This is a genomic window from Achromobacter sp. 1011811831 (assembly GCF_059760905.1).
In genome coordinates, this window is the sequence record NZ_JCBANG010000015.1 from 57142 (window position 1) to 97650 (window position 40509).

38 protein-coding genes (1 of these 38 only partly in view) are annotated in these 40509 nt (G+C 68.3%); 29 read left to right on the forward strand and 9 right to left on the reverse strand.

What is annotated here, in order from left to right:
* Positions 1-494: the final stretch of an ATP-dependent helicase gene (locus tag AC6LJ9_RS08535; RefSeq protein WP_498147225.1), read on the forward strand. Its footprint begins 1630 nt before the window's first position; only the last 494 of its 2124 coding nucleotides appear in the window; its start codon lies beyond the left edge, outside the window; the stop codon is at positions 492-494.
* A 173-nt stretch (positions 495-667) separates the two neighbouring features.
* Positions 668-1186, forward strand: coding sequence for a CS1 type fimbrial major subunit (locus AC6LJ9_RS08540; protein ID WP_498147226.1), 519 nt, complete (start codon positions 668-670; stop codon positions 1184-1186).
* Between the two features lie 40 nt (positions 1187-1226).
* On the opposite strand, the gene AC6LJ9_RS08545 is transcribed toward AC6LJ9_RS08540, so the two are convergent.
* From AC6LJ9_RS08545 to AC6LJ9_RS08555, 3 genes are all read right to left on the reverse strand, one after another.
* Positions 1227-2015, reverse strand: a complete 789-nt coding sequence (locus AC6LJ9_RS08545; protein ID WP_498147227.1) for a deaminated glutathione amidase — start codon at positions 2013-2015, stop codon at positions 1227-1229.
* Between the two features lie 28 nt (positions 2016-2043).
* Positions 2044-2994 carry a substrate-binding domain-containing protein gene (locus AC6LJ9_RS08550; RefSeq protein ID WP_498147228.1) on the reverse strand — a complete coding sequence of 317 codons (951 nt, stop codon included), beginning with the start codon at positions 2992-2994 and terminating at the stop codon, positions 2044-2046.
* 117 nt (positions 2995-3111) lie between these two features.
* Complete coding sequence (locus AC6LJ9_RS08555) at positions 3112-4095, reverse strand: Bug family tripartite tricarboxylate transporter substrate binding protein (RefSeq protein ID WP_498147229.1); 984 nt, start codon at positions 4093-4095, stop codon at positions 3112-3114.
* 138 nt (positions 4096-4233) lie between these two features.
* Here AC6LJ9_RS08555 and AC6LJ9_RS08560 point away from each other — a divergent pair, with 138 nt between their 5' ends.
* From AC6LJ9_RS08560 to AC6LJ9_RS08590, 7 genes are all read left to right on the forward strand, one after another.
* The gene (locus AC6LJ9_RS08560; RefSeq protein WP_212317020.1) at positions 4234-5235 is read left to right on the forward strand and encodes a LysR family transcriptional regulator; all 1002 of its coding nucleotides are present in this window, start codon (positions 4234-4236) and stop codon (positions 5233-5235) included.
* Positions 5232-6236, forward strand: a complete 1005-nt coding sequence (locus AC6LJ9_RS08565; RefSeq protein WP_498147230.1) for a magnesium and cobalt transport protein CorA — start codon at positions 5232-5234, stop codon at positions 6234-6236. Before AC6LJ9_RS08560 ends, AC6LJ9_RS08565 begins: the two co-directional genes overlap by 4 nt.
* Before the next feature lie 100 nt (positions 6237-6336).
* Entirely contained in the window at positions 6337-6999 is a 663-nt protein-coding gene (locus AC6LJ9_RS08570) for a thermonuclease family protein (RefSeq protein ID WP_498147255.1), read from the forward strand.
* A 105-nt stretch (positions 7000-7104) separates the two neighbouring features.
* Complete coding sequence (locus AC6LJ9_RS08575) at positions 7105-9348, forward strand: ABC transporter substrate-binding protein (RefSeq protein WP_498147231.1); 2244 nt, start codon at positions 7105-7107, stop codon at positions 9346-9348.
* On the forward strand, positions 9345-10322 hold the full coding sequence (locus AC6LJ9_RS08580; RefSeq protein WP_498147232.1) for an ABC transporter permease: 978 nt from the start codon (positions 9345-9347) through the stop codon (positions 10320-10322). The genes AC6LJ9_RS08575 and AC6LJ9_RS08580 overlap by 4 nt, the downstream gene beginning before the upstream one ends.
* A 5-nt stretch (positions 10323-10327) precedes the next feature.
* Positions 10328-11824 (forward strand): ABC transporter permease, encoded by a 1497-nt coding sequence (locus AC6LJ9_RS08585; RefSeq protein ID WP_498147233.1) that lies wholly within the window; start codon positions 10328-10330, stop codon positions 11822-11824.
* Entirely contained in the window at positions 11821-13515 is a 1695-nt protein-coding gene (locus AC6LJ9_RS08590) for an ABC transporter ATP-binding protein (RefSeq protein WP_498147234.1), read from the forward strand. Before AC6LJ9_RS08585 ends, AC6LJ9_RS08590 begins: the two co-directional genes overlap by 4 nt.
* Positions 13516-13632: 117 nt before the next feature.
* Here AC6LJ9_RS08590 and AC6LJ9_RS08595 read toward each other — a convergent pair whose 3' ends face one another.
* The 3 genes from AC6LJ9_RS08595 to AC6LJ9_RS08605 form a co-directional block, all read right to left on the reverse strand.
* On the reverse strand, positions 13633-14184 hold the full coding sequence (locus AC6LJ9_RS08595; RefSeq protein WP_498147235.1) for a MarR family winged helix-turn-helix transcriptional regulator: 552 nt from the start codon (positions 14182-14184) through the stop codon (positions 13633-13635).
* A 33-nt stretch (positions 14185-14217) separates the two neighbouring features.
* Positions 14218-15939 carry a collagen-like triple helix repeat-containing protein gene (locus AC6LJ9_RS08600; RefSeq protein ID WP_498147236.1) on the reverse strand — a complete coding sequence of 574 codons (1722 nt, stop codon included), beginning with the start codon at positions 15937-15939 and terminating at the stop codon, positions 14218-14220.
* 371 nt (positions 15940-16310) lie between these two features.
* Positions 16311-17903, reverse strand: a complete 1593-nt coding sequence (locus AC6LJ9_RS08605; RefSeq protein WP_498147256.1) for a ShlB/FhaC/HecB family hemolysin secretion/activation protein — start codon at positions 17901-17903, stop codon at positions 16311-16313.
* Positions 17904-18532: 629 nt separating this feature from the next.
* On the opposite strand from AC6LJ9_RS08605, the gene AC6LJ9_RS08610 reads away from it, so the two are divergent.
* From AC6LJ9_RS08610 to AC6LJ9_RS08695, 18 genes are all read left to right on the forward strand, one after another.
* Positions 18533-19363, forward strand: coding sequence for an MHYT domain-containing protein (locus tag AC6LJ9_RS08610; RefSeq protein ID WP_498147237.1), 831 nt, complete (start codon positions 18533-18535; stop codon positions 19361-19363).
* A 118-nt stretch (positions 19364-19481) separates the two neighbouring features.
* Positions 19482-19661 carry a Flp family type IVb pilin gene (locus AC6LJ9_RS08615; protein WP_103275427.1) on the forward strand — a complete coding sequence of 60 codons (180 nt, stop codon included), beginning with the start codon at positions 19482-19484 and terminating at the stop codon, positions 19659-19661.
* 99 nt (positions 19662-19760) lie between these two features.
* A complete protein-coding gene (locus AC6LJ9_RS08620; RefSeq protein WP_103275426.1) occupies positions 19761-19940 on the forward strand; it encodes a Flp family type IVb pilin in 180 nt (59 codons plus the stop codon).
* Between the two features lie 189 nt (positions 19941-20129).
* Positions 20130-20621, forward strand: a complete 492-nt coding sequence (locus AC6LJ9_RS08625) for an A24 family peptidase (protein ID WP_498147257.1) — start codon at positions 20130-20132, stop codon at positions 20619-20621.
* Positions 20588-21028, forward strand: a complete 441-nt coding sequence (locus AC6LJ9_RS08630) for a TadE family protein (RefSeq protein WP_498147238.1) — start codon at positions 20588-20590, stop codon at positions 21026-21028. Before AC6LJ9_RS08625 ends, AC6LJ9_RS08630 begins: the two co-directional genes overlap by 34 nt.
* Before the next feature lie 15 nt (positions 21029-21043).
* Positions 21044-21526 carry a TadE family protein gene (locus tag AC6LJ9_RS08635; RefSeq protein WP_498147239.1) on the forward strand — a complete coding sequence of 161 codons (483 nt, stop codon included), beginning with the start codon at positions 21044-21046 and terminating at the stop codon, positions 21524-21526.
* Positions 21523-22464 (forward strand): Flp pilus assembly protein CpaB, encoded by a 942-nt coding sequence (cpaB, locus tag AC6LJ9_RS08640; RefSeq protein WP_498147240.1) that lies wholly within the window; start codon positions 21523-21525, stop codon positions 22462-22464. The genes AC6LJ9_RS08635 and cpaB overlap by 4 nt, the downstream gene beginning before the upstream one ends.
* Before the next feature lie 279 nt (positions 22465-22743).
* Positions 22744-24051 (forward strand): type II and III secretion system protein family protein, encoded by a 1308-nt coding sequence (locus tag AC6LJ9_RS08645; RefSeq protein WP_392410932.1) that lies wholly within the window; start codon positions 22744-22746, stop codon positions 24049-24051.
* Positions 24048-25388, forward strand: coding sequence for a P-loop NTPase family protein (locus AC6LJ9_RS08650; protein ID WP_498147241.1), 1341 nt, complete (start codon positions 24048-24050; stop codon positions 25386-25388). Before AC6LJ9_RS08645 ends, AC6LJ9_RS08650 begins: the two co-directional genes overlap by 4 nt.
* Before the next feature lie 24 nt (positions 25389-25412).
* Complete coding sequence (locus AC6LJ9_RS08655; protein WP_498141498.1) at positions 25413-26774, forward strand: TadA family conjugal transfer-associated ATPase; 1362 nt, start codon at positions 25413-25415, stop codon at positions 26772-26774.
* The gene (locus AC6LJ9_RS08660; protein ID WP_498147242.1) at positions 26774-27700 is read left to right on the forward strand and encodes a type II secretion system F family protein; all 927 of its coding nucleotides are present in this window, start codon (positions 26774-26776) and stop codon (positions 27698-27700) included. The genes AC6LJ9_RS08655 and AC6LJ9_RS08660 overlap by 1 nt, the downstream gene beginning before the upstream one ends.
* Before the next feature lie 11 nt (positions 27701-27711).
* Positions 27712-28698, forward strand: coding sequence for a type II secretion system F family protein (locus tag AC6LJ9_RS08665; RefSeq protein WP_498147243.1), 987 nt, complete (start codon positions 27712-27714; stop codon positions 28696-28698).
* Between the two features lie 23 nt (positions 28699-28721).
* A complete protein-coding gene (locus tag AC6LJ9_RS08670) occupies positions 28722-29564 on the forward strand; it encodes a tetratricopeptide repeat protein (RefSeq protein ID WP_498147244.1) in 843 nt (280 codons plus the stop codon).
* 42 nt (positions 29565-29606) lie between these two features.
* Entirely contained in the window at positions 29607-30029 is a 423-nt protein-coding gene (locus tag AC6LJ9_RS08675) for a DUF3613 domain-containing protein (protein WP_498147245.1), read from the forward strand.
* A 144-nt stretch (positions 30030-30173) separates the two neighbouring features.
* The gene (locus AC6LJ9_RS08680; protein WP_498147246.1) at positions 30174-32225 is read left to right on the forward strand and encodes a pilus assembly protein TadG-related protein; all 2052 of its coding nucleotides are present in this window, start codon (positions 30174-30176) and stop codon (positions 32223-32225) included.
* A 48-nt stretch (positions 32226-32273) separates the two neighbouring features.
* On the forward strand, positions 32274-33674 hold the full coding sequence (locus tag AC6LJ9_RS08685) for a sigma 54-interacting transcriptional regulator (protein WP_498147247.1): 1401 nt from the start codon (positions 32274-32276) through the stop codon (positions 33672-33674).
* 117 nt (positions 33675-33791) lie between these two features.
* Positions 33792-34502: a DUF2968 domain-containing protein gene (locus AC6LJ9_RS08690; protein ID WP_498147248.1), complete on the forward strand. Its 711-nt coding sequence runs from the start codon at positions 33792-33794 to the stop codon at positions 34500-34502.
* Positions 34503-34591: 89 nt separating this feature from the next.
* The gene (locus AC6LJ9_RS08695) at positions 34592-35062 is read left to right on the forward strand and encodes a DUF1178 family protein (protein ID WP_498147249.1); all 471 of its coding nucleotides are present in this window, start codon (positions 34592-34594) and stop codon (positions 35060-35062) included.
* A 118-nt stretch (positions 35063-35180) separates the two neighbouring features.
* Here the strand turns inward: AC6LJ9_RS08695 and efp are convergent, their stop codons facing one another.
* The 3 genes from efp to AC6LJ9_RS08710 form a co-directional block, all read right to left on the reverse strand.
* Positions 35181-35741, reverse strand: coding sequence for an elongation factor P (gene efp, locus AC6LJ9_RS08700; protein WP_498147250.1), 561 nt, complete (start codon positions 35739-35741; stop codon positions 35181-35183).
* 197 nt (positions 35742-35938) lie between these two features.
* Complete coding sequence (earP, locus tag AC6LJ9_RS08705) at positions 35939-37054, reverse strand: elongation factor P maturation arginine rhamnosyltransferase EarP (protein WP_498147251.1); 1116 nt, start codon at positions 37052-37054, stop codon at positions 35939-35941.
* An 8-nt stretch (positions 37055-37062) separates the two neighbouring features.
* The gene (locus tag AC6LJ9_RS08710) at positions 37063-38265 is read right to left on the reverse strand and encodes a DUF2863 family protein (protein WP_103275412.1); all 1203 of its coding nucleotides are present in this window, start codon (positions 38263-38265) and stop codon (positions 37063-37065) included.
* 287 nt (positions 38266-38552) lie between these two features.
* On the opposite strand from AC6LJ9_RS08710, the gene AC6LJ9_RS08715 reads away from it, so the two are divergent.
* Positions 38553-39326 carry a DODA-type extradiol aromatic ring-opening family dioxygenase gene (locus AC6LJ9_RS08715; RefSeq protein WP_498147252.1) on the forward strand — a complete coding sequence of 258 codons (774 nt, stop codon included), beginning with the start codon at positions 38553-38555 and terminating at the stop codon, positions 39324-39326.
* Positions 39327-39505: 179 nt separating this feature from the next.
* On the forward strand, positions 39506-40471 hold the full coding sequence (locus tag AC6LJ9_RS08720; RefSeq protein ID WP_212319445.1) for an OmpA family protein: 966 nt from the start codon (positions 39506-39508) through the stop codon (positions 40469-40471).
* Positions 40472-40509: the final 38 nt, after the last annotated feature.

Sequence of the window (40509 nt, forward strand, 5' to 3'; positions counted from 1 at the left end):
CGGCCGGCTATCCGTCGCGCGAACGCTTCCTGACCGAGCTGACGCTCGATCCGCCCGACGCCACCAGCGACGAGTCGGGCGCGCCGCTGCGCGACGAGGATTACATGATCCTGTCCACCATCCATTCCGCCAAGGGACAGGAATGGAAGGCCGTGTATGTGCTGAACGTGGTGGACGGCTGCATTCCGTCGGACATGAGCACCGGCACGGCCGAGGAAATCGAGGAAGAACGCCGCCTGCTGTACGTGGCCATGACCCGCGCGCGCGAACGCCTGCAGCTGGTCGTGCCGCAGCGCTTCTACGTGCACCAGCAGACCGGCATGGGCGACCGGCATGTGTATGCGTCGCGCACGCGCTTCATCACCAACGCCATGCTGCCGCTGTTCGACCACCTGCCCAAGGCGCCGCCGCTGCCCGAGGGGAGCGGCGCGGGCCCGTCGCCGCAGGCGCCGAGCATCGACGTGGCGCGTCGGGTGCGCGGCCTGTTTTCTTAGTGCGCTTTCAGCCCAGTTGGGTTAAGAATAGTCCTACGAGACTTGGCGCTTTTAAAGAGTCAAGCCTCGCCGGCCGTTAACGGGAGTGCCAGCCCAGGCGCTCGCCGCCGCACGGTTGCGCGGATTCCCGCCCACATGGCGGGGGCTTTGTTCAAACTCTTGATCCGTCCATCATGAAGCTCAAACATATTGCTCTCGTCGCAAGCCTGGCCATGTCCTTGGCCAGCACGGCCCATGCCGCTCCCGTCGTCAAGAAGATCACGCTCACCGCCCAGATCGGAGATTCCATCTTCGTTTCCCGGCCGGACGGCTCCGGCTGGTACGACCACGAGGAACTGGACGCCACCGACCGCACGCAGCGCGCGTTCTCCAAGACCTTGCCCATCCGCGTATGGACGAAGGGCACGGAGTTCAATATCGCGCTGGCTCGGCCCCTGACGATGCGGGGCGGCGTCTATGAGATGCGCGATGCCAAGGTGGTCCTGTCGCAGCCGGGGCGCGAGGACGAGGTTCGCGTCGGCGCGCCGCTGAAGGTGCTGCAGAGCACCCCCGGCGACGGCGGCTACGACCAGATCCACAGGCTGACGGTGAGCGCGCGGGCGCCGGCGCAGACGCCCGATGGCCCGAGCATCAACGGCATCTATCGCGGCGATCTGGTGGTGCTGTTCGAGCCTTCCGCCGCCACGCCTTGAAGGGGATGACCCACGCGTCCTGCGCGCCGGCCGGCGTGGCTCAGGCCAGCTCGGGGCGCGCGAAGCGCCGGTTGGCCAGCACCGGCAGCGCCTGGCGCGCCTGGGCCAGGCGCTGCGGATCCAGCTCGGCGTACAGCAGCGCGTCATGTTCGGCCGCGCGGGCGATCACCACGCCCAGCGGATCCACCACCATGCTCGCGCCGATATTGCGCGGACCGCATTCGCCCACCGCCGCCACGTAGCAGGTGTTGTCCAGCGCGCGGGCGGTGGCCAGCACTTCCCAGTGATGTTCCTTCAGCGGTCCCTTGACCCAGGCGGCGGGCACCAGCAGCGCGTCGGCGCCGTCCACCGCCAGGCGGCGCGCCAATTCGGGAAAGCGCAGGTCGTAGCAGGTCATCATGCCGAACCGCAGCCCGTCCACCTCGAGCAGCGGCGGCACTTCATCGCCGGGCACGACGTTGACCGACTCCTGCATGGAGAACGCGTCATACAGATGCAGCTTGCGGTATTGCGCGACGATGCGGCCGCGGCGCAGCGCGACCTGGATGTTCCAGACCTTGCCCTGGTCGGCGGGCACGTGCACGGTCATGACCAGCGTCAGCGCGCGGTCGCGGGTGGCCTCCAGCATGCGGGTCATGAAGGGGCCGTCCAGCGGCTGAGCGGCGCGGCGCACCAGGTCGGGATCGGCGATGTCGCGCGCCAGGATGCCTTCGGGCAGCGCCAGCAGGCGCGCGCCGCCAGCGTCGGCGCGGTCGATCAGGTCCAGGCAGATCGCGGCGTTGTCGTGCCAGTCGGGGCGCACGGCGAATTGGCCCAGGGCGATTTTCATGGGGAGTCTCCTTGTATGTTCAAGAACGTCAGCCGTGGGCGAACAGTTCCGCCGGCGATATGCTGCGCTCGGTGAGACGCTGCGCGCGCAGTTCGGCCAGGAAGTCCGTCACCATGGGCTGGTTGGCTTGCAGGCCGTTGCGGTCCCAGCCCTCGGGCAGGTCGCGCGAGGTCTGGATCAGCTCGTCCAGGATCCAGGGCGTGGTGTCCGCGTATTTGCGGCGCTTGTGCAGCCACATCGCGGCGGACGCGTCCAGCGCGGCGCTCAGGGACTGGCCGACCCAGGGGTGGGCGCGCAGGATGTCCGGCTTGATGCCCAGCAGGTGCATGCCGGGTACGTAGCCCACGTCGCGGAAGTACGCCACTTCGTCGCGGCGGCAGTGCGGCAGCAGCTGGCGCAGGTCCGAGTCCGCGTCGAAGAAACCGTCGGGCATGAAGGGCGTGAACACGGCTTCCAGTTCGCCCGACCGCAGCAGGTCCACCAGCGGGCGCTCGCCGGCTACGGCCTCGATGCGTCCTGGCTGGCCGTAGCCGGACAGCCGGTCGGCGACCGGGTGCGCGGCGGTCAGGCGGCCGACCCGCCATTGCGCGTCGTCGATGCCGATGCCGACGCGGCGCAGCAGGGCGCGCGTCCAGGTATTGCCCGAGTCTTGCCAACCCGTCATGCCGATGCGGGCGCCGGCCAGCTGTTCCAGGTTGGTGATGCCGCTGTCGCGATGCGTGATGATGCAGCGATGGCGGAAGCCGCGCATCAGGAAGTGGGGCACGGCGGCGATATCATCGCGGCCGCGCAGGCGGCCCAGGCAATAACGGCTCATGGACATTTCGCCGGCGTCGTAGCGCGGATCGGCGGCCAGGTCCTCGGGCAGGGCGGGCACCCGGTCGATGCGCAGGTCCAGGCCTTCGGCAACCACGTCGCCCAGGGCGAGCGGCACGATGTAGTCCCAGTCGCGCACGGCGAGTCGGATTTGGAGTGTCATGGGGATGGCCTCGGCGGCCCGGCGGACCGCGGTGGGAGGGGAAGGGCGATGAGGGGCCTGGCGCCGCGGCTGCGGCGCAGGGGGAGGCGGGCGCGGAACCCGCCCGGGCGGCGAACCTTAGTCCAGTCTGATGCCGCGGGACTTGACCACGCCGCGCCAGAAATCCTGCATCTGCTTCTGCATGGCGAGCATGTCGTCGCCATAGAGATCCAGGATGTCGTTGCCGCCGGCGAGGATGAACTCGCGCACCGCCGGCGTATGCAGCGCCTGCTTGAGCGCGCCGCGCAGCCGCGCCAGCGCCTCGGGCGGCGTGCCGGCCGGCGCGTACAGCCCGGTCCAGCCGTATAGCGTCAGCGAGGGATAGCCCAGTTCCTTCAGGGTGGGCACGTCCGGCGCGTCCGTGACGCGGGCGTCGCTGCTGGCGGCGATGGCCACGGTCTTGCCCGACTTCACGTGCGGCAAGGCCGAGGAAGGGGTATCGAACAGCAGGTCGATGGTGCCGCCCATCAGGTCGGCCTGCGCGGCGGCGGGGCCCTTGTAGGGCACGTGCGTCAGCTCGATGCCGGCCAGCTGGCTGAGCAGTTCACCCAGCAGGTGCGGATTGGTGCCCGGTCCCGCGCTGCCGTAGGTGATCTTGCCGGGATGCGCCTTGGCCTTGGCGATGAGGTCCGGCAGGTCGCGGATGCCCGAAGCCTGGCTGGCGACCAGCAGGAACGGCGAGCGCGAGATCACGCCGATGGGCGCGAAATCCTTGTTTTCGTCATAAGGCAGCTTGCGCGTGAGCACGATGGGCAGCATGACCATGGCGCTGGAAGCGCCGGCCAGCAGCGTGTAGCCGTCCGGCGCGGCCTTGGCGACCGCGTCCACGCCGATGGCGCCGCCCGCGCCCGAGCGGTTCTCGACCACGAAGCTCTGGCCCAGCTGGTCGCCCATGGCCTTGCTGACTGCCCGCGCCAGCACGTCCGACGAGGCGCCGGGCAGCGTGTGCACGATGACCTTGACGGGCTTGTTCGGGTAGGCGTCCTGCGCATGCGCGGCGGGCGCGGACAGCAGGCTCAGCGACAGGATGGCGCCGGCGGCGCGGCCGAAGAAGGCGTTCATGGTTTTCCCCTGATTTGTCATGTGATGGCGCTGGGGCGGGCCACAGCGTTGTCGCATTGTCGGCAGGGGCGTTTATGTGCGTCAATCGTGAAATTAGGCATAATGATTGCATATCATGCAAGTATTGACGGGGCGACTATGCAGCTCATGGGCATGGAGGCGCTGCGCGCCTTTGTCGAAGGCGGTTCGATCGCGGAGGCCTCGCTGCGCCTGCGCCGCAGTCCTTCCCAGGTCAGCCGCCTGCTGGCCGCGCTGGAGGACGATGTCGGGTACGCCCTGCTGGTCAAGGAGGGGCGGCGGCTGACGCTGACCGAACCGGGCCGCCAGCTGTACGAGCGCATCGGCGAGATGCTGCGCGCCAACGATGCGCTCGCGGACTACCTGCGCCACGCGCGCCGCAAGAGCCGCACCCACGTCAACGTGCTGGTGGCGCAGCACCTGATCGACGGCCTGCTGGTGGACGCCATCGCCGGTGCCACGCGCGAGGAGCCGGATTTCGGCGCCAGCGTCAATGCGCGCATGCCGCCCAATGTGGACGCCTGGATCAGCCAGCAGCATTTCGATATCGCGCTGGCCCAGCTGCCCGTCGAGCATCCGCTGCTGGTCACCGAAACGCTGGCGGAGACGCATGCCGTGGCGGTGTTCGGGCCGGACGATCCGCGCGCCGACCTGCCGGGGCCCATCACGCCGCGCGCGCTGGGACAGGGCAGGTTCATCGGCATGCCGGCCGGCGGTTCGCTGTTCCACCGCTACCTCAGGGCCTTCGGCGAAGCCGGCTATCAGCCCGAGGCGCAGTTCGAGGTGACATTCGGCTTCTTCGCCTGCCAGCTCGCCGCTTCCGGCTGCGGCGCGGCCCTGAGCGATCCGCTGGCCGCCCTGACGCAACTGCATCGCGGCGCGCGGCTGCGGCGTTTCGAGCCGGCGGTGCCGCTCCAGTATGGCCTGATCTATCCCAAATCGCGTCCGCCATCGGCCGCGGCGCGTCTGCTGATCCGCCATCTGCGGCGGGTCGTGGGCGAGAAACTGGCGCAGGCTGAAGCCCTGCTGAATGCCGCGGAGCCGGGACGCGCTGCGCTATCATCGGCCCACCGTCGCCGCGTGGGGCGCCGGGCAGCAGCGCAAGAGGACACTGGCTCATGACCACAGAACCGCAACCCGACGCCAACGGCAACCGCGAGGTCGTTGCGTCGATCTCCTATGTCAACGGCCGGCGCGACCGCGAGGTGCCCATCGACCAGGTCGGCGCATACGTGCGTCCGGATCACGGCATGCTCTGGATCGGCCTGCGCAATCCCAGTCCCGAGCTGCTGGGCAAGGTGGTGAGCGAGCTGGGCGCCTGCGACAAGAACCAGGAAGAGATGCTGGAGCCGCACCGGCGGCCCAAGATCATCGACTACGGCAACATGGTGTTGATCGTGGCCATCACCGTCGAGGTCGAGGCCGAGCGGCCCATCTTCGGCGAGACCCAGTTCCTGATCGGCGACGGTTTTCTCGTCACCGTGCGGCGCGGCGCCACCGCCGGCCACAGCCCGCTGCGCGAGCGGCTGGAAGCCTCGCCGGACCTGCTCAAGCGCGGCAGCGACTACGTCGCGTCCGAGCTGCTGGACTGGCTGGTGGACCGCTATGTGGCGGCCGCCGCCAAGATCGAGAGCGTGGTCGAGGGCGCCGAGCAGAAGCTGCTGATTCGCGGCGCCAAGGATTCCGATATCCGCAGGCTGTACCGCCAGCGCCGCGACCTGCTGCGCATTCATACCGTGGTGTCGCCGCTGGCCGAGATCTGCCGCCGCCTGGCGCGGGTCGAGATGACGGCGGTCGATGAACACGCGCGGCCCTATTTCGGCGAGGTGGCCGACCGCGTGCTGCGCGTCGACGAACTGTTCAATTCCTTGCGCGAGGCGCTGGCCTTCGCGTTCGAAGCCAGCCTGATGATCGGCCAGGCGGCGCAGAACGACACCACGCGCAAGCTGGCCTCCTGGGCGGCCATCCTGGCCGTGCCCACGGCCATCGCCGGCATCTACGGCATGAACTTCGAGTTCATGCCCGAACTGAAATCGCCATGGGGCTATCCGGTGACGCTGGGCGTCATCGTGACGATCTGTTCCGTACTCTACTGGCGCTTCCGCAAGTCGGGCTGGCTGTAGCCGCAGCGCCGGCCGGCCGCGCATCGCCATCCTGTTCCCGCCCGGAGACGGGCCGGGCTTGTGGCACACTGCCAGCCATTCATTTTCCTGGAGCGCGGCGATCTTGCGCGGCAAAACTCCCTTCGGCGGCAGCAGGCTGACCGCCCTGATCGTGGCCCTGATCCTCGCGGCGGCCGGCGCGCTGGTCAACTGGATGCAGCCGTCGCGGCCGGACAAGGACGCCGGCCGCCCGCCGGCGGCGGGCAAGCCCCAGGGCGGCGCATCCAGCGCGCCGCTGGCCGGCGGCGTTCCCAAAGGCAGTTACACGATCACCGGCACCGTCGTCAACGTGGCGGACGGCGACACGGTGACGCTGCGGGCGCCGGACGGCCAGCGCCGCATCCGCATGGACAGCATCGACGCGCCCGAGGAGGGCCATGGCGCGGACCAGCCCGGCCAGCCCGATGCCGAGGCCTCGCGCAAGCACCTGGCGGAGCTGGTGGCCGGCAAGACCCTGACCGCGCAATGCTATGAAAAGGACCAGTACGGCCGCGAGGTCTGCGCGCTGATCCTGGCGGACGGCCGTTCGGCCAACCGGCTGCAGGTCGAGGCGGGCTACGCCTGGGCCTACACCGCGCGCCAGGGCGACTACCTGCGCGACCAGGCCATGCCCGACCTGCAGCGCCAGGCCAAGGCCGCCGGCCGCGGCCTGTGGGCACGGCCCGGCGCGGTGCAGCCCTGGAAGTGGCGCTACGACTGCTGGCGCCAGCGCCAGTGCGGTTGAGCCCGGCGGCGTATCGGCGGGACAGCACACTAGGGGCATGCCGGGGTTCTGATCACGCCCCGGCTTTGCTATCCTCTGTCGCATCCATTGTTCTGGGAAGGTCTTATGCGCGTCATGAAGCAGCTGCGGGCAGCGGCTACCGCGTTGCTGCTGCTGGCGGCGGCGGGCTGCTCCAACGACGGCAGCCCCGTCAACAGCCCCTATGAGTCCGGCGCCGAAAGCCGGAACACGCTGTATTCCGCCTTCGTCAAGCGTTCTCCCAAGTACCTGGATCCAGCCAGCTCTTATTCCACTGACGAGACGCCTTATACCTACAACGTCTATGAAACGCTCTACGGCTACCACTACCTGAAGCGGCCCTACGAGCTGGTGCCCCGCGCGGCCGCGAGCATCGACCCGCCCGTCTACCTGGACAAGCAGGGCAACACGCTGCCGGCCGACGCGCCCGGCGAGCAGATCGCGCAGAGCGTGTACGACATCAAGCTGCGCCCCGGCATGCGCTACGCGCCGCATCCGGCCTTCGCCAAGCAATCAGATGGGTCTTACGCGTATTTCCCCGTGGCGGCCGCTGACTTGCGGGACAAGTACGCCATCCCGGATTTTCCGCTGACCGGCACGCGCGATCTCACCGCCGACGACTACGTCTATGCCATGCGCCGCCTGGCCAGCCCGCGCGTGGTGTCACCCATCTATTCACTGATGGCCGAGTACGTGCACGGCCTGAAGGACTACGGCGACCGGCTGCGCCAGCGCGACCAGGCGCTGCGGCGCGACGCGCCGGGCGGGGCGGGGGCCTCGCCCTGGCTGGACCTGCGCGAGGCCGATGGCTTCGACGGCGTGCAGGCGCTGGATCCGCTGACGCTGCGCATCCGCGTCAACGGCAAGTATCCCCAGTTCAAGTACTGGCTGGCCATGACCTTCACGGCGCCGATCCCGTGGGAGGCCGACCGCTACTACAGCCAGCCCGGCATGGCCGAGCAGGACCTGTCGTTCAATACCTGGCCGGTGGGCACCGGCCCCTACATGCTGGTGGAGTCCTTGCAGAACCGCCGCCATGTGCTGGCGCGCAACCCGAACTTCCACGGCGAGCCCTATCCCTGCGAAGGCGAGCCGGGCGACCGGGCCGCGGGCCTGCTGGCCGATTGCGGCAAGCCCACGCCCTTCATCGACCGCGCCGTGTTCAACGTCGAGAAGGAAGCCATTCCGCTGACCGGCAAGTTCCTGCAGAGTTATTACGACGTGCCGCAGATCGAGCGCGGCGAGTATGGCGTGGCCATGCTGGTGGCCGCCGGCGATAGCCAGGACAAGGCCCGCAAGTACCGAGAGCATGGCATCAAGCTGCCGACCACGGTCGAGACCGCGAACTGGTACATGGGCTTCAACTGGCTGGATCCGGTGGTGGGCAAGGGCGACACGCCCGAGCAGGCCGACCGGAACCGCAAGCTGCGCCAGGCCATCAGCATCGCCTTCGACTGGGAAGAATACGTGGCGGTGTTCGAGAACAGCCAGGCCTCGGTGGCCTACGGCCCGGTGCCGCCGGGCGTGCTGGGCTACCGCGAGCCGCCCGAGGGCGTGAACCCGGTGGTCTACGATCTGGTCGACGGCAAGCCGGTGCGCAAGCCCATCGACGTGGCGCGCAAGCTGCTGGCCGAGGCCGGTTATCCCGACGGCCGCAATGCCCGGACCGGCGCGCCGCTGGTGCTGTACTACGACTCCATGACCGGCGGCGGCTCCAACCCGCAGTTCGACTGGATGCGGCGCCAGCTGGCCAAGATCGGCGTGCAGCTGGACGTGCGCGCCACCGACTACAACCGTTTCCAGGACAAGATGCGGCGTGGGTCGGCCCAGATCTTCCTGTGGGGCTGGAACGCCGACTATCCGGACGCCGAGAACTTCCTGTTCCTGCTCTACGGTCCCAACGCCAAGGCCAAGACCGGCGGCGAGAACGCGGCCAACTACGACAGCCCTGAGTACGACAAGCTGTTCGAGCAGATGAAGCTTCTGGACGACGGTCCCGAGAAGGAACGCGTGATCGCCCGCATGGTCGCCATCGTGCAGCGCGACGCGCCCTGGATGTTCGGCTATTTCCCCATGTCGGGCGGCGCCTACCAGCAGTGGGTCGGCAACGCCAAGCCCACCCAGATGGTGCGCAACATCCTGCAGTACATGAAGATCGATCCGGAACTGCGCCACCGCAAGATCGATGAATGGAATTCCCCCATCTGGTGGCCGCTGGGCGTGTTCGCGCTGCTGCTGGCGCTGGCGGTCTGGCCGTCCTATGTGGCCCTGAAGCGGCGCGAGCGGCAGACGGCGTTCGCCCAGGCCGCGCGCAAGGAGCATCAACCATGATCGGCTACGTGATTCGCCGGCTGCTGTACGGCGTGCTGATCCTGATCGGCGTGAACCTGTTCACCTTCATCCTGTTCTTCGCCGTCAACACGCCCGACGACATGGCGCGGCTGGCCATCGGCGGGCAGCGCGTCAGCCAGGACGCGGTGGAGAAATGGAAGGTCGAGCACGGCTACGACAAGCCGCTGTTCTACAACGCCGGCGCCCAGGGCGCGGGACGGCTGACCGACACGGTGTTCTACCAGCGTTCGGTGCCGCTGCTGGCCATGGACTTCGGCGCCTCGGACGGCGGGCGCGACATCGGCCGCGAGATCCGCACGCGCATGGGGCCCAGCCTGGCGCTGGCCGTGCCCACCTTCCTGCTGGGGCTCTTCGTCAGCATCGCGTTCTCGCTCATGCTGGTCTATTTCCGCGCGACGCGGCTGGACTTCTGGGGCGTGGTGCTGTGCGTGATCCTGCTATCCATCTCCAGCCTGTTCTACATCATCGCGGGCCAGTGGCTGTTCGCCAAGACCTTGCGGCTGGTGCCGTTCTCGGGCTTTTCCGGCGGGCTGGACATGGCCAAGTTCCTGGCGCTGCCGGTGCTGGTGGCGATCGTCTCGCGGCTGGGGCCCGAGGCGCGCTTCTACCGCACGCTGTTCCTGGAGGAAATCGGCAAGGACTACGTGCGTACCGCCAGGGCCAAGGGCCTGGCCGAGCGCGCCGTGCTGTTCCGCCATGTGCTGCGCAACGCCATGCTGCCCATCCTGACCAGCACCGTCGCGGCGCTGCCGCTGCTGTTCATGGGCAGCCTGATCGCCGAATCCTTCTTCGGCATTCCCGGCCTGGGCAGCTACACCATCGACGCCATCAACGCGCAGGACTTCTCCATCGTGCGCGCCATGGTGTTCCTGGGCGCCTCGCTCTACATCGTGGGCCTGATCCTGGCCGATATTTCCTACACGCTGGCCGACCCCCGCGTGCGTTTCGAGTAGCCGCCATGCCCAAGATCGTCTTGCTCTGGACCGATATCGCGCTGTGGCTGATGGCGCTGGGGGCGCTGGCCTACGCCTGGCGCGTGCGCCGCAGCCCGGCCCTGCGCGCCACCTGGGGGCGCGTCGCGCGCGACACGCCGGCCATGTGCTCGGCCGTGATCCTGGCGGCCTTCGTCATCGTCGGGCTGCTCGATTCCGTGCACTACCGGCCGCTGCTGCCGCCGGCGCCAGGTGCGCCGGCCGGCGCCGCGCCCGCCTATGCGCCCGTCGTCCGCTCGGCGCTGGACGGGCTGCTGGACGGCAGCGTGTTGACGCGGCCCGAGAAAACCTATTCCACGCCGCTGGCGGTGCGCCAGTTCACCAAGGAAACGATGTTGGTGGACGACAAGCCGGTGCGCGATTTCCCGTTGCTGCGCGGCGCGGGCAAGCACCTGGCCGACCCGGACCGCGACCGTCCCGCCGACGTGCTCAAGCGCCTCGGCCTGGGGCTGGCCGGCGGCCTGGCGGCCGGCCTGGCCGGCACCGTCCTGCTGATCGCCTGCCTGGCGCGCCGGCGCGGCGGCGTCGCGGCGGCGGCCGCCGAAGTCCTGGGCGGCCGCGGCGAACTGCCGTGGCGCGCCATGAGCCTGACCTTCATCCTGCTGTGTATGGCGGCGGGCGCGTTGATCGGGCTGTCCACCGGCTATCACGCGCTGGGCACGGACCGCATCGGCAACGACGTGCTTTGGCAGGCCTTGAAGAGCATCCGCACGGCGCTGGTGATCGGCAGCCTGACCACGCTGGCCATGCTGCCGCCGGCCATCGTGTTCGGTATTTCGGCCGGCTATTTCAAGGGCCGGGTCGACGACGCCATCCAGTACCTGTACACCACCATCACCTCGATACCGGGCGTGCTGCTGGTGGCGGCCTGCGCGCTGATGATGCAGGTTTACATCGACAACCACGCCGAGCTGTACGACACCTCGGCCGCGCGCGCCGATCTGCGCCTGTTCCTGCTGTGCATGATCCTGGGCCTGACCGGCTGGTCCGGCCTGTGCCGCCTGCTGCGCGCCGAGACGCTCAAGCTGCGCGAGCTGGAGTACGTGCAGGCGGCGCGGGCCTTCGGGGTGTCGCACTGGCGCATCATGACGCGGCACCTGCTGCCCAACGTGGCGCACCTGGTGCTGATTACCGTGGTGCTGGAGTTCTCCGGGCTGGTGCTGTACGAGGCCGTGCTGTCCTATCTGGGCATCGGCGTGGACCCGAGCATGAATTCCTTCGGCTCGATGATCGACGGCGCCCGCCTGGAGATGTCGCGCGATCCCATGATCTGGTGGAACCTGATGACCGCCTTCGTCTTCATGCTGGCCCTGGTGCTGGCGGCCAACCTGTTCGCCGACGCGGTGCGCGACGCCTTCGATCCGCGCACGCGCCGCTACAAGCCCAGCCGTGTGGCGGGCCTGGCGCGCTTCCTGCGTCCGCGCCGCGAGCAATCCCAGGCTGGCCAGGGAGACGCGCGATGAACGCCGGCTCCCCCATGCTCGAAGTCCGTGATCTGCAAATCGACATCGCCGGCGAACGCGGCATCACCCAGGCCGTCAAGCGCCTGGGACTGGCGGTGGCGCGGCGCGAGACCTTCGCCCTGGTCGGCGAGTCCGGCTGCGGCAAGAGCATGACCGCGCTGGCGCTGCTGCGGCTGCTGCCCGATGCCGGCCGCATCGTGGGCGGACAGATCGACCTGGACGGCGAGGACCTGAACCGTTTGCCGGAAAGCGCGATGCGCGGCGTGCGGGGCGGGCGCATCGGCATGATCTTCCAGGAGCCCTCGACCAGCCTGAACCCGGTCATGCGGGTGGGCGACCAGATCATCGAGACGCTGACCACGCACACCTCGTTGCGCGGCGACGCGGCGCGCCTGCGCGCCATCGACTGGCTGCGGCGGGTCGGCATTGCCGAGCCCGAGCGGCGCATCGACGACTATCCCTTCCAGTTTTCGGGGGGGCAGAAGCAGCGCGTCATGATCGCCATCGCGCTGGCCGCCGAGCCGCTGCTGCTGATCGCCGACGAGCCGACCACGGCGCTGGACGTTACCGTCCAGGCGCAGGTGCTGGACCTGCTGGCCGACATCCAGCGCGAGCTGGGCATGGCGGTGCTGCTGATCACCCACGACCTGGCGGTGGTGAAGAACGTGGCGCACCACGTCGCGCTGATGCGCGGCGGCGAGATCGTCGAAAGCGCCAGCGCCGAGGAATTCTTCCGCGCGCCGCGCCATCCCTATGCGCGCCAGCTGTTCGACGCCATCCCGACTTTCGACAAGCGCGGCGCGCCGCTGACCGAGCAAGGCCGGCAGGCGCGCCCGGGATCGCGGCGCGGCGAGCGCGGCGCCGGGGCAGTGGTGCTGGACGTGCAGGACCTGCAGGTCCACTACCCGGTGCGCAAGGGGCCGCTGCGCCGCATCGTGTCCTGGGTCAAGGCGGCCGACGGCGTGTCCTTCACGCTGCGCGCCGGCGAGACGCTGGCCCTGCTGGGCGAGTCTGGCTGCGGCAAGACCACTACCGGCAAGGCGCTGCTGCGCCTGATCGACGGCGCGCATGTGTCGGGGCGCGCCATGCTGCTGGGCCACGACCTGCTGGCGGCCGACCGGCGCAGCCTGCAGCGGCTGCGGCAGGACATCCAGATCGTGTTCCAGGATCCCTTCGCCTCGCTCGACCCGCGCATGCGGATCGGCGACATCCTGGACGAAGGCCTGGAATCCCTGCGGCGCGGCATGAGCCCGCGGGAACGCGCCACGCGCGCGGCCCGGCTGGTCGAGCGCGTGGGCCTGCCGGCCGACACGCTCAGCCGCTATCCGCACGAGTTTTCCGGCGGCCAGCGCCAGCGCATCGCCATCGCCCGCGCGCTGGCGGTCGAGCCCAAGGTGCTGATCTGCGACGAACCCACGTCCGCGCTGGACGTGTCGGTGCAGGCGCAGATCCTGGACCTGCTGAACGAATTGCAGGAAGAGCTGGGCATCGCCTATCTGTTCATCACGCACAACTTTGGCGTGGTCGAATACCTGGCCGATCGCATCGCCGTGATGGACGGCGGACGCATTGTCGAGCTGGATCAGGCCGATGCCGTGCTGCATGCCCCGCGCCAGGAAGTGACGCGCAAGCTGTTGGCGGCGGTGCCGCGCCTGCAATTCGGCGCCGCGCCTGAAGGCGGTTCCCGCTGAGGCGGTGAAGCGCTGGAAGCGCGCGGGGCGCAGCCCGCGCGCCCAAGCAAATGCGCGTCCCGATCCTTGCGGAAGGGGACGCGCGCCGGGCCTCGCCGCTCGCCGAGGCGGGCCGGTTCAAAGGTCGTCGTGATGATGCGCGCTGCGGGTTTCCAGCCACACCAGGGTGTCGTGCCTCAGGGCGCGCACGCACTGCGCCAGGAAGGCATGCACCGTTTCCAGCTCCGACGCGTCATAGCGGCGCGCCAGCGTGACGACTTGCTCCGTGATCCACTGCCGTTCCTGGGCCAGCATCTGGCAGGTTTCCTCGACCGGCCGGATCACGATCATCCGGCGGTCCAGGGGATGACGACCGCGTTGCACATATCCAGCCCCTTCCAGGCGATTGATCAGGGCCGTCGCGCCGCCGGAGCTGATGCCCATCAGCTGGACCAGTTGTCCGGTGGGCAGCGCGTCGAACTCCATGATCAGCTCCAGCGCTTTCAGATCCGCCAGGGGAATCTCCAGCTTTTCCGCCAGGGCCGCCTGGCAGGCCGCGTTGTACACGGCGAACTGGCGGCCCAGCATCAGGGCGATATCCTCGAGCATTCCGGGGCGCAGCGTGGCGGTGCGGGACTCAGGCATCACGGTCACATGCTCGTGGTGAACGATGGTTTCTTGTTGCAGCATGATTTCGCTCCCTCACGAATCAGGTTGTCGTCATTACTTCTTGGCCGTCAGGCCGCCCGTCAGGCCGCCGAGCAATCCGCCCAGCAACCCGCCGTTGGCCGCGCCGCCGGACGAGCCGGTGGTGCCGCCGGTCGCGCCGCCCAGCAAGCCGCCAAGCAGCCCGCCGTTCGCGCCTGCCGAGGCACCGGCACTGGCGCCGCCCGCGCTGGCTCCCGCATTGACAGCCACGCCGCCGAGCAGGCCGCCCAACAGTCCGCCGTTGGCCGCGCCGCCCGAGGCGCCGCCCGCCGCTCCGCCCGAGGCGCCGGCCGTGACGCCGCCGGTCAGTCCGCCCAGCAATCCGCCCAGCAGGCCTCCATTGGCCGCGCCGCCAGCCGTGCCGCCCGCGGTGCCGCCGGCCGTGCCGCCGAGCAGGCCGCCCAGCAGACCGCCGTTGGTCGCGCCGCCGGCGGTGCCGCCCAGGCTGCCCGTCACGCCCGCCAGCAGGCCGGTGACCGGCGCCAGCAGGCCGCCATTGCCGCCCGCCGGGGTGCCGCCGACACCGCCCACGCCGCCCAGGATGCCGGTGATCGGGCTCAGCAGTCCGCCGTTGCCGCCGGCCGCGCCGCCCAGGCCCAGGCCGCCGGTCAGGGCCGCCACGGTGCCGGTGGCGTTGGCCAGCGTGTTGCCCAGCGGATTGGTGTTGCCCGGCGTGGCGTTGAGCAGGCCGCCCACGCTGCTGACGGTGGCGCCCAGCCCTTGCAGCACGCCGCCCAGGCCCGCGGTGTTGCCGACCTGGCCACCCAGTCCGGCGACGGTGCCGCCCACGTTGTTGAGCAGGCCGGCAACCGGCGCGCCCAGCTTGGTGGTGGCGCCGACCTGCTGGGTCAGGTTGGTGACCGTGCCGGCCAGCGGGCCGACCGTCGGGTCAAGCGCCGCGCCCACGCCGCCCAGCGTCGGGCCCAGGCCCAGCGGCAGGAGGTTGTCCGCAGCCTTGCCCGTATTGGCCAGGGCAGGCTCCAGCACGGGCTTGTAGGGGCCGCTGAGCACGCCGCCGGTCACGCCGCCGACCAGCTTGTTCACCGGGTTGAGCAGGCCGCCCTGGCCGCCCAGGCCCGCGGTCAGCGCGCCCACGGCATTGGTGGCGTTGCCGAGCACGGTCTTGAGCGGATCCGGATTGTTCGGAGAGGCATTGAGCAGGCCCCCCGCGCTGGCCACGGTCTTGCCCAGGCCGTCGACCAGTCCGCCGACGCCGGCGCCCAGTCCGCCCGGCAGGCCGGTGCCCTTCACGGTGGTGCCCAGATTGCTGACCAGGCCGCCGGTTTGTTGCAGCACGCCGTTCACGGGCTGGCCCAGGCCGGTCGTCGCGCCGACCTTCTGCGTCAGGCTGACCACCTGGTCGGTCACGGGTTTGACCGTGGGGTCGAGCGCCTTGCCGATGCCGCCCAGCGTCGTGCCCAGATTCAGGGGCAGGACGTTGTCCACGGCCTTGCCGGTATTGCCCAGGGAGGTTTGCAGCGCGCCCGGCGTGGTGGTCGGCGTGGTGGGGCCGCCAGGATCGGGGTTGCCCGGGTTTCCGGGATTGCCGGGATTGCCTGGGTTGCCCGGCAGGCCGCCGCCCGGGTTGGTCGGGATGTTCGTGCCCGGCAGGCTGGCGGATTTGCTTCCACCGCCGCCACCGCCGCCGCAGGCGGAGAGGGCGCTCATGATGGCGGCCGCCATGACGGTGGCGGTCAGAATGCGTTGCACACGTTGCGTATCTGTCTTGATGTACATGGCGAGCTCCTGGTTTGGAAGGGTCAGACGGCGATACCGCCCGATACCTTTCCTCATGCATAAACCGTGCCAAGTTTTTTCAGGAACCGATTTTGAACGTCATTCTTGGAGTTAAGGGTTAATAAATATTCATTTTTTTCAATGGCTTGCGTATCATTCCAAGGGTTTGCACCAATATTGAGAAACCCGCAAATCTGGGATCGCAAAGAGCCTGCGAATGTTACGAATGCGGCGGATTCGGGGGTTACGTTACGTCGGGCGTTACGTAACGTGATGTTGGGAACGGGCAAAAAAAAGCGCCTGTCGCAACAGGCGCGGGGATATCGCGATTTATCGACGCCCCGGTTTATTCGGGACAGGGAACATGCCGTTCAGAACGCGTCGTAATAAAGAGAGTAATTCGCGTTGAAGCGCAGGTCGCGGTTGTCGCCGTTGGAAGTGCGCGAGGCGACGGGCTTGGCGACGTTGAAATCGAATAAATAGTACTTGTCGTCGGTAAACCGCAGGCCGAGCGCCACCGAGGACAGATGGCGCTGGTTCAACTGCTGGAGCGACGAGTTGTTGTACCAGGTGCGGGCATAGTCCACCAGCGCGTAGGGCTGCACATTGCTCAGATACCGCCAGCCGGTGTTGAAACGCCGATTGATTTCCAGCGATGCGCCCACGCCCTTGTCGCCGCTCTGTTCTCCTTGCGGGTAGCCCATGGCGTAGCGCCAGCTGCCGAACGAGACCTGTTCGGACGAAGGCAGGATATTGCTGGAGTATTGGCCAGCCGCGGACAGCACCAGGCCAAACTGTGCCGGCAGCACAAACGTTTGTTTTGCGTTCAGATTGAAGCGCTTGAAATCCAGGTCCAGGACCGGCACCGAGGAAAACCCGTAATTGGTCGAGATTTCCTTTTTCGCGCCGGCGGCGTCAAAACCCTTGGCCACGCCCAGTGTCACGTCGGTGGCCATGCTCTCGGACAGCTGGATATACCTGAGTTCGGCATTGACGGCGCGCACGCGCGCGTCCTGTTGCAGCCAGCGATCGCTGTTGTTGGCTTCGTAGCGGTCTTTGGAATTGGCCGCGTATACCCCCAGCGTGCCGGTCAGCGAGCGGGTGTTGTTGAGCAGGAAGGGGTAGCTCACGCCCAGGCCGATACGGTCATTGCGGACGCGCCGCTGAAATCCCAGGTATTCGATTGCATCGTCCTTGGGACGCGCGTCATAGTGATAGCCGTCCACCTTCACGGCCAGCCCGTCGGAGCCGATCGGCACGCGGATCTCGCCCATGACGTATTTGACGTCGCCCGACCTGAAAGGCACGGCGGCTGTCAGTTTGATCTGTTCGCCCAGCGGCGTCAGGCTGTTGGTGGCGACATTGACCAGCGGCTGCATGCCCTTGCCCAGCTCGGCCACGCCGCCGGTCAGGCTCACCGGCTGCCGGCTGGCCTCCAGCACCAGTTCAGTGGCGCCGTCCGCGCGCCGGGGCAGGTCCAGGCTGGGCGTGAAGGTCACGCCGGGCACGGTGCGCATCAGGTTCAGCACGCGCTCCAGCGTGGCCTGCCTGAGCGGCTTTTCCTCTTTCAGCCGCTGCGCCAGCGCTTCGAGGCGGTCCTTGGCATTGCCGAGGTCGCCGTTGATGCGAACGCTGCCGATATGGCCTTCCACCACCGTCACGACTACCAGCCCGTTGGCGAAATCCTGGTTCTGCACCAGGGCGAACGACAGCGGATAGCCGCGGTCGCGATAGAGCTGGGTGATCTTGTCCACGTGCTGCACCAGCTCGCCCAGGCTGATTTCCTTGCCGGACAGGGGGCTCAGCAGCGCCGACACCTCTTCGAAGGGCATGGCGTGCACGCCGGACACGTCGAAATGGCGCGGCACGATGCGCTGGGCCAGCCGGGCCTGCAGCGCCAGTTGCTCCGGCGTGGGCGCCTGCACCACGGGCGGCGGCTGGTTGGCCGACGCGGGCCTTTCCATCGGCGGCAGCGAATCCACCGGATTGCCGCGCAGCGGGCCGTCGGCGTGAGCGGTTCCTGCGGCCAGTGCGCAGGCCAGCAGTACGTACGAGGGGCTTGCGGGGAGCGTGCGTCTCATGCCTGTCGTGTCTCTGATGTGCCGCGGCATTGCCGCCGGAACGGTAATGGCGATATTTACCAAATATCAGTTATTAATGGGGACGTAATATTTACTGCGATAAATGGAGGATTGATGTCAGGCGGTATCTTGCCAGCGCCCATGGGTAATGACAATTTATTTCATTGTGGCCGGATGGCCACTTGCCGTAATTGCCCAGGATGCTGGCTAACGGCACGCTGAAATCAAGTGAAACCGTTGCCTGGCCTGGAGTTCTTAAGGGTTTCCAATATGATTGTTCTGAATATTGGGGGTAGGAGTTACATGTCTGTTGTTGTCACGCTGTGAATGCTGGTATAAACCCTGATGTGTATTAATTGTTAATAGATAAGACTATATACACGTTTCTAAACACTTTCGATTTTCGGGTTAACCGGAGTCCGCAAGATGTGCCAGGATGACCGCAAGACGAGTCGCGGCGAACGTTCGGCAAGACAGGCGGCAGGCCAGGGGCTGCTGCCTCGGGGGCGCGCATGAATCCGGGTGACGTCGTTCCGCTTTCCTTCAATGGTGGCCTGGTCGCGCTGTCGTTCCTGACGGCGGTGCTGGGCTCCTATGTGGCGCTGCTTGCCGCTGTCGGCATCCGCACGGAAACGCAGGACGGCGATATCCGCCTGGGCTATATCCTCATCGGCGCGGTGGCGATGGGCGGCGTCGGTATCTGGAGCATGCACTTCATTGGCATGCAGGCGCAGGACCTGCCCTTCCTGGTTGGTTATCAGGTGGGTTTGACCGTACTCAGCTTCCTGGTTGCCGCGGGGTTCTCCGGGTGGGCTTTCTGGTATGTGGGACGTGACCGTTTCACGATCGGACGCTGCCTGGTCGGCGGCCTGGCCGCAGGCCTGGGCGTCGCCGCCATGCATTATGTCGGCATCAGCGCCATGCGCATGCCGGCAGTATTCCTGTGGAATCTGCCGCTCGTTGTTTTATCGGTTTTGATAGCCGTAATCGCCGCGTCGGCCGCATTATGGCTGGCTTTCAATACGCAAAATGAGCTCCAGCGCGCCGGAGCGGCCGTTTTGATGGCCGTGGCCGTGTGTGGCATGCATTACACCGGCGCCGCGGCGGGCACGGTGGTGTGCACCGCGCCGCGCGACGGAACCGGCATGCAGATCGGCGGCGTGCTGCTTCCCTATATTGCCTTCGGGCTGTCGGCCGTGGTGCTGGTGCTCATGCGCTGGCACCTGCAGCGGGCCTCCAGCCGTTTTCGCGCCCGCCTGGCGCAGCGCATCGACGCCATCATCGAATCGGCTCCCGCCGTGGAGCCGGGCAGGACCCACGGTCCCACGGTGGGACCGGGTTAGGCACAGGGCCCGGGTGCAGGCCGGCGCCAGCGGGCTTGCGGACGGTTCCTGGCCTTAGCGAGCATGCTTCGCACGCGCGGGCGGCTCAATTGATCAATCGAGACCTTGGGAGCTCGACATGAAAGCGAAACTTGCGCAGTTCTGGAACGATGAGGAAGGCATCACCGCCCTGGAATACGGGCTCATCGCGGGCCTGGTGGCAGTGGCCCTGGTCATAGGCGTTGGCGCGTTCACGGGCAGTCTGAAAGACATGTTCAACGCACTCAAGACCAAGCTGGATACCGCCAGGACCACCTGATGGGTCGGCTGGCGGGCCGGCGGATGGCCCAGTGCCGGCCGCCGGTTCCAAGGGTCCGCCCGGCCAAGGGTGGAGCTGATGACAGAGCAGGAGTCTGAGATGAAAGCCAAGCTCATGCAGTTCTGGAATGACGACGCCGGCATCACGGCGCTGGAGTATGGCCTGATCGCCGGACTGGTCGCGGTCGCGCTGATCGCGTCGGTGGGCTTGTTCACCGGCAGTCTTCAGAGCATGTACCAGGCGCTCAAGGCGAAGCTCGACGCGGCCCAGGGCACCTGAGGCCCTCGGGAACAAGCCCGGCGCGCCGCGGACGGTCCCGGTTCCGGGGCCCCGCCCGCGGACTGCCGCGGTGGTGTCCGCGATGCACGAATTGGAGGGGCGGCGTCCGTTCGGAAGGACGCGCTGCGGTCGTATCGGTAACCGTTGGAAGGTCGTGCCTTGTATCCAGGGGAAGCGCTGTGGTGGCTGTTGTTCGCATGCTGGAATCTGGTGTTGATCCACGCCGATCTGCGCCATCGCCGCGTTCCCAATACGCTCATCGTCGCGGGATTCGCGGGGCAGCTGCTTTGGCTGCTGGCCGCCTGGCTGGTTCCTGGCTGGATGCCTCCGCCGCGTTGGGCCGGCTGGGGCATGGCGTTGGCAGGCTTTTTCTGCGCCTTCCTGTTCCTGCCTGTTTGGGCGCGGCGCAAGATGGGCGCGGGCGATGTCAAGGCCATCGCCATACTCGGCCTGCTGCTGGGCTTCGCACCGCTGATGGTGACGCTGGTGGGGGCGAGCCTGCTGGCGGGCCTGCATGCGCTGGCCTATCTGCAGATCAACCGCTATTGGGCGTTGGCCGACCGCTGGAAGCAGATTCCCTATGGCGCGTATCTGGGCGTCGCCGCGCTCAGCGTGGTGTTTATTCCCTTGAATTCGGTCTGGTATTCGTGGTGTTTTTCCTGGTGTTCTACGGGATCCTGACCTATTCCCTGGTGTTCGCCGCACAGCATTCCATCACGCTGGCCGCGCAGGACGGCGCGCGCAAGGTGCTGCAATGGCAGGCCGGCACGCCGTCGCTGACGGCCCGCGCCAACGCCGGCCGCGACACCGCGCTGGCCCTGGCCAACTGGGTCAGCACGATGTCCTCCGCGCCGGTCAAGGTGGCGGTCTGCGGCAGCACCGGCACGCTCAGCAGCGCCGGCGGCGGCGCCTGCAGCGGCATGACGCTGGCCAAGGACCAGATCGAAGTGACGGTGTCCTATGCCTATGGCGCGCACCCGCTGATCCCCGCCTTCCCGTTCCTGCAGGATGCGCTGATGTCCGCATCCAGCGTGCTCACCGCGCGGGCCACCGTGTATCTCGGCAACACCATGGACGGAGATACCTGAGCCATGCGGCCCGCGATGAAGCCCACCCCTGATCGCCATGGCGCATGCCGCGGGCAGCGCGGCATCGCCGCACTGGAGTTCTCGCTGACCTTGACGATGCTGCTGATGTTCATCTGCGCCGTGGTTGGCTATGGCGTGCTGTTCTGGATGCAGCAGCAGCTGGCGGCGGCGGCCAACGAAGGCGCCCGCGCCGCCGTGTTCGCGCGCTTCTCGGGAGCGCCCGACGTGAATGGCGCGGCCTGCACGGCGGCGATGGGCGTGTTCTCCACCGGCTCAGCAGTGGGCTGCGCCATTACCAGCGCGCCTTGCGCCTGGAGCGGCGCGGGCGGACAGACCGCCAACTGCGCCACGATCTCCATGACCTACAACACCCAGTCCTGGCCGGTGCTGGCCACCATGCAGGCGCTCATCGCCATGCTGCCCGGCGCGAACAAGGACTGGATTCCGTCCAGATTGTCTTCCAAGGCGACCGTGCAAATCTCACAAGGGACACCATGAGCAGCTTGAGCAAGATCATCGCGGGCGTGTTGTTGGTGGCTGGGCTCGTGCTGGCTTTCGTGGCCTGGCGCCTGGCGTCGGCGCCGTCCTCGCCGCCGCAGCCGGCCGCGCCCGTCGCGGCCAGCGCGCCGGCGCCGCAGGAGCCGGTCAAGTTCTATCCCGTGGTGGTGGCGGCCAAGGCGATCCCGGCCGGCACGCGCATCGCGCCGGACATGCTGGAAGTGGCGAAGTGGCAGGTGGCCCTGTCGGGCGGCTTTCCGGCGGCCGACCTGCTCACCGGCGCGATCGTGCGCACCGACGTCGCCATGGGCGATCCCATCTTGCCGTCCATGCTGGCGCATGGCATGGCCAGCCTGCTGCAACCGGGCGAACGCGCGCTGGCGGTGGCGGTGGATGAAGTGAGCGGCGGCGGCAATCGCATCCTGCCGGGCGATTTCGTCGATGTGTTCTTCATGCTGGACAAGAGCTCGGAAGTGCAGGCGGGCCAGGCGCGCCTGCTGCAATCGCAGCTGCGCGTGCTGGCCTATGGCGCGAACTCGCTGGACGGCCCGGAAGAGAAATCGCTGTTGCAACAGGGCGCGCCCGCGCAGCCGGCCAAGACGGCGGTGCTGGCGGTGCCGGTCGAGCGCGTCAGCGAGCTGATGCTGGCCAGCCGCGCCGGACGGCTGCAGCTGGCGCTGCGTCCGCTGGGCGACGCGGGCGTGCCCGATATCGCCCTGTTTCCGCAGCGCCGCGCGGCGATGCAGGCGCGCGCCGACCTGACGCCCGGACAGCGCGAGCTGCTCGACAGCGGCCCCAACAGGGCCTATGGCGGCGACACCCTGCCGCAAATGGACGGCACCACGCTGTCGCCGCGCCAGGCCATGCGCGGGTCGGGCGGCGGCGGGCGCAGCGTGGAAATCGTCAGAGGAGACAAATCCGAGCGCGTGCGCTATTGAACCCGGCCGCCCTGTGTACAGGCCCCTGAGACTGCAACCATAATCTGACCGAGCATGATGAAGAGATATCAGTTGTCCATGGCGCAGGCGCGCCACACGCATCGCAAGAATGGGATATCGCTCCATCGGGGCCGCGCGGAGCCGGCTTTGCCGGTTCGCGGTGACGCCCTCTTCAGGGAGGCGCGCGTGGCGCCACGGGGGTGGGCTGCTCTGCGGCGCTCTGCCTTGGTGATCTGCGTGCTGGCCGCCGCGGCGACGCTGACCGGCGGTCCGGCCGCGATGGCGCAGAACGCCGCGCCGGCGCAGGGGGCCGTGGCGCCCGCCGGCGATATCGCGGTGGCCGTCAGGGGGCAGCAGACCTTGATGCTGGGCGGCGCGCCGTCGCGCATCGCCATCGGCGATCCGGAAGTGGCTGATGTGAAGGTGCTGCCGGCGTCCGGCAAGCGCTCCGCGTCGGTGCTGGTCTATGGCAAGAAGGCTGGCACCACCCAGTTGCAGGTCTGGAGCGGCGCCAACGCCGCGCCGCAGGTCTGGAACGTGCGTGTGTCAGGCCCGGTCCAGGGCGTGATGGCCGGACGCGGCGTGAGCGGCGGGGCCAATGTGGACATGGCCGGCGACAAGGCGGTGCTGTCCGGACATGCCGAGTCGCAGCTGAGCCATCAGGGTTCCGTGTCGGCGGCGGCGTCGGCCGTGGGCGGCGAGAAGAACGTGGTGGACCTGTCCACCGCCGGGCCGGGCGGCGTGGTCCAGGTCGAGGTCAAGGTGGTCGAGGTGCAGCGTTCGGTGATGAAGCAGGCGGGCATCAGCTTCGCCGGCCGCAACGGCCCCTGGGGCGGCACCAGCTCGATCACGCCCGACGGCTTCACCGCGCCGCTGGGCTTCAACAAGTCCGCGCCGCTGGCCTCGGGATTCTCGCTGTTCTATGACTCGAACAACTTCAGCGCGCGCCTGCGCCTGCTGCAGGGGAACAACATGGCCCGGGTGCTGGCCGAGCCGACCCTGGTGGCCTTGAGCGGGCAGAGCGCCAGCTTCCTGGCGGGCGGCGAGCTGCCCGTGCCCGAGGCGGCCGGCCTGGGATCGGTCACGGTCGCGTTCAAGCCCTTCGGCATCGGGCTGACCGTCACGCCGACGGTGCTGTCGCGCGAGCGCATCGCGCTGAAGGTCGCGCCCGAAGCCAGCGAACTGGACTACAGCAACGGCATTCCGCTGGTCACCAGCGCCGATAACGTCACGGTGATCCCGGCGCTGCGCACGCGCCGGGCCGACACCACCATCGAACTGGGCGATGGCGAGAGCTTCGTGATCAGCGGCCTGGTGTCGCGCCAGACCAAGGCGCTGGTGAACAAGGTGCCGATGTTGGGCGACCTGCCGATCATCGGCACTTTTTTCCGCAGCGTGGACTACAAGCAGGAAGACACCGAACTGGTCATCGTGGTGACGCCCCGGCTGGTGCGCCCCATCGCGCGCGGCGTATCCCTGCCGCTGCCGGGGGGCAAGCAGGAGGTGAGCGACACCGCGTTCAACGCCTGGGGCTATTACCTGATGGGCCCGATGAGCGGGCAGCAGATGCCGGGTTTTTCACGGTGAGCGACATGAAGACACATGCCAGGGAATGGGTGGGCCTGCAGAGCGGGAACCGCTTCTTGTTTTGTTCCAAGGGCGATGGCGTGGCCGCGCAGCTGGGCCAGGCCATCGGCGACCTGGGCATGCTGACCCAGGAAGCGCCGGCCGTCGAGGACCTGGCCAAGCGCCTGGCCGAGATCGCGCCGCAGGTCGTGTTCCTGGACTTCACGCTGAGCGAGGATGAACCCGGCAAGCTGTTCCGTTCGGCCGAGCTGGCGCGCTTGCTGGCGCGCATCGCTCCGGGCATTCCCAGGGTCGCGGTGGGCCTGCTCAGCCAGCCCGAAGGCGCCATCGCCGCATTGCGCGCCGGCGTCAGCGATTTCGTCGACCCCTCGGTCGCGCCGCAGGAAGTGAAGGACGTGGTGCAGCGCCTGCTGGACACGCCCGCCGCCGGCGGCGGGCGCGCCGACGGCCAGCGGCGCAGCGTGCTGCTGCTGGGCACCCGCCCGGGCGTGGGCACCAGCACGCTGGCCGTGCACCTGGCCGGCCTGGTGCAGGACCGCATGAAGCAGGCGCATGCGCTGCGTGCCGGCGCCAGCGGCGCCAAGCCGCCGAAATCCGCCGATGCCGGCGCCACGCAGCCGCTGTCCAGCCGCGTGGCGCTGCTGGACCTGGGCTGGCCGGTGGGCGATTGCCAGCTCTATCTGAACATCGGCAGCGACTTCGATTTCGCCGAGGCCGCGCGCAACCTGCGCCGCCTGGATCCGACCCTGCTGGGCTCGGCGATGGCGCACACGGCCAACGGCCTGAGCGTGCTGGCCCTGCCGCGCGACCTGGGCCAGATGCGCGATATCTCGCAATCCGATTCGCTGCTGGTGTTCGAGCGGCTGCGCCAGCATTTCGGCGTGGTGGTGGCCGACGCCGGCGGTTTCAACAATCCCGATTTCGTGGCCGGCCTGGCGCGCACCTCGCAGCAGAACTGGATCGTGACCGACCAGAGCGTGGGCGCGCTGGTGTCGCTGGCCGGCCTGCTGCAGGAACTGGAGCAGCTGCACGTGGACCGGCGCAGCCTGGGCCTGATCGTCAATCGCTACGACGAGCGCTACGGCATGACCGCGCAGCAGATCGCCGAGCGTTTCCAGCTGGAACTGGTCGGCACCTTGCCCGACCGCACGCTGGCCCTGATGGTCTGCACCAACCAGGGCCGCCTGCTGCACGAAGAGGCCGAGCGCGACGTCTACGTGCGCGCCGTGCATGCGCTGGCGGAAAAACTGAACACGGAAGAAAACACGCCCGGCGGGCGCGCGAGCTGGCTGGCCACCTGGCTGCCGGGCGTGCATCGCCGCATGGTGGTGGATTGACAAGGGACGGCGGCGGAATCCGACATGATCATGACAGGCACCATAGAATTCGGCGGCGACGGCGACCGGGGCTTTTCCGCTTCGAATCGCTACCAGGAAATCAAGACGGCGGCCTACGAGCACCTGCTGTCCCGCATCGAGGAACTGGGGGCGGAATTCGGCCGCTGGGCCCGCACGGCCATCCAGGAATTCGTCGACATCGAGGTGGCCAGCTTCGTGCGCCTGCGCCGCGTGCCCATCAACGAGGGCGAGATGCGGCAGATCTCGGAGGCCCTGACCAAGGAACTGGCCGGGCTGGGACCGCTCGAAGACCTGCTGGCCGATCCCGCAGTCGAGGACATCCTGATCAACGGCTATGACAACGTGTTCGTGTCGCGCCGGGGCGTGCTGGCGCGCGAGACGTTGCGCTTCACCGACAACCAGCACGTGCTGCGCATCGTGCGCCGCATCCTGGCGCCCATGGGCCGGCGCCTGGACGAGTCGACGCCCATGGTCGATGCGCGCCTGCCGGACGGCGGCCGCCTGAACGTGGTGATCGAGCCGCTGGCGGTGGACGGGCCGATGGTCTCGATCCGCAAGTTCCGCCAGGATCCGCTCAAGCCCGCCGACCTGCTGACGCTGGGCACCTTCGACGAAGAGATCTACCGGTTGCTCAGCGAGGCGGTGAAGCACCGCTGCAACATCCTGGTGTCAGGCGGCACCAGCTCGGGCAAGACCTCGCTGCTGAACGCGCTGGCGTTCTTCATCCCCGAAACCGAGCGCGTGGTGACGGTGGAAGACACCGCCGAGCTGTCGCTGAACCATCCCCACGTCGTGCGGCTGGAGGCGCGCCAGGGCGGCTTCGACGGCAGCGGCGCGGTCACCATCCGCGAGCTGATCCGCAACAGCCTGCGCATGCGTCCGGACCGCGTGGTGGTGGGCGAGGTCCGGGGCGCCGAGGTGATGGACATGTTGCAGGCCATGAACACCGGCCATGAAGGGTCCATGGCGACCATCCACGCGAACTCGCCGCGCGAATGCCTGTACCGCATCGAGATGCTGGCGGGTTTCGCCGGCTTCCAGGGCAGCGAGGACAGCCTGCGTCGCCAGATCGCCAGCGCGCTGGATTTCATCGTGCAGATCGGCCGCCTGTCCAACGGCAAGCGGCGCGTGCTGTCGGTGACCGAAGTCACGGGCATGGGCGACAACGTCATTTCGACGCAGGAACTCTACCGGCACGAATCCTTCGCCACGCCGGAGGGCGAGGAAAAGGACCGCTGGAACTGGTTGGGCATCCATCCGCACACGCCCAAGCTCGCCAAGATGCGCCACGAGGCGCGTCAGTCCGACGGCGGCGCGCCAGAGCCAGACGGCGGGGGCGGCGGGTTCTGGAGCCGGAGGCGCTGATGCAGCAAGCCCTGGTTCTGGCGGCATTGGCGCTGGTGCTGGCCGTGGCGGCCGTGCTGCTGTGGCGGCACGCCAATAGCGGCGCGCGCCGCGCCGCGAGTTCCGCATTCCTGGAAAACCAGCTGCGACGCGCGCGCGACGTGCCGGTCGGCGGGGCGACATTCGCCGGCGGGGCGCGCGCGGCGCGCAGCGGCTTTTCGTGGTGGGACCGGCTGTTGCTGCTGGCTGGCCTGCGGCATGGCGCGGGGCTCTACCTGCGGATCTTCGCGCCCATCGTCGCGGGCGCGCTGCTGGCCTGGGCCTTCCTGGGCGCCTTGTCCGGTGTCGTCACGCTGCTGCTCCTGACCGTCGGCGCCTATTTCCTGCTGTGGCTGCGCGCCGACAAGCGCCAGCGCCGCATGATCTCGCAACTGCCGGCTTTCCTGGACAACATGGTCCGGCTCATCACCATCGGCAACAGCATGGCCTCGGCCTTCCAGACCGCCGCCACCAGCGCCGACGAGCCGCTGCGCGAAGTGGTCGAGACCGCCGCCGCCCTGAGCCGCTCGGCCAAGGAACTGGACGAGGCGCTGGCGCACGTGTCGCGCCAGTACGGCCTGAAGGAGCTGTACATGGTGGCGGCCGTGGTGTCGATCGCGCTGCGCTTCGGCGGCCGCAGCGACCAGGTGCTGGAGCGCATGGCGGCCTTCATGCGCGACGTCAGCCAGGCCCGCAGCGAGCTGTCGGCCAGCTCGGCCGAGATCCGCCTGTCGGCCTGGATCCTGGCGCTGCTGCCGCTGGGCATCGCCGGTTTCATCATCGTGGCCAACAACGATCTGTTCGTGGGACTGTGGGAAGACCCGCTGGGCTTCAAGATGCTGGCGACCGCCGTGGCCATGCAGGTCGGCGGATCCTATTGGCTGTATCGCATGGCCAAATCCATCTGACGGGGGCGAGGATGCAAGCGCTGGAATCCCTGAACGCGACCCTGGTGCTGGCCATGGCGCTGACCCTGGTGGCCGTCGCCATGCTGGTCCTGGGCGTCAGCATGGTGCGCCGCCTGCGCGGCCAGGGCCGCAGCCGCCAGGTCGTCGACCAGGCGCTGGCCACGCGCAGCGGGCGGCCCAAGGCGGCCGAGCCCGACGAGCCGGGCCGCCTGGCCGCCGCGGCGCGCGCGGCGGACTCCTTTGGCAAGCGCCTGACGGAAGGGCGGCTGGCCGAGGCCCTGATGGCCTCTGAGGATCGCAAGCTGGTCGATATGGCGGGCTACGCGAATCCGGTGGCGGCGCGGTCGCGCTTCGTGGCCGCGCGCTTCGTGCTGGCTATCCTGCTGCCCATCGTGGCGGTGGCGGTGGACCTGGAGAAGAATCTGATCGATTCCTCGGTCGGCGTGCTGATCGCGGCCTTCCTGGGGTTCGCCGTGGGCTACATGCTGCCGAAGATCTTCGTGCGCCGGCGGCTGGCGCGCCGGCGGCGGCAGGCGGCCGACGAACTGCCGTTGCTGATCGACCTGTTGCGACTGCTGCAGGGCGTGGGCCTGTCCATCGACCAGAGCCTGCAGGTGCTGGTCAAGGAATTCGCCCAGGTGCTGCCGGTGCTGTCCTATGAGCTGCGGCTGGCCACCGAGCTGCACGTGCGCGGACGCACGCGCGAGCAATCGCTGGCGCGGCTGGCGTCGGGCTTCGACAACGACGATATCTCGGCCATCTGCAGATTGATCGCGCAGGTGGACCAGCATGGCGGCGCGGTGCAGGAGCCGCTGCAGCGCTTCGGCGAGCGGCTGCGCGACAAGCGCCGGCTGGACCTGAAGGAGAAAGTCGGCAAGACCACCGTCAAGATGACGGGGGTGATGATCGTGACCCTGCTGCCGGCCCTGTTGATCGTGACGGGCGGCGCGGGCTTCGTGGCGGTATTGCGCGGTCTGTCGCGCATGGGGGGGCTGTGATGGCAGGCGGTATCGGAAGCACGATGGGCAGGCTGCGGTGGGCGGCGCTGGCGGCGGTGATGGCGGGCGCGGGCCTGTCCGGCTGCAAGACCAACAACGTCGAATCGGCGTGGCAGCTGATTCAGCAGCAGCAACAGGAGCAGGCGCTGGCGCGGCAGAAGGAAGACGATGCCGAGAACAAGCGGCGGCCCGCCGAACCCGAGCTGATGCTGAGCATGATCGCCGAGTCCCAGCGGCAGGAGCGCTATTTCGCCTCGCTGGCCTATATCGACGCCTTCCAGCAGCAGTTCGGCAATGATCCGCGTGTCGGGCCGATGCGCGCCGAGGCGCTGCGGCAGACCGGGCAGACCGCCGCCAGCGAGCAGGCATACCGGGCCTTGCTGGGCACGCCGCAGGCCGCCGACGGTTGGCACGGGCTGGGCCTGATCGCCGGCGCGCGCGGCCAGTACGCTCAGGCGGCGGATGATTTCTCGCGCGCGGCCAAGCTGGCGCCGACGGATCCGCGCATTCTCGGCGACCTGGGCTATGCGCGCCTGCGGGCGGGCGATCCCGCCGGCGCCCGGGTGCCGCTGGGCCAGGCCGCCGAACTGGCGCCAGACAGCCCCAAGGTGCTGGCCAACCTGGCGCTGTTGCTGCTGGTGGAAGGCGACGCGGTCAAGGCGCAGCGGGTGATGGAGCAGGCCAAGCTGGGCGAGGAGGCGCGCGCGCAGGTGTTGCGCCTGGCCGCCGAGGTGCGCAGCCAGAATGCGCCGCCGCCGCTGGCCGACGCCACGCCCGCGCGGACGCCTGGCGCCGGCGCGGCCACGGTGTCGCCGGTGGTGGGGCCCTTGATGGACCGGCTTGGCAACGGGCCCATCGTGCGTTGAGCGCGATCGATGAGCAAACCGACATTTCCCAGGAAAACCGTCATGTTCCCAGACCCGAAACGCGTGACCTTGTGCCTGGCGCTATTCATCAGCGCGGGTGCGATGGCGCAATCCAACGCGCCCCTGACCGGCGCGATGAACGGCGGCGCGCAAGCGCAGGCCGCACCCGCGCAAGCCGCGCCCGTGCAGGCGGCCGACATGCCGGCGCGCCCCGTGGTGCAGCAGGTCCAGACGCCGATGCCGCCGCCCCAGGCGAGCGCGCCCGAGCCCGAGCCGCAACCTGAAGCCGTGGGCGACATCACGCGCGCGCTGTTCGAGGCGCAGGCCGACGGCCGCCGCGCGGGCGGCGCGCTACCCATGCTGGGGCCGATGTCGACCGCGGCCTGGAACCGCTATCTGGAGAGCTTCTCCCATCCTATTCCCGAGTGGTTCCAGAAGCGGATGGAAACCAAGAACACCAATTAAGCATGCGTTCCGCGCGTTCCGGACCGATGTCCGGGACGCGCGGGTTCCCCGGTCCAGGCACGCCGGTCTTCGTATCCATGCGGAGTCGCGAACATGTCAACCCGCTCGATCCGTTACGTTCCTCGCTCGCGGCAGCGCGGCAGCATGACTGTCGCTGTCGTGTTCGCGGTGCTGGTGGGCCTGGTGCTGCTGGGCGTGGCGCAGCTGGGCTATGGCTACTACATGAAGCGCGAGATCCAGAAGGCCGCGGACCTGGCCGCGCTGTCGGCCGTGCAGGTACTGGGCATGGGCGCCGCGGCGGATTGCAGCCGCGCCAAGGCGGCGGGCGTGTCGGCCGCGCTGGCCAATCTGCCCAATATCCTGGACACCTTTTCCGCGGCCGACGTGACCGTGGATTGCAAGCTGTGGGATCCGACGCGCCCGCCGGTCGGCGGCATGCCGCTGTTCGATCCGGCCAGCGGCCAGCTGCCCAATGCGATGCGCGTGCGCATCGGCAAGACGCTGGGTAGTGTCATTCCCAGCGCCTTTGTCGGCGGCGATACCGTCGTGTCGGTGCAGGCGGTGGCGACCAGCACGCAGCCGGTGGCGGCCTTCACGGTCGGATCGCGGCTGCTGCGGCTGGAGAAGGGCGGCCTCCTGTCCAAGATCCTGGCCTCGGTGGGGGCCACGCCGCAGCAGCTGGACGTGCTCGACGCGGCCGGCCTGGCCACGGTCAACATCACGCCGTCCGGCTTGCTGGAGGCGCTGGGCCTGCCGCTGTCGGTGGCCACCGGCGTGGGCACGCCCGCCCAGCTGGCGGCGGTCAGCAACCTGACGCTGGGCCAGCTGCTGAACGCCACGCTGACCGTGATCAACAAGGCGGGCACGGCGGCGGCCGACATCACGCTGCTGAACAACGCTATCAAGACCGTGCTGCAGGTCATGCCGCTGAACCTGCCGGTCAAGCTGTTCGGCGACGGCGGCGTGTTGGACCTGGAGGTAGTGGGCGGCAGCGTCACGTCGGCGCTGCAGGCGAACGTCAACGCGCTCAACATCCTGCAGACCGCGCTGGTGATCGCCAACGGCCAGAACCTGATCGACCTGGGGCTGAACGTGCCGCTGCTGGGCGTGCAGTCGAAGGTGCGCATTGTCGAGCCGCCGTCGATCGCGGTGGGCGGCGTGGGCGCCACGGCCACCAGCGCCGGCATTCGCGTCTACTTGCGCATCAATACGAACAATATCCCCGTGCTGGGTCCCTTGCTGGGCTCGACGCTGGGGACTTGGGTCGACTTGCCTGTCATCATCGACGTGGCCCAGTCCACCGGCACGCTCGCCAAGCTGTGCCAGGCGCCGCTGACCTCGACACAGGCCACCATCAACGTGACCTCGTCGCTGGCCAATGTCTGCCTGGGCCGTTTTCCGGGCATGACTTCCGACAGCGACACCAGTCCGGCCAACTTCCTGGCCCTGACCAACGCCTGCCAGCCGGCTTCGTTCAACACCATCCAGCGCTACAAGGTGCTCAATGTGCTGGGCATCCTGCCTTTGACCAGCAAGGTCACGCTGCCGGTCTTCAATTCAGCGGCGCCGGTGCCGGTCACGCTGACCGCGCCGCCATCGCCCAATTCCAAGGCCACCGTCAACGCCACCTCGCTGGACCTGACCAAGCTGGCCTCGAACCTGGCCGATGCGCTGATCGGCGGCATCCTGGGCGACCTGTTCAACACCGGCACGCCGCTGACCGAGCAGCAGCGCACTGATCTGGCCACCAAGCTGGTGGGCGGCGGAGGTTCGAACTCCGGCAAGTCGGTGTCGGAAGTCGTCAACAACATGCAGTGGTCCAAGGACGCCATGAATCAGCTCGGGCAGCGCATGAGCACGGGCGGGTTGACAGGGGTGCTGGGCGGCACGCTGCAGCTGGTGGGCAACATCCTGAGTTCGCTGCTGCTGGCGCCGCTGAGCGACCTGACCTGCGCGCTGGCGATCGTGCCGGACGCCGTCCGCCAGTGCCGGGTCGGCGCCGTCAGCAGCCTGGCGTTGACTGGCGGCAATCAGGCCAGCGGCGTGCTGTCGGTCGTGGTGACGCTGCTGCAGCCGCTGCTGGACATGCTGTCGACCCTGCTGCAGCAACTGCTGGACCTGCTGGGCCTGAGCCTGGGCCAGACCGATGTGTCGCTGCTGTCGGTGGATTGCGGCAAGCCCCGGCTGGTGTATTGATCTGGAACCTCTAACTGGAAGCCCGGAAGCGGGCTGCGTGGTTTGCCAATGAATCAGAAATTCGTCCGCGAGGAGTTCGATCTGTATGTCTGGGAGGGCACGTCCGACATCGCCGCGCGCGCCGAGCGCTGCCTGGCGGGCATGGACGTGACGCTGGTGCGGGCAGACGCCGGCACGGCCTTCCCGCCGCCGCGCGATCCGGGCCGGCCCGCCGTGGCGCTGGTGTCGGTGTCGGTGATGGGCGACAACCGCTTCAGCGGCTACGACTGGCTGGCGGTGCAGGCGCTGCCCATCATCTGGGTGGCCTCCGAGGCGCGTGGCCGCGATCCGCGCTACTACCCGCCCGAATATTCCTATACGTTGCCGCTGGCCTTCACCACGGCCGACCTGCGCAAGCTGCTGTTCGAGCTGCTGGGCGTGCTGGACCAGGCCCGGCCGGCCGCGCCCCGGCGCGAACAGCCGCTGATCGCCGTGTCCGAGCCGATGCGGGCCCTGCTGGCGGAAGCCGAGATGTACGCGGATTGCCGAAGCAACGTGCTGGTCCATGGCGAAACCGGCGTTGGCAAGGAGCGCGTAGCGCGCCTGCTGCACGACCGCGCGGCCTGGGCCGACGGTCCCTTTGTCGCGGTCAATTGCGGCGCCATTCCCGAAGGGCTGTTCGAGGCGCATTTCTTCGGCCACGCCAAGGGCGCCTTCACCGGCGCCGTCGGCGCGCACAAGGGCTATTTCGAGCAGGCCAACGGCGGCACGCTGTTCCTGGATGAGATCGGCGACCTGCCGCTGTACCAGCAGGTCAAGCTGTTGCGCGTGCTGGAGCAGAGCGCGGTCACGCGCCTGGGCTCGGCGACAGAGGTGCCGGTGGATTTCCGGCTGGTCGCTGCCACCAACAAGGATCTGCGGGTGCTGGTGGCGCAGGATGAGTTCCGCGCGGATCTGTATTACCGGCTGGCGGTGATCGAATTGCGCATCCCCAGCCTGGAGCAGCGCGGAGCCGCCGAGAAGATCGCCATCTTCCGGTCATTGCTGGAGCGGATGGGCGCCGGGGACGAACCGCCGGACTGGCTGCTGGAACGCGCCGGTGCCACACGCTACGAGGGCAATGTACGCGAATTGTCCAACGTGGCCGAGCGCGTGGCCATCGTCCGGCGCCAGTTCCAGTCCTGGGACCGGGCGCGCATCGAGCGCATCTTCGACCAGCTGGTCGAACCGCTGCGCACGCCGGCCGCGCTGGGGGCGGGCGGCGCGCAGTGCGAGCCGCCTGTGTTCACCGATGCAGAACGGGCCGAGCGCGCCCGCATCCTGGCCGCGCTGGACGCCAACGGCTGGCGTCGGCAGGACACCGCCAATACCCTGGGCATCAGTCGCAAGGTGCTGTGGGAAAAGATGCGCAAGCTGCATCTGGGCGGCGGGCAGGGCGAAACCGCCGACGGGATGGTGGAAGCCTCCTGAAGGTGCAATAGGGAATGGCCCGTAGAGGGCGACATCCGGGGCGGCGCGCCGTGCGCGCGCGGCAGCTTCCGGAGCAATAAATTGCTATAGTTCCGCAACGATTTTTTTGGGGTAGGCATGAACGTCCACTTTATCCGTGCCACCGCGCGCATGGCGCTGTTGGGTACGGCCCTGTCCGGTCTGGCGGCTTGCGCCAGCGCCCAGCAACCCGAAGCGGCCCGGCCCACGGTCCAGCAGGTAGAAGACACGCAGGCCGCGTCCGCGCCGGTGACGCCGCCGCCTCCCGCGCCCGCCGCGCGGCCGGCCAGCACCGTCGCCGAGCTGCAAGGCCTGATCCAGAACCGCCAGGTCTCGGAACTGCGCACGACCTACAACGGCACCTACGGCGCCAGCCTGCTGTTCAAGCCGGACGACCTGACCTATTACGTGGCCCTGTTCCAGCAGAAGGACTTCTGGCGCGTGGTCAAGACCCAATCCGACAAGCAGGCCGAGGCCACTTACCGCGCCTTCGCCAGCCAGTCGATGGAACTGGCCGAGGTCGATATCCAGCGTATCCGCCTGCAGGCGGAGTACGCCCGCAACGAGAAGCTGCTGGCCAGCCGCAACGCCCAGCTGAGCACGCTGCAGGCCGACAACACGCTGCGCATGCAGCAGGAAGAGCAGGTCGCCGCCCGCCAGCAGCAATCGCGCCAGGAAGCCACCGCCCTGGCCGACCAGCAGAAGGACGTGCGCCAGCAGCTGCGTGATCTGCAGCGCCAGATCGACGCCCTGCAGGCCCAGCAGGCCCAGCTCGGCGGCGCGGGCGCGTCGTCCAAGCGCGGCAGGTAAGCGCTCGTCTGGGCGTTTGGCATGCGATATGGCGGGCCCGTCTGGGCCCGCTTTCTTGTATTCTGCCGGGTGATCCTCATATAGACCCCATGGCACTCAAAGTTTTCGACCTCCAGTGCGAGCACAGCCACATCTTCGAGGGCTGGTTCGGTTCGCACGAAGACTACGACGCGCAGCAGGCGCGAGGTCTGGTCACGTGCCCTGTCTGCGGATCGGCGTCGATCACCAAGCGCCTGTCGGCGCCGCGGCTGAACGTCGCGCATCTGCACGCGCCCGAACCCGCGCCTCCGCGGCAGGCCGAAGCGCCTGCCGGCGCGTCCGAGGCCCAGAAAATGGCGGTCCTGCAGGCCGCCGTCCTGACCCAGGTGCGTGCCATGCTGCGCAGTACCGAGAACGTCGGCGCGCGCTTCGCCGAAGAGGCGCGCCGTATCCACGAGGGCGAGGCCGACGAGCGTCCCATCCGTGGAACCGCGTCGCGCGCAGAGCGCGAGGCGCTGGCCGAGGACGGCATCGAGGTCATGGCGGTGCCTGACTTCCTGGACGACGACCGGCTGCAATAGGCGCGGGCCAACCAGGCGATAAACGCCCGGTCGACAAGCGTTGGGCCCGGGCTCATCTCCGACCGACAGGCAAAAAAAAGCCAGACCAAAGGTCTGGCTTTTTCGCTTGCGGCCGGGATCAGTTGTTGACGCGGCTGCGGTACTCGTTCGTGCGGGTGTCGATTTCGATCTTGTCGCCGATGGCGCAGAACAGCGGCACGTTCAGTTCGTAGCCGGTGTTGATCTTGGCGGGCTTGAGCACCTTGCCCGAGGTGTCGCCGCGCACGGCCGGCTCGGTGTAGGTGATTTCGCGCACGATGACCGTGGGCAGTTCCACCGAGATGGCGCGGCCGTCGTAGAAGACCACTTCCACGGGCATCGACTCTTCCAGGTAGTTCAGGGCGTCGCCCATGCTGTCGGCTTCGATTTCGTACTGGTTGTACTCTTCGTCCATGAAGACGTACATCGGGTCGCCGAAGTAGGAGTAGGTGCAGTCCTTGCGTTCCAGCTGGACGACTTCGAACTTTTCGTCGGCCTTGTAGACCGATTCGCTGGCGGCGCCGGTCAGCAGGTTCTTGAACTTCAGCTTCACAACGGCGGCGTTGCGGCCGGACTTGTTGTATTCAGCCTTCTGGACGACCAGCGGGTCCTTGCCGACCATGGCCACGTTGCCGACTCGCAATTCCTGAGCGGTTTTCATCGATAAAACTCCGGGGGGTAAGGGGTGCACTCGCCGTGCTTGCACAAATCACCGCGCTGTCGACCCTGGTTCGCCATCGCCATCATCTGGCGGGCGGATGCGGGATTTCACGCGGGTTTTCGATCTTGTGCACACCCCGGGAGGCGTCAGTATTTTGAGGCCCGATCGCGTCAGGGCTTCTCAGAAAACTCTCTATTCTAGCGTTTCTTGGCCAACTCTGCGCAAAATGCGGCCAGATTTTCCGCCAGGTCGGGCCGGTCGGCCTGGGCTGCGTCCCAGTCGCGGGCGGCCCAGGCCCAGGCCTGCCAGGCCTCGGGCGCCAGGGCGGCGGCCAGGGCCGGACCAAGGGCTGGCGGGCTGTCGGGCTGGTTCCAGGCCCGGATCAGCGCCCGGGCGCCTTCGGTGGCCGGATAGCGGGCCAGCCAGGCCTCGAGCTTGTCCAGATGGGCCAGGCCGTGCTGCGGGTAGATCTGCCAGACCAGCGGACGCGCGGCCCAGGCGGCTCGCACGAAGGAATCCTCGCCGCGCACGAAATTCAGGTCGGCGCACCACAGCAGGCGGTCGAAGTCCGGCTGGCTGACGAAGGGCAGCCTGACCAGGGCGGGGCGGCCCGGCGCGGCGCAGGCCGCTTCCAGGCCGGGCGCCACGCCTTCGGGCGCCAGCAGCACGGTCGGGCGCGGATCGGCGGCCAGGGCCGAGGCCAGCGCGTCGACCGGCGCGTCCGGATAGCAAAACAGGGACACGAGCCGGGCACCGTCGCGCCGGCGCGACAGCGCGTCCTGCGGCACGCCCAGGGCGCGCAGCAGGGAGTCCTGTTGTTCGGGCGAGGCCTGCAGCGCGTCGCGTTCGGCGGACAGGCCGGGCTCGCGCAGCAGTCCGCCCGTGGCCGGAGTGAAGCCGGGAAAGTAGAAATGCTTGACCAGCCCGTCGGGCCGCTGCGACGGCAGGCCGTGGCAGCTTTCGATCCAGGCTTCGGCGCTCAGGTATTCCAGGTTGATCCAGACGGGATGGACCTGGCGCATGGCCGCGAGGAAGGCGTCGGGCGGATCGCAGGCGAAGGCCTCGATCACCACGTCGCCGGGCGTCAGGTCGGCGGGCGGCGCCGGCGTCCAGTGGACGATGTCGAGGCCCAGGCATTGCTGGCGCGCCTGTTCCGGGTCCAGTCCGGGCTGGATGCGGGCGAAGGCCCGCAGGTCGTCGACCCACAGGCGCGGCCGCCAGCCCGGGACCTGGGCCAGCCGGCGGGCCAGGCGCCAGCACACGCCGATGTCGCCGTAGTTGTCGACGACCCGGCAGAAGATGTCGGCCCGCATTGCGCTTCCTAGTGGAACTTGGCCGGCGCGGCCTCGGCATCCTCGGGCAGCTCGGCGTGCACCAGTTCGCCCAGCGGATTCGGGAAGTAGGGCGCGCCGCAGTCCTCGCAGTAGTCGGGCGGCAGCAGGCCGGGAATGCGGCGCACGTCGTTGACGCCGTATTCCTTGAGCAGCGCGGCGATTTCGTCGACCACGTCGGGCTGGCCCTCGTCGGCCGGCAGGTCTTCCTCGCGTCCGTACAGCGGCCAGACGCAGCCGTAGTACACGTCATTGCTGTTGCGCGCGGTGAAACCGATGCGGTATTCGTCGATCCGGCTTTCGCCGCAGCCGGCCACCACGGCCCGCAGCTGGGAGGCCTCGAGATTGACCGCGCCTTCGAGCCAGCTGATGGCGGCGCGCAGCGACAGCGGGCGCACGCGCCGGTCGGCTTCGCGGTTGCTCACGTAATAGGCGTCCGGCAGCAGCGATTCGAAGCCGCAGCCGGGCAGCAGGGCGGCCAGCGTGGGCTGGGCCTGCGCGGCCCATTGCTGCTGGCAGGCTTCGCGGCTGGCGTCGGCGTCGCCGATCTGCTCCTGCCAGCGGAAGATGGGGGCGTGCTCGGGCACGGCCACCGCGGCGACGATGTAGCGCGTGTCCGCCAGCATGTTCGCGGTTTCGGCCTCGGTGTTCAGTGCCGGCTTCATGGTTTCGGCGCCCAGCGCCTGGGTGCCCAGGCGTTGCAGCCACTGCCAGGTTTCGGAGAACGTGCGCGGCATCTGGTCCACGCTGACCAGCCAGGGCATGAGCGCCGCGCGCGCCTGGCTGGACAGCACATGGCCGTGCAGCTGGGCCAGCACCGCCTGCTGCGCGCTGGCGGAGATGGCGCCGGTCGGGATCGCATAGCGCGTCCAGGCCACCACCGGAGCCACCACCAGCAGCACGTCGTGGCGTACGCCGTTCTTGTCGATCTTGGTGGATTCGGACAGGGTTTCCGCCTGTTCGATCAGCACCTCGTAGGCGCCGACATCGGCCTGCGCCAGATGGTCCAGCGCGGCTTCGAGCGGGGCGTCTTGCCCGGCCTTGAGCAGCTTCGGGATGGCTTCGGCCAGCTGGGCTTCCCAGAAAATGTCCTCGACGCGGCTGCCCGAGCGGTTGAGCGCCTGGGCAAGCGTGATCAGACGGCTGGCGTCACGGGTCAGGCGGGGAGCGGATTGGCTGCGGGAACGGGCCATGACTTCTATGGGCATCCAGTGAGTGTGCAACGGCGTAGTTTAACGCCCGCGCCGAACCGGATCATTGCGGCGCCGGCCATGCCCGCGCGCAAGGCGCATGGGCGCTGGCGCTCGGGCTGGAGCAGGGCGGTTTCGGCGCGCATATTCGTGCGCGCGGGATGCAGGCGCGCAAGCGGCAGCGGCTATTGATCCGATTTTGGCAATAGAGCATGTCGAAATCCTATATTTATTGCTCAATCAAATCGGAAGAAAATACTGTCATCGGATTCTCTTCAGGAGGCAGCGCCATGCGTTGGCCCACGCTTTTCGTTTCCCACGGTTCTCCCATGCTGGCGGTCGAGCCCGGCCTGACCGGTCCCGCGCTGGCCGACTGGAGCCAGGCGCAGGGCCGCAAGCCGCGCGCCATCCTGGTGGTCTCGCCGCACTGGATGGGCCATGGCCTGGCCCTGTCCACGCGCGATCAGCAGGTGGCCTGGCATGATTTCGGCGGTTTTCCGCCGGAGCTGTACACGCTGCAGTACGCCGCGCCCGGCTCGCCGGAACTGGCCGCGCGCGCGCAGGCGCTGCTGGCCGACGCCGGCATCGCCGCCGACCGCGATCCGCGCCGTCCGCTGGACCATGGCGCCTGGGTGCCGCTGCGCTACCTGTATCCCCAGGTCGACGTGCCGGTGGTGCAACTGTCGCTGGACATGGAGCGTGACGCCACCGGGCAGCTCGAACTGGGCCGCGCGCTGGCGCCGCTGCGCGACGAGGACGTGCTGATCATCGGCTCGGGTTCGCTGACGCACAACCTGCGCGATGTGCGCATGCCGCAGGACGCGCCGCCGGCGGCCTATGTGCCGGCGTTCCAGGACTGGTACGCCGGCCGCCTGGCCGCCATGGACCTGCCGGCGCTGCTGGATTGGCAGGCGCGGGCGCCGGGCGCCGCCCAGGCTCATCCGCATGACGATCACCTGATGCCGCTCTACGTGGCGCTGGGCGCGGGCGGCGGGCGGGCCACTCGGCTGAACGACGAGATTTCGTATGGCGCCTTGGCGATGGATGCCTATGCCTTCGATTGAGGCCTGTCGAAACCCGTGGACGCCGGACGGCGTCTTGCCCTGACGCGCTTGACTACGGTTTGTTACCGGGCGCGGTTTGAAATTTCAGGACGCCTGCGCATAATGGCTGCCGCCCGTATCCGCGGGCGTTTTCCTTTCTGGACGCATGCCGGAGCCTTCCGGCCGGGAGTGTAGAGATCGTGAATGCGCATATCGTGAAATCCGCGTGTCTGGCCGCCATCGCGGCGTCGCTGGCGACGTCGTCGCCGGCCTGGGCCGAGGACGTGAAGGGTTCCAGGGACCATCCCGCGCTGACCCGCTTCGAGGGCGCCGAGATCCGCGCCTACGAGCACAAGGACTTCGACGAAGCCGTGATGCCCGACCGGCCGATCCCGCGTGAAGCCGAGGCCAAGGGCCTGGAGCTGGAGGGCAAGCTGACCCGCATCTCCTACCGCATCGACGGCAAGAAATCGGCGCTGGAGGTCTACCGCAATTACCAGGGCGCGTTGCAGGCCGGCGGCTTCAAGACCCTGTTCGAATGCAAGGGCGACGAGCAGTGCGGCGGCGATTTCCAGTCCTTCGTCATCAATGGCGGAAAGGTACGCCAGCCCGGACAGGGCGATGCCACGTTCGGCGGCAAGTACTACGTGGTGCTGGCCAAGAAGGAAGCCCCCAGCGGTGACATCTACGTGTTCCTGGACGTGATGGAAGACGGCTCCAACCACATCACGCCGGTGTTCCAGCAAGTGCTCGAAACCAAGCCGATGCAGACGGGGCAGGTCCAGGTGCTGGACATGGCCGCCATGCAGAAGTCGCTGGCCGAATCGGGCCGCGTCGCGGTCTATGGCGTGTACTTCGATACCGACAAGGCCGAGGTCAAGCCCGAGTCGAAGGCGGCGCTGGACGAGATGGGCAAGCTGCTCAACGCCAATCCGAACCTGAAGGTCTACGTGGTGGGCCACACCGACAACCAGGGCACGCTGGCCGGCAACCTGGATCTGTCGCAAAAGCGCGCCGACGCCGTGGTCAAGGCGCTGGAGTCGGGCTACAAGATTCCGGCCGCGCGCCTGTCGCCGCGCGGCGTGGCGTCGCTGGCGCCGGTGGCCGCCAATGACGCCGAGGCGGGCCGCGCGAAGAATCGCCGCGTCGAGCTGGTGATCCAGTGACGGCGCAGCGTTGAGGAAAAAAGCCCCCGGAACCGTGA

Coding starts and splice junctions, on each gene's coding strand:
- AC6LJ9_RS08540 (WP_498147226.1), top strand. CDS start 668: ATGAAGCTCAAACATATTGCTCTCGTCGCAAGCCTGGCCATGTCCTTG.
- AC6LJ9_RS08545 (WP_498147227.1), bottom strand. CDS start 2,015: ATGAAAATCGCCCTGGGCCAATTCGCCGTGCGCCCCGACTGGCACGAC.
- AC6LJ9_RS08550 (WP_498147228.1), bottom strand. CDS start 2,994: ATGACACTCCAAATCCGACTCGCCGTGCGCGACTGGGACTACATCGTG.
- AC6LJ9_RS08555 (WP_498147229.1), bottom strand. CDS start 4,095: ATGAACGCCTTCTTCGGCCGCGCCGCCGGCGCCATCCTGTCGCTGAGC.
- AC6LJ9_RS08560 (WP_212317020.1), top strand. CDS start 4,234: ATGCAGCTCATGGGCATGGAGGCGCTGCGCGCCTTTGTCGAAGGCGGT.
- AC6LJ9_RS08565 (WP_498147230.1), top strand. CDS start 5,232: ATGACCACAGAACCGCAACCCGACGCCAACGGCAACCGCGAGGTCGTT.
- AC6LJ9_RS08575 (WP_498147231.1), top strand. CDS start 7,105: ATGCGCGTCATGAAGCAGCTGCGGGCAGCGGCTACCGCGTTGCTGCTG.
- AC6LJ9_RS08580 (WP_498147232.1), top strand. CDS start 9,345: ATGATCGGCTACGTGATTCGCCGGCTGCTGTACGGCGTGCTGATCCTG.
- AC6LJ9_RS08585 (WP_498147233.1), top strand. CDS start 10,328: ATGCCCAAGATCGTCTTGCTCTGGACCGATATCGCGCTGTGGCTGATG.
- AC6LJ9_RS08590 (WP_498147234.1), top strand. CDS start 11,821: ATGAACGCCGGCTCCCCCATGCTCGAAGTCCGTGATCTGCAAATCGAC.
- AC6LJ9_RS08595 (WP_498147235.1), bottom strand. CDS start 14,184: ATGCTGCAACAAGAAACCATCGTTCACCACGAGCATGTGACCGTGATG.
- AC6LJ9_RS08600 (WP_498147236.1), bottom strand. CDS start 15,939: ATGTACATCAAGACAGATACGCAACGTGTGCAACGCATTCTGACCGCC.
- AC6LJ9_RS08605 (WP_498147256.1), bottom strand. CDS start 17,903: ATGGAAAGGCCCGCGTCGGCCAACCAGCCGCCGCCCGTGGTGCAGGCG.
- AC6LJ9_RS08610 (WP_498147237.1), top strand. CDS start 18,533: ATGAATCCGGGTGACGTCGTTCCGCTTTCCTTCAATGGTGGCCTGGTC.
- AC6LJ9_RS08615 (WP_103275427.1), top strand. CDS start 19,482: ATGAAAGCGAAACTTGCGCAGTTCTGGAACGATGAGGAAGGCATCACC.
- AC6LJ9_RS08620 (WP_103275426.1), top strand. CDS start 19,761: ATGAAAGCCAAGCTCATGCAGTTCTGGAATGACGACGCCGGCATCACG.
- AC6LJ9_RS08635 (WP_498147239.1), top strand. CDS start 21,044: ATGAAGCCCACCCCTGATCGCCATGGCGCATGCCGCGGGCAGCGCGGC.
- cpaB (WP_498147240.1), top strand. CDS start 21,523: ATGAGCAGCTTGAGCAAGATCATCGCGGGCGTGTTGTTGGTGGCTGGG.
- AC6LJ9_RS08645 (WP_392410932.1), top strand. CDS start 22,744: ATGGCGCAGAACGCCGCGCCGGCGCAGGGGGCCGTGGCGCCCGCCGGC.
- AC6LJ9_RS08655 (WP_498141498.1), top strand. CDS start 25,413: ATGATCATGACAGGCACCATAGAATTCGGCGGCGACGGCGACCGGGGC.
- AC6LJ9_RS08660 (WP_498147242.1), top strand. CDS start 26,774: ATGCAGCAAGCCCTGGTTCTGGCGGCATTGGCGCTGGTGCTGGCCGTG.
- AC6LJ9_RS08665 (WP_498147243.1), top strand. CDS start 27,712: ATGCAAGCGCTGGAATCCCTGAACGCGACCCTGGTGCTGGCCATGGCG.
- AC6LJ9_RS08670 (WP_498147244.1), top strand. CDS start 28,722: ATGGGCAGGCTGCGGTGGGCGGCGCTGGCGGCGGTGATGGCGGGCGCG.
- AC6LJ9_RS08675 (WP_498147245.1), top strand. CDS start 29,607: ATGTTCCCAGACCCGAAACGCGTGACCTTGTGCCTGGCGCTATTCATC.
- AC6LJ9_RS08680 (WP_498147246.1), top strand. CDS start 30,174: ATGACTGTCGCTGTCGTGTTCGCGGTGCTGGTGGGCCTGGTGCTGCTG.
- AC6LJ9_RS08685 (WP_498147247.1), top strand. CDS start 32,274: ATGAATCAGAAATTCGTCCGCGAGGAGTTCGATCTGTATGTCTGGGAG.
- AC6LJ9_RS08690 (WP_498147248.1), top strand. CDS start 33,792: ATGAACGTCCACTTTATCCGTGCCACCGCGCGCATGGCGCTGTTGGGT.
- AC6LJ9_RS08695 (WP_498147249.1), top strand. CDS start 34,592: ATGGCACTCAAAGTTTTCGACCTCCAGTGCGAGCACAGCCACATCTTC.
- efp (WP_498147250.1), bottom strand. CDS start 35,741: ATGAAAACCGCTCAGGAATTGCGAGTCGGCAACGTGGCCATGGTCGGC.
- earP (WP_498147251.1), bottom strand. CDS start 37,054: ATGCGGGCCGACATCTTCTGCCGGGTCGTCGACAACTACGGCGACATC.
- AC6LJ9_RS08710 (WP_103275412.1), bottom strand. CDS start 38,265: ATGGCCCGTTCCCGCAGCCAATCCGCTCCCCGCCTGACCCGTGACGCC.
- AC6LJ9_RS08715 (WP_498147252.1), top strand. CDS start 38,553: ATGCGTTGGCCCACGCTTTTCGTTTCCCACGGTTCTCCCATGCTGGCG.